58 protein-coding genes and 1 tRNA gene (2 of these 59 cut by a window edge) are annotated in these 57,671 nt (G+C 50.7%); 42 read left to right on the top strand and 17 right to left on the bottom strand.

Annotated features, from left to right (window positions below):
- The 12 genes from SH451x_RS03860 to SH451x_RS03805 form a co-directional block, all read left to right on the top strand.
- Positions 1-7 carry the 3' end of a hypothetical protein gene (locus SH451x_RS03860; protein WP_479361095.1) on the top strand. 644 nt of this gene lie to the left of the window's left edge, so 7 of the gene's 651 nt are visible here — the last part of the coding sequence; its start codon lies beyond the left edge, outside the window; its stop codon occupies positions 5-7.
- A 207-nt stretch (positions 8-214) separates the two neighbouring features.
- Entirely contained in the window at positions 215-1,324 is a 1,110-nt protein-coding gene (locus SH451x_RS03855) for a thioredoxin family protein (protein WP_479361093.1), read from the top strand.
- Between the two features lie 587 nt (positions 1,325-1,911).
- Positions 1,912-2,517, top strand: a complete 606-nt coding sequence (locus SH451x_RS03850; protein ID WP_479361092.1) for a hypothetical protein — start codon at positions 1,912-1,914, stop codon at positions 2,515-2,517.
- A gap of 737 nt (positions 2,518-3,254) precedes the next feature.
- Positions 3,255-3,707, top strand: a complete 453-nt coding sequence (locus tag SH451x_RS03845; protein ID WP_479361091.1) for a hypothetical protein — start codon at positions 3,255-3,257, stop codon at positions 3,705-3,707.
- 110 nt (positions 3,708-3,817) lie between these two features.
- On the top strand, positions 3,818-4,210 hold the full coding sequence (locus SH451x_RS03840) for a hypothetical protein (RefSeq protein WP_479361090.1): 393 nt from the start codon (positions 3,818-3,820) through the stop codon (positions 4,208-4,210).
- Between the two features lie 381 nt (positions 4,211-4,591).
- A complete protein-coding gene (locus SH451x_RS03835; protein ID WP_479361089.1) occupies positions 4,592-5,026 on the top strand; it encodes a hypothetical protein in 435 nt (144 codons plus the stop codon).
- Between the two features lie 242 nt (positions 5,027-5,268).
- Positions 5,269-5,682 carry a hypothetical protein gene (locus SH451x_RS03830; RefSeq protein WP_479361088.1) on the top strand — a complete coding sequence of 138 codons (414 nt, stop codon included), beginning with the start codon at positions 5,269-5,271 and terminating at the stop codon, positions 5,680-5,682.
- A 165-nt stretch (positions 5,683-5,847) separates the two neighbouring features.
- Entirely contained in the window at positions 5,848-6,420 is a 573-nt protein-coding gene (locus tag SH451x_RS03825) for a hypothetical protein (RefSeq protein ID WP_479361087.1), read from the top strand.
- 142 nt (positions 6,421-6,562) lie between these two features.
- Complete coding sequence (locus SH451x_RS03820; RefSeq protein WP_479361086.1) at positions 6,563-6,766, top strand: DUF4177 domain-containing protein; 204 nt, start codon at positions 6,563-6,565, stop codon at positions 6,764-6,766.
- A 157-nt stretch (positions 6,767-6,923) separates the two neighbouring features.
- The gene (locus SH451x_RS03815; RefSeq protein ID WP_479361085.1) at positions 6,924-7,247 is read left to right on the top strand and encodes a hypothetical protein; all 324 of its coding nucleotides are present in this window, start codon (positions 6,924-6,926) and stop codon (positions 7,245-7,247) included.
- A gap of 213 nt (positions 7,248-7,460) precedes the next feature.
- Complete coding sequence (locus SH451x_RS03810) at positions 7,461-7,796, top strand: hypothetical protein (RefSeq protein ID WP_479361083.1); 336 nt, start codon at positions 7,461-7,463, stop codon at positions 7,794-7,796.
- Between the two features lie 100 nt (positions 7,797-7,896).
- Positions 7,897-8,709 (top strand): hypothetical protein, encoded by an 813-nt coding sequence (locus SH451x_RS03805; protein ID WP_479361081.1) that lies wholly within the window; start codon positions 7,897-7,899, stop codon positions 8,707-8,709.
- A gap of 390 nt (positions 8,710-9,099) precedes the next feature.
- Here the strand turns inward: SH451x_RS03805 and SH451x_RS03800 are convergent, their stop codons facing one another.
- A complete protein-coding gene (locus SH451x_RS03800; protein WP_479362944.1) occupies positions 9,100-9,306 on the bottom strand; it encodes a hypothetical protein in 207 nt (68 codons plus the stop codon).
- Here SH451x_RS03800 and SH451x_RS03795 point away from each other — a divergent pair.
- The 5 genes from SH451x_RS03795 (at position 9,223) to SH451x_RS03775 (ending at position 13,303) form a co-directional block, all read left to right on the top strand.
- On the top strand, positions 9,223-9,840 hold the full coding sequence (locus tag SH451x_RS03795; protein ID WP_479362876.1) for a YqjF family protein: 618 nt from the start codon (positions 9,223-9,225) through the stop codon (positions 9,838-9,840). The genes SH451x_RS03800 and SH451x_RS03795 overlap by 84 nt on opposite strands.
- A gap of 283 nt (positions 9,841-10,123) precedes the next feature.
- Entirely contained in the window at positions 10,124-10,522 is a 399-nt protein-coding gene (locus SH451x_RS03790; protein ID WP_479361079.1) for a hypothetical protein, read from the top strand.
- 322 nt (positions 10,523-10,844) lie between these two features.
- The gene (locus SH451x_RS03785; protein ID WP_479361078.1) at positions 10,845-11,600 is read left to right on the top strand and encodes a hypothetical protein; all 756 of its coding nucleotides are present in this window, start codon (positions 10,845-10,847) and stop codon (positions 11,598-11,600) included.
- 839 nt (positions 11,601-12,439) lie between these two features.
- On the top strand, positions 12,440-12,646 hold the full coding sequence (locus SH451x_RS03780; protein ID WP_479361077.1) for a hypothetical protein: 207 nt from the start codon (positions 12,440-12,442) through the stop codon (positions 12,644-12,646).
- Positions 12,647-12,841: 195 nt separating this feature from the next.
- Positions 12,842-13,303, top strand: coding sequence for a hypothetical protein (locus tag SH451x_RS03775; protein WP_479361075.1), 462 nt, complete (start codon positions 12,842-12,844; stop codon positions 13,301-13,303).
- Between the two features lie 89 nt (positions 13,304-13,392).
- Here the strand turns inward: SH451x_RS03775 and SH451x_RS03770 are convergent, their stop codons facing one another.
- Positions 13,393-14,466 (bottom strand): RNA ligase, encoded by a 1,074-nt coding sequence (locus SH451x_RS03770; RefSeq protein ID WP_479361073.1) that lies wholly within the window; start codon positions 14,464-14,466, stop codon positions 13,393-13,395.
- Between the two features lie 20 nt (positions 14,467-14,486).
- Here SH451x_RS03770 and SH451x_RS03765 point away from each other — a divergent pair, with 20 nt between their 5' ends.
- Positions 14,487-15,071: an SMI1/KNR4 family protein gene (locus SH451x_RS03765; protein ID WP_479361072.1), complete on the top strand. Its 585-nt coding sequence runs from the start codon at positions 14,487-14,489 to the stop codon at positions 15,069-15,071.
- Between the two features lie 71 nt (positions 15,072-15,142).
- On the opposite strand, the gene SH451x_RS03760 is transcribed toward SH451x_RS03765, so the two are convergent.
- Positions 15,143-16,600, bottom strand: coding sequence for an IS4 family transposase (locus SH451x_RS03760; protein ID WP_479361071.1), 1,458 nt, complete (start codon positions 16,598-16,600; stop codon positions 15,143-15,145).
- Positions 16,601-16,783: 183 nt separating this feature from the next.
- Here SH451x_RS03760 and SH451x_RS03755 point away from each other — a divergent pair, with 183 nt between their 5' ends.
- From SH451x_RS03755 to SH451x_RS03745, 3 genes are all read left to right on the top strand, one after another.
- Positions 16,784-17,158 carry a hypothetical protein gene (locus SH451x_RS03755; protein WP_479361070.1) on the top strand — a complete coding sequence of 125 codons (375 nt, stop codon included), beginning with the start codon at positions 16,784-16,786 and terminating at the stop codon, positions 17,156-17,158.
- A 749-nt stretch (positions 17,159-17,907) separates the two neighbouring features.
- Positions 17,908-18,330: a DMP19 family protein gene (locus tag SH451x_RS03750; protein ID WP_479361069.1), complete on the top strand. Its 423-nt coding sequence runs from the start codon at positions 17,908-17,910 to the stop codon at positions 18,328-18,330.
- A gap of 150 nt (positions 18,331-18,480) precedes the next feature.
- Positions 18,481-18,888, top strand: coding sequence for a hypothetical protein (locus tag SH451x_RS03745; protein ID WP_479361068.1), 408 nt, complete (start codon positions 18,481-18,483; stop codon positions 18,886-18,888).
- 273 nt (positions 18,889-19,161) lie between these two features.
- Here SH451x_RS03745 and SH451x_RS03740 read toward each other — a convergent pair whose 3' ends face one another.
- On the bottom strand, positions 19,162-19,440 hold the full coding sequence (locus SH451x_RS03740) for a hypothetical protein (protein ID WP_479361067.1): 279 nt from the start codon (positions 19,438-19,440) through the stop codon (positions 19,162-19,164).
- Positions 19,441-19,869: 429 nt separating this feature from the next.
- The gene (locus SH451x_RS03735) at positions 19,870-20,988 is read right to left on the bottom strand and encodes an IS110 family RNA-guided transposase (protein WP_479361066.1); all 1,119 of its coding nucleotides are present in this window, start codon (positions 20,986-20,988) and stop codon (positions 19,870-19,872) included.
- A 260-nt stretch (positions 20,989-21,248) separates the two neighbouring features.
- Here SH451x_RS03735 and SH451x_RS03730 point away from each other — a divergent pair, with 260 nt between their 5' ends.
- From SH451x_RS03730 to SH451x_RS03655, 16 genes are all read left to right on the top strand, one after another.
- Entirely contained in the window at positions 21,249-21,704 is a 456-nt protein-coding gene (locus tag SH451x_RS03730; protein WP_479361065.1) for a hypothetical protein, read from the top strand.
- A gap of 125 nt (positions 21,705-21,829) precedes the next feature.
- Entirely contained in the window at positions 21,830-22,327 is a 498-nt protein-coding gene (locus SH451x_RS03725) for a hypothetical protein (protein WP_479361063.1), read from the top strand.
- Positions 22,328-22,553: 226 nt separating this feature from the next.
- On the top strand, positions 22,554-23,633 hold the full coding sequence (locus tag SH451x_RS03720) for a pentapeptide repeat-containing protein (RefSeq protein WP_479361062.1): 1,080 nt from the start codon (positions 22,554-22,556) through the stop codon (positions 23,631-23,633).
- Between the two features lie 294 nt (positions 23,634-23,927).
- Positions 23,928-25,037, top strand: a complete 1,110-nt coding sequence (locus SH451x_RS03715; protein ID WP_479361060.1) for an alginate lyase family protein — start codon at positions 23,928-23,930, stop codon at positions 25,035-25,037.
- 61 nt (positions 25,038-25,098) lie between these two features.
- Complete coding sequence (locus SH451x_RS03710; protein ID WP_479361058.1) at positions 25,099-25,644, top strand: hypothetical protein; 546 nt, start codon at positions 25,099-25,101, stop codon at positions 25,642-25,644.
- Between the two features lie 104 nt (positions 25,645-25,748).
- Complete coding sequence (locus SH451x_RS03705) at positions 25,749-26,042, top strand: hypothetical protein (RefSeq protein WP_479361057.1); 294 nt, start codon at positions 25,749-25,751, stop codon at positions 26,040-26,042.
- 217 nt (positions 26,043-26,259) lie between these two features.
- Positions 26,260-26,793 (top strand): hypothetical protein, encoded by a 534-nt coding sequence (locus SH451x_RS03700; protein ID WP_479361056.1) that lies wholly within the window; start codon positions 26,260-26,262, stop codon positions 26,791-26,793.
- A gap of 136 nt (positions 26,794-26,929) precedes the next feature.
- On the top strand, positions 26,930-27,550 hold the full coding sequence (locus tag SH451x_RS03695; RefSeq protein WP_479361055.1) for a hypothetical protein: 621 nt from the start codon (positions 26,930-26,932) through the stop codon (positions 27,548-27,550).
- A gap of 68 nt (positions 27,551-27,618) precedes the next feature.
- Positions 27,619-27,996, top strand: a complete 378-nt coding sequence (locus SH451x_RS03690; RefSeq protein WP_479361054.1) for a hypothetical protein — start codon at positions 27,619-27,621, stop codon at positions 27,994-27,996.
- Positions 27,997-28,170: 174 nt separating this feature from the next.
- On the top strand, positions 28,171-28,332 hold the full coding sequence (locus SH451x_RS03685) for a hypothetical protein (protein ID WP_479361053.1): 162 nt from the start codon (positions 28,171-28,173) through the stop codon (positions 28,330-28,332).
- Between the two features lie 165 nt (positions 28,333-28,497).
- Positions 28,498-28,920 carry a serine/threonine protein kinase gene (locus tag SH451x_RS03680; RefSeq protein WP_479362875.1) on the top strand — a complete coding sequence of 141 codons (423 nt, stop codon included), beginning with the start codon at positions 28,498-28,500 and terminating at the stop codon, positions 28,918-28,920.
- Positions 28,917-30,641 carry a phage/plasmid primase, P4 family gene (locus tag SH451x_RS03675; protein ID WP_479361052.1) on the top strand — a complete coding sequence of 575 codons (1,725 nt, stop codon included), beginning with the start codon at positions 28,917-28,919 and terminating at the stop codon, positions 30,639-30,641. Before SH451x_RS03680 ends, SH451x_RS03675 begins: the two co-directional genes overlap by 4 nt.
- Positions 30,638-30,799 (top strand): hypothetical protein, encoded by a 162-nt coding sequence (locus SH451x_RS03670; protein ID WP_479361050.1) that lies wholly within the window; start codon positions 30,638-30,640, stop codon positions 30,797-30,799. Before SH451x_RS03675 ends, SH451x_RS03670 begins: the two co-directional genes overlap by 4 nt.
- Before the next feature lie 195 nt (positions 30,800-30,994).
- The gene (locus SH451x_RS03665) at positions 30,995-31,129 is read left to right on the top strand and encodes a hypothetical protein (protein WP_479361049.1); all 135 of its coding nucleotides are present in this window, start codon (positions 30,995-30,997) and stop codon (positions 31,127-31,129) included.
- Between the two features lie 99 nt (positions 31,130-31,228).
- Positions 31,229-31,462 carry a hypothetical protein gene (locus tag SH451x_RS03660; protein WP_479361048.1) on the top strand — a complete coding sequence of 78 codons (234 nt, stop codon included), beginning with the start codon at positions 31,229-31,231 and terminating at the stop codon, positions 31,460-31,462.
- Positions 31,443-31,694, top strand: coding sequence for a DUF2924 domain-containing protein (locus tag SH451x_RS03655; protein WP_479361046.1), 252 nt, complete (start codon positions 31,443-31,445; stop codon positions 31,692-31,694). The genes SH451x_RS03660 and SH451x_RS03655 overlap by 20 nt, the downstream gene beginning before the upstream one ends.
- A gap of 313 nt (positions 31,695-32,007) precedes the next feature.
- Here SH451x_RS03655 and SH451x_RS03650 read toward each other — a convergent pair.
- Positions 32,008-32,080 (bottom strand) — tRNA-Arg (locus tag SH451x_RS03650).
- Positions 32,081-32,346: 266 nt separating this feature from the next.
- Here SH451x_RS03650 and SH451x_RS03645 point away from each other — a divergent pair.
- Both SH451x_RS03645 and SH451x_RS03640 read left to right on the top strand, forming a co-directional pair.
- Positions 32,347-33,249, top strand: coding sequence for a hydroxypyruvate isomerase family protein (locus tag SH451x_RS03645; protein WP_479361045.1), 903 nt, complete (start codon positions 32,347-32,349; stop codon positions 33,247-33,249).
- 58 nt (positions 33,250-33,307) lie between these two features.
- Positions 33,308-34,672 (top strand): glycosyltransferase family 4 protein, encoded by a 1,365-nt coding sequence (locus tag SH451x_RS03640; protein ID WP_479361044.1) that lies wholly within the window; start codon positions 33,308-33,310, stop codon positions 34,670-34,672.
- Here the strand turns inward: SH451x_RS03640 and SH451x_RS03635 are convergent.
- The 3 genes from SH451x_RS03635 to lepB form a co-directional block, all read right to left on the bottom strand.
- Positions 34,669-37,326: a dockerin type I domain-containing protein gene (locus SH451x_RS03635; protein ID WP_479361042.1), complete on the bottom strand. Its 2,658-nt coding sequence runs from the start codon at positions 37,324-37,326 to the stop codon at positions 34,669-34,671. The genes SH451x_RS03640 and SH451x_RS03635 overlap by 4 nt on opposite strands.
- Complete coding sequence (gene lptB / locus SH451x_RS03630; protein ID WP_479361041.1) at positions 37,319-38,143, bottom strand: LPS export ABC transporter ATP-binding protein; 825 nt, start codon at positions 38,141-38,143, stop codon at positions 37,319-37,321. The genes SH451x_RS03635 and lptB overlap by 8 nt, the downstream gene beginning before the upstream one ends.
- Positions 38,144-38,312: 169 nt before the next feature.
- Positions 38,313-40,271: a signal peptidase I gene (lepB, locus tag SH451x_RS03625; RefSeq protein ID WP_479361040.1), complete on the bottom strand. Its 1,959-nt coding sequence runs from the start codon at positions 40,269-40,271 to the stop codon at positions 38,313-38,315.
- 521 nt (positions 40,272-40,792) lie between these two features.
- Here lepB and SH451x_RS03620 point away from each other — a divergent pair.
- A complete protein-coding gene (locus SH451x_RS03620; RefSeq protein WP_479361038.1) occupies positions 40,793-42,922 on the top strand; it encodes a sensor domain-containing diguanylate cyclase/phosphohydrolase in 2,130 nt (709 codons plus the stop codon).
- Positions 42,923-42,945: 23 nt separating this feature from the next.
- On the opposite strand, the gene SH451x_RS03615 is transcribed toward SH451x_RS03620, so the two are convergent.
- The 8 genes from SH451x_RS03615 to SH451x_RS03580 all read right to left on the bottom strand — a co-directional run bounded on the left by SH451x_RS03615 (position 42,946) and on the right by SH451x_RS03580 (position 55,495).
- Positions 42,946-45,195 (bottom strand): hypothetical protein, encoded by a 2,250-nt coding sequence (locus SH451x_RS03615; RefSeq protein WP_479361037.1) that lies wholly within the window; start codon positions 45,193-45,195, stop codon positions 42,946-42,948.
- An 85-nt stretch (positions 45,196-45,280) separates the two neighbouring features.
- On the bottom strand, positions 45,281-46,216 hold the full coding sequence (locus SH451x_RS03610) for an efflux RND transporter periplasmic adaptor subunit (protein ID WP_479361035.1): 936 nt from the start codon (positions 46,214-46,216) through the stop codon (positions 45,281-45,283).
- A complete protein-coding gene (locus SH451x_RS03605) occupies positions 46,207-48,471 on the bottom strand; it encodes an efflux RND transporter periplasmic adaptor subunit (protein ID WP_479361034.1) in 2,265 nt (754 codons plus the stop codon). Before SH451x_RS03605 ends, SH451x_RS03610 begins: the two co-directional genes overlap by 10 nt.
- Before the next feature lie 228 nt (positions 48,472-48,699).
- Positions 48,700-50,271, bottom strand: coding sequence for an EF-hand domain-containing protein (locus SH451x_RS03600; protein WP_479361033.1), 1,572 nt, complete (start codon positions 50,269-50,271; stop codon positions 48,700-48,702).
- 309 nt (positions 50,272-50,580) lie between these two features.
- On the bottom strand, positions 50,581-52,041 hold the full coding sequence (locus SH451x_RS03595; RefSeq protein WP_479361032.1) for an MlaD family protein: 1,461 nt from the start codon (positions 52,039-52,041) through the stop codon (positions 50,581-50,583).
- A complete protein-coding gene (locus SH451x_RS03590) occupies positions 52,038-52,643 on the bottom strand; it encodes a paraquat-inducible protein A (protein WP_479361030.1) in 606 nt (201 codons plus the stop codon). Before SH451x_RS03590 ends, SH451x_RS03595 begins: the two co-directional genes overlap by 4 nt.
- Entirely contained in the window at positions 52,640-54,145 is a 1,506-nt protein-coding gene (locus SH451x_RS03585) for a PhoPQ-activated pathogenicity-related family protein (RefSeq protein ID WP_479361028.1), read from the bottom strand. The genes SH451x_RS03590 and SH451x_RS03585 overlap by 4 nt, the downstream gene beginning before the upstream one ends.
- 210 nt (positions 54,146-54,355) lie before the next feature.
- Positions 54,356-55,495 carry an ATP-binding cassette domain-containing protein gene (locus tag SH451x_RS03580; protein ID WP_479361027.1) on the bottom strand — a complete coding sequence of 380 codons (1,140 nt, stop codon included), beginning with the start codon at positions 55,493-55,495 and terminating at the stop codon, positions 54,356-54,358.
- 245 nt (positions 55,496-55,740) lie between these two features.
- Between SH451x_RS03580 and SH451x_RS03575 the strand changes: the two genes are divergently transcribed.
- On the top strand, positions 55,741-56,937 hold the full coding sequence (locus tag SH451x_RS03575) for a hypothetical protein (RefSeq protein ID WP_479361026.1): 1,197 nt from the start codon (positions 55,741-55,743) through the stop codon (positions 56,935-56,937).
- Between the two features lie 5 nt (positions 56,938-56,942).
- On the top strand, positions 56,943-57,671 hold the 5' portion of the coding sequence (gene devC, locus SH451x_RS03570; RefSeq protein ID WP_479361025.1) for an ABC transporter permease DevC. Its footprint extends 456 nt past the window's final position; the window shows 729 of its 1,185 coding nt (coding positions 1-729); the start codon lies at positions 56,943-56,945; its stop codon lies off the right edge, out of view.

The raw sequence follows: 57,671 nt of genomic DNA, 5'->3' as shown, positions 1-57,671 counted from the left end.
TTGTTAACGGCAAATTGATGGACGAAACAAAAATCCAACGTACGACCTCCAACACTAAAACTCCTGGACCTATAACGATGGCACTGAACCGCATAGACGGCTAAATTTGGAATCCGAATTCTTCATGACAGCTTGGTAACGTCCACTCCAACCCTCTGAGTTGCCGTTGAGAATACGGTTCGGACTCAGTCATCCACTTACCACGGACAAGAGAATGTTTCGAACTGCGTTTTTAACAATTTTTGCAGCATTGTACCTATCATGTGGTTGTTCACGGGCGTTTGCAGATGAGCACGAGATTGCCAATGCGGAACCCAGGCTCGTGATGGCGTATGCGATCTCGGGCTTGCCTGTTTGGCGAATAAGTGATGACAGTAAGCCCGAGTTCGACGCCTCCATCTTGATTTCATTTTTAAGAAATCAGGTTGATGACTCTATGATGATGACGGCAACTGCTGAGCCGAAAGGGACTCTGATTGTAATCGCTTCCAAAAGGCATCACGAACTTATTGGCCGCGCTCTAGCTCCACTTCACGCTTTTAGCGGAAACGTCTCCGATCGACTTCGGAAGTTGCTCGTTGATGCAAAGCCTGCCAATCAAAAAGTCCTTATTTTCGTAACTCATCCGCACTCTGTAGCGGCGAAGCAATACTTCGACTTGAAATTTTCGAAGGATCACAATCCGCTGCTGGAATTGTTTGAAAATTACGAGGTCCAATTTATTGCGCCTGACCAGCGTGAATTGTTGGAAAATTTGGGTTTAGAGGCAAAGGACAGCCATGCCACGTTAGCTGTTTTAGACACCGAGGGTAAACTGGAAGGGACAGTTGCATTCGCTGAGTCTGAATCCAGTGGAGATCAATTTTCTACTGGCCTAACTGACTTTCTCGAACTTTATCGCCCTAAACTGGCTGATGCTCGGAATGAACTGTCCGCTGGATATCAGCAAGCAAATCGTGAACAGAAGCAAGTATTGATTCTGGTAAGTGGTCCGAACTGTAGTCCCTGCATTCAGCTTGAACGTTTTCTTGAAAAGCAAAGTGCGTTGATAGCGAAGGACTATGTTTCCGTAAAACTTGACAAGAGAATGCCAGGCATGACAGAGGTCAGTCAATCAATCAGGGCGAACGGTAAGGGCTCAATTCCATGGATGGCGATTGTGTCGGCAGATGGCAATTTACTGGTAACCAGTGATGGCCCTGAAGGCAATATAGGCTACCCACGGACAGAACCAAGCAAAGATCACTTTGAAAAAATGCTACGAGACACATCGAAAACTTTGACTGACGAAGAAATTGTTTCAATCATGCGGGGATTAGAATAGCTGTGACTGACCTTCTTCCGTGAAGTCGGAAAGACCGATTCGTTCCTCGTTCTTTACTTTTACTATATGGCAGCAGTTTTCGACTCAATCCAATATCTCCGCGCGTTACCAGTCTCATGATTGGCGGCTCGGTGTGGACAACTGAGGATCATCCTGCGTCGAAGAGCAAGTTCATTGGGATCATAGCAAGAATCCCTCCAGAATTTACTAACAACGCAAAGTCACGGCAGTTTCTAATAACGCATGCGCAGATCGGGACGGTATTCTATGACGACAGTAACTGATGCCTCCTTCCGCGCTGAATGAGAACAACGCTCGAATTCCGAAGAGATTTATCTAGAAGTACCGGATGCGCGATCGCATGCAGTCCGCCAAATGAGTAGCGAGGCAGGTCAATTAACACATATTCCATTAGCATCGTTCTAGCTGTCGCTTACCTGTCGGTTGGGTGTAATCGCGCCACGCACAATCTGGAACCTGTTGCCGCACAAACGGAGGAGCCCGGCGTAAGCCATAAGCCAAACCCCGTCACCCTAACAAGCTTCGGGAAGCGGCAACTCGATCAGATGATGCAGGATAGGCCAGACATGCAGAACGTAATTTCCGAATCGCACGCGGTCTTCCAGTGGCTTGTTGACGGTTTCAATGGGAATCAAATTGGGCAAAGGATCTATTGGAACGCAAGTTCTCCGCAAAGCGGCAGGCCGGCAGAGCATGGTCCTGCGTACGCAACCTATCCGCCCTACATTGCGATTTCCGGCGGAACAGAAACAACGCCCACCGACAAGTGGGCATCCGTAGTATACGAGATTTACAACCTCGAGAACGGCGATGAATTTGAGGCGATCTCAAGATTGGCAATCGAGGGCAAGGTCGATGCTGATGGTTATGCCGAGAAATGCGTCGAATTGGAGTTCGTAGCGCTCAAAAAGACGCAGGAGTTCTTCCGACACAATCCGCTTCCCAAGAGCAAGCATGGAAAAGACGTGTGGTATAACTGGGTCACTTCAGATATTGCAACGTTCGAGAATCAAAAGCAATCGTTTGAAGCCCCAGGGACAAATAGCTTCAATAGCAACTTTGCATACTTTAAGCAGCACTACCTAACAACGATCGCCCCGTACGCCGACGCAATGCGGCGAACAAATAAAGGCGTAGATGTTGCGGTGCCAAGCGAGGAAAGTTTGGAGTGAGGCGCGGTGGCTAAGAGAGTAGGGCGGCAAATCGCGAGTGTTAGTCAACATATAAGCCCACGTACCGGAAGCCGGCAATCAACACGCCATCACGGGCCAGAGTCGCGAGATTTTAGTCGAATGACTCGCACTCCGATCCCTGGAATTACAAAGAGTCTTTCGTCAATGCTGCTGAGTAAGAATTGCACGATAACAATCTCTCTGCATTGCCGGTATATACGGCCATCTGGAGGACTTTACGCTTCTTTAAATGAATCCATACCAACACCGATTTCGAATGTTACACCTGAGGGAGGTGAAAGCCCCGTGAATTCCCATTCACGCCGTATTGGTACGGCATTGATCGGAGTTGCGGTTGCTTTTATATTCAACCTTTTTGGCCTCATGGCGTCGGCACGCCTTTTTCGGAATCTCTCTAACTTTCGCTTACGATCACTTGGCATTTTCGTACCTGTCGTCGCCACAGTGCTAACAATCTTGATACACTTTGGATTGCAGAAACTGAATACGACTTTTTTTGTGCTATACGCGATTGGATGTGCCTTGATTGTAGAATTCAATCGGTGGTTCATCTTACAACTTGCTGCTTCGGTGTGACGACTGCTCAACTTCGCGATTAGGTCGACACGCGGACTTTTCCGAAGAACAAAATATTGGACCAAAGCCCCGGACAGTCCGTTTCAAAATGGAAGCATTGTTGGCGGGGGTTCGGTCAACATGGTCGTTCGCCCTTATTTATGAATTCACACCTTCCCTCTGAGCGTGATTTTGATCCATACGGTGGAGATCTCGACGCACAATATGCATGGAGGCATTTCGGTGGACTCAATCTTGAGGAAGCAACACAGCGGTTCCGTGAACGCCCTGAAATCTACCATGAAGATTTCATGCACATGGGAGGGCGCGCATTCGAATTCTACTATCCCGTAATTGACCACTTTCTGCGCGATACACTTTTGCTGTGCGATGATGAGATTGATGATCGTCTATCATGGATCCTCCCACAATGCATACGATATCAATTCGAGGGAAAGAACTTAGTTTATGTCCGTAACCGTAAACGAGAAGTACTTGAACTTTGCGATTTCATTCTTTCAAATATTGGTTTGTTTGCGGGTGATTGGGACCCTCCAGGTGAGATCGAATCTCAATGGACTCAACTCAAGAACCACGTGCTTAAAACACACTAAATATTTTCGGGCATACCAAGAAATGTACGCGAGTTTCGTATGGCGAGTATCTTGATGGTAAATCACTTGGCCGCAACCGCGTTATTTTGGTCGTTCGTCAGGAAAGCAGCTTGACCCAAGAAATTAGCTACGACCGTTTTGCGATAATCACAAGGAATTCGTTTGCCGACTTCCTTGAACGATACGCTGACAACAAAACTGGATCGATCGAATGGGATCACTTTGTCGTACAACACTACGGCGATAGCTTTCTCGAAGAAATTCGACGCTGTGTCGTCCGCCTCGTAATCAATACGTTGCCCATTCACGGCGACACTGAAGCTGCACGCGATCTTATTAGATCATGGGGGACATTACTTCGATCATCCACGAACTCCGATTTTGAACGAAAACCAGACGTTGCCACAATTGACATGTCGCCCTCAGAAGCTGTGTTGCTCGATTCAATTCTGGATCGATACTCGGAATCAAATATTTTGACCGTCGAAAACGCGGCAGAATAGCAATGCCTTTGGAACATCCAATATTTACAAGAGAATCATGGAGACCAACCGAATTGGCCATGCGTTAACGATGCAACATCGAAACTGACTCCCGAACAAACCTAACGAACATCTACGTGGTATTTGAAGTCAAGTAGCACGTACGGGTAGACACGGTAAAAGCTATCGTGAACTTACGGCGAGTTAGGCGAGATTCGTTACAATGTATGATACATGGTTTGGGGTTGGCATAATGTGAGCGAGCGTGTTTCACGCAGCCCGCCATCATACGGGCCCGATTCGCCATATTTTAATGAAATGACTCCCACGCCAAACCCAAGACTTACATAGATTCTTTCTGTCCGGTGAGCCAACGCTAACGTAGAGAAACTTCAAGCCGCAATGAAACCCTCGCCCATCGGATCAAAGCTTCTGTCATCATATGCCGTCGTATTTGCTGGTTTTGCACCTGGAACTTTATTGGTTACTGCGATGGCAAATGGTGTCGTTTCACTTCCTTACGCTCTCTGCAATATCGGATTGAGCGCTGCAATTATCTATCTCGGTGTGCGTGTATTCTTGGGGGACTATTCTGCAACGAAAGTGTTCGCGATACTTGTGGCTATAAATTATTTGGGTCTCACCGCGATAAATTTGTGGAGCATGAACGACTTTCCCGCGGATAGTCGCGCAGCACAAATGGCAATTCCCCGAATGATTCGCGGTGTGCTATTTGCGTCCGTCTACATCTGGTACTATCTGATCCGTAGACAAACTGCCATGGGTTTTGTTTCCGGATTGGGACCGTTTGCGCAGACATCGATGAAAGACAACTGACTGCCAAGACCTTTGAAACATTCGACGAATTCGCGAACGCAGTGTCGACCAAGTTGCAAAACGGAAAGAGCAAAGCAATGCACACGAGTTGCGGGTCGCGAGTTTTTCAATGGCAAGGTCAATTGGCGGCAGCCGCGTGATTTCAGTCGTTGTCTGCGTAGAAAAGTTAGATTTTAATCTTGAACGTTTTTGCAGTATTCGCCGTTAATCTGTTTGTTGGTGCGTTTCTAGTATTGCTCATCATGTTGACCAATTACATTTGGCAAGAAAAGCGGCTTTTTACGCATGGGAAATGGTTGAAATGCGAAGCGGAGGAGAAACAGACTACGTTTGACTTGATAACGAATGATGGCGACCCATACTGCAAAGTGAAATGCGAGTACCGTTTCAGAATAGGACAACAAACGTACAATGGATGTCGACCTTATTTTGGTTCAAAAAATATTGGTCTTACGACGCAAGAATGCGAAGAACTTAAGACAAGCGACGCCGATGGGGAGAAGATCGTTTACTATTTGGAATCGATGCCAGATATCAATGTTGGTTACATGCTTTATCCAAAAAAGCTAGACAGTAGAATGCTCTATATGATAATCGGAGTGATTGTCTGTAGTGCCTTCATTGTCATGAGTGGCGTCTCCCTTTTTTGGAACTGAGTCGAGTGAACTGCCGACATTTGGAGTTAATCGCGGTTCGTAGCGGGTTTCGGAGGGTCAGGAAAAGTAACAATCCGTTGCACCGAAATACTTCGCCGTAGTTTTTTTTAAAATGGAACGTTCACTCGTCGTGCTCGGTGAACGAGGTGTTCGTTGAAAGAAGAGATGCAAAAACTAATTGCCTTCGTGCTGCCCCTGGTTGTGAGTAGTTGTGCGTATGCGTCGGAAACCTTCTCGCCGAAATTGGGTGCAGAATGGGTCGCCGTCGACGCAAGCAATTTCAAGTCGAAAAGTACCGACTGGAATTTGCGAGTTTGGCGCAACAAGAAGAACGGTAGCCTTCTGGCTATTGCAAAGGACCCGATTGACCGAGCGCTCGACAGCGTAGCCGATCTCGACCGAACTATGGATTTTGCAACGTCTGCTTACCCTGAATGGATTTCAGAACGCGACTTCCCAACATGGCGGAGCAAGGACTTCGAATATGCCCCAAGTTTTATCAAATTGTCGGTAAGTAAATTCGCAATTGGCAAAAAAACGTTGCCCGCTATTGAGTATTCAATGGTCAATGAAAACGACCGCATTCCGATGATGGCAAATGGATGGGTGGTTAAGCTTGCCAGTGGTACGCACTACGTCCAATTGACATCCACTCGGCCAATCACTGACTCAATCCCTCGCGATCTAATTCGACAACTTGCCGAACATGAAACGCTCACCAAAAACAACAAACCATAGGATGCCCCCCAGCCGCGAACGGTGCTTGTTTTCGATGGTCACCCAATCCCTCGCGGCGGGGTGTTCCTCGCCGTTCGTCCTTGTAAGAAATCCTGACAGCGGAAGCCAATTCACCGCGTAGCATAGAATGAGGTTTACAGCAATGAACTGGGAGTACCGCACGGAACGATTCGACACCAATCTTGGATTCTTTTCGGGGACTACTTTTGACACCAATGAGATGAACGAGATGCTCAATACACTGGGTCGTGAAGGCTGGGAACTCGTTAGTGTTTTCGACATTTCGAGGGACAAAGGCGGTTCGAAATACGTCATTGCCATATTCAAGCGAGTACTGCCTACCTAAGCACTCACTTCGGTCTCAACGCTCCGACGTATACGAAAAGCGGACGAATATAAATTGCACCCGAGTTTCCGATCTCGCGTATCCTTGAGTCAAAGCCACTTGCCGGCAACCGGGTGAAACTGGTCGTTCGTCGGAAGAAAATCAGTTACATGAACCAATGACTTACGCATGGTGGTCTCTGTCGATCTTATTAATCGCTGCCTCACTTTTAGTGACGATTGGCCAGTGGTGGTCGATTTACTCCATTCCTAAGAAACTAAACGCTCAGGGACAGCCAACAAACTACTCCACGATACCGTTGATTGGAGGGGTAATCGGTACCGTTGGCTGTCTCATTTCCCCCTTATCGTCGATTCGATCTTGCTGGTGGATTCCCCTGATTACTGACCCTGGCTGCGGACTACTGTTTGGTATGCTCGCGATCTTTTGGATTGGTAATGGAGCAAAATATCTATTTAAGAGCAATCGAGACGATCATTGATGATTCAAATCTAATCTGTAGAATGCAAAACCGGAACGGACACCAATTCGCAATCGCAATCCGACAAACTTAGCGATCCCCCCCCAAGTCGCCGGTCGGCCGAGAATTTGAATCCTAGATTTTTGGTGGCGTTCGGGAGATCGCTGCCTCTATGGCAATCGGTCGGTAACAAATTACACGCGCCCCGTGAATGGACACAGGCAGAGTCAACAGATGCCAACTGTAGAACAAGTCGATCCTGGATTCACGACCGCCGACGCCGATTATCCTTCGATGATCTACGATGGCGGTAGTTTAGAACTTCGATTTGTTGATTGGCGCCAACGAGCAATACTTGTAGTGTTTCGAAATGTCAGTCGATTTGAATGGTCGGACGTACCAGATGATTACTTTGACGGCGAACCGTTTGATGGCACATGTATAGTCCGGAAATCCGGTTGGGTGCCGCGCATCGCCGCCAACGAATGCAAACACTATCGCCTGAACTTCAATACTTGTGGAGGGCGACTAGACGTAGCTTGCGTTTGCCTAGACGTGGCTGGAGACTAGCGATAACCGAGCGATGGACCGGATTCGCCGATCCGGCCGTTTTACAATGGATGATCGTTCGCGGCGACCGCGGTCATCGCAATCGTAGCACTTCTAGTTGATGTCTTTTTCTTTTGCCGAAATTCCGCTAGAGAATCGCTGCTACCAATCGCGGTTCGCCAAATTCCGCAATTGGCCTGTTGGCGACTGTTTCTTTGGTGTTCCCAGTAACACACTCTACGGCAGGAAGCCGCTCGCGAAACTTCCCCGTGGCTCAACAGGTTTTCACTTTTACCTCGGGTCAGATCAGCAGACGCTTCTTGACTCTTACTTGGCTTCCAACCACCCCCGAACCACAAAGTCTCTTCACATTGGTGACTCATGCTACAGACTCGGTTTGGGGCGTGAATACGCTCAACTAACGGAATCGTTGATTCAATGTCCGTTTCCGAAACTGCGGACGCTTGAACTGGGAGTTTGGCAATTGTTTAGCAATTCTCATTGCGCTTACTGTGACGTAGGCAGTATTGATAGTTTAGCGACGACGATGCCAGAACTGCAAGAATTGTTCGTTTACGGCAAATGCCAACTCCAGTCACCACTTTCTATTCCAAAACTTGAAATCTTGCGAGTCATCGTCAACGATCCAATTACTGGAATGAACGCAGGTCCTCTCGACGTCGAAACTGTCGCAAATATTCTTTCGTCTTCACTGCCAAACCTCCGCGAGCTTTACATCGACCTGGAAATTGACGACGAAAACCTACAATACGCGATACCTGAATCATTGCTGGTTGACAACGTGTTCCCGCGCCTTGCGAAATTGGAATTGGTCGGCAACTTTCGCTCTGGTGAAAAACAGCGACTCTTAGATTCGTCATTGCTGCATAATCGAAATATCACAATTCACCTCAATGACATGCTGGAATTGTAGTTTTAGCAAACGGAATCAGAGTAGGGCTCCGGCTTGATCCGGGGTTCCTGCTGCATCACCTAGTGTGTCGTTCCGCAATAGGCTGTTGGCGTAGATGCAAGCTGATGCCAAAGCTGCTCTAGATGTAACGACCCACTTTGAACAATTCTATCGACTGCCGGTTGTCGGATTCGAGACAAGCTAAACACCTCACCTAATTTGGCTGAGCCTTACCATTGACGTTAGCTATCCATCAGCCGTTGCCTTTGCCTCGTATTCTTCCTTCGCTAGTGATTTATTTGGTATATTGACTCCTGCGAAGGTACCGAAACTAAGAACAGAGGACTTGCACCCCACAAGATCACGTCCATAGTTGGACGTACTGCGCCCGAGCATCCGGTCGGCTGCGATTTACATTAAAGACCTCTCTTGCAGATGCTCGGTGACGGTTGGCGTTATACACTTATGAAGTTCCTGTCCGCGAATTGGAAGCATTTGCTGTTGGCCAACTACGTCGTTGATCGCTCCGTGCTCATGCCTTTTGTTCCCCAGAATACGACTATCGACAGCTTCGATGGCCACGTGTTCGTCAGCCTCGTAGCGTTTCTTTTTGATCATACACGTGTGCTTGGTATCCCAATCCCTTTCCACCGGCGTTTTGAGGAAGTCAATCTTCGCTTTTACGTAACGCCAAACAAAGATCCAACCATTAGGGCCGTCACCTTCATCAAGGAAATCGTCCCGAAACCGGCAATACCCTTGATTGCCAATACGCTGTTCAGCGAAAACTATGTAGCTCTTCCAATGGGCCACGGAGCCTACGGGACGAGCCACCGGTATACTTGGGGAAAATCGGAGGCGAATCGGTTTACTGGCAACGTAGAATCAGAACTCGCCTACCCGGAACCAGGATCCATCGGTGAATTCATCACAGAACACTACTGGGGTTACGCAAAAGGGCGAAGCTCAACGCTTGAATACCGGGTAACCCATCCCCAGTGGAAATGCTGCGAAGTCACCGACTTTGAAATTGCAGTCGATTTTGCGGATTTGTATGGTGAGCAATTTGGCTTTCTAACAACGCAAACACCGTACAACGTACAGTACTCGGGAGGATCGGACGTTACCGTATCATTTCCAAGGCGCGTATAGCAAATAAAGGCTAAGCTGTTGCGTTTCCAAACGACGAAGGGTTGATGTGAGGTGCGGTTGGAGAAGAGAGTAAGGCTGCACACGCGAGTGTTAGCCAACGTTTAATCCCACGTACATGAAGCCCTGCAAGCATGCACTGCCATCACGGGCCGGAGTCACCAGAGTTTAATCAGATGGCTCACATTCCAAACCTTTGACTATCATAGATTTCTACGCGATTGCAAGAGCGGGGTTTCTGAAGTACCGTACGGCACGGTTTTCACGCGTGAAGATTGATGGAACTATGCATAAAGATAGTTTTGGGTTACCAAAGTTTTTCCTAGTTACTGCTCTTGTGGGGCTGTCGATTCTGCTTAGTTCTTCATCTGAACGTGTTGCAATCATCTTTGGCAGCTTATGGATCAGCTTCTTTACGACGGCCATAGCCAAAATCTACTTACGTCAATCAATCCCGACCACCATTCTATCCAGTACTTTAGTTCTCGCATTCGCCGGTTCAGCAATCCTCGTAATTTCTTCGTTGCAACAGATATCCGTCGTCGTACCGGATGCTGGTCCACTTTCTCGTTCTCCGATTGCAATGTTCTGTTTGTGCTTCATCTGCTTACTTCCGCTGTCCGCTACAATTGCGATGATCAGCATATGGCTTGCGATGCGACTAAGGATCATTGATCGCTACTGATCGAAAACTCCATCTCAAAACGAGTACAAACACGTGGCCCTTGACGTCAACAAATGGGTATCAGTAGCCGTAGTAAGTGCAAGAACGGTCTTCAAACCTCAAGGATTTGCATGTAACAAGGCAGCACGTCCTCTTGAACGTGCCGAGATCGAGAGCGAGAATTGCGTCATCGTTCATGCCACGGGTTTGGTCGTTCAAGAATGTTTGCGAGTATGTTTCAAGCAGCTCGCCATCAAGGGCCCGAGTCGCCAGATTTTAAATCAATTGACTCCCACCCCAAACCCAGGATTTACATAGATTCGTTCTGCCTATGAAGCTGTTGATGAATCGATGGACTCTTTTGCTGCTAGCGATTGTCATGTTAGGCTGCAACCAGTGGCCACCCAAATCAATGCAAGCACCATCGAACGTCCCCTCCAATCGCGAGGAAATCGACACATGGACTTCGTCTTTGTTGGACGTCGATGTCTCGAAAGCGAGCCGCATAGTTGCCGAGCGACTGAAGACCGACGATCCAAAACTTATGCCTCTCGTAAAACGGTTGGCGGAATTTATTCCGTGTCAGGTTGCCTTCGCATCCGGGCGTGGGCATGTGAGATGCGTTCGGCAATATGTGGATGCGCAAACGAATACGGCACAGTTCGATGCAATCTACATCGCTCAGCCCCTCGCTAAGGAAGCCATCCAGGAACGCATTGGCTTCTTTGATGAATCATTGCGATCAACGATGGCCGAATTCTTAGAACGATTTGCAGGGTCGGGCGAAGAGATTGCGGATGCTGCGGGACATTTTGCATACAACCATTGGCCAACTGCTGAGGAATTTGGTTATGCTGATTTAAGCTCGCTTGGAGAGTGGAAAGAGGCTACGTTGTTATACCACTCGATGAACGGCGACGCGGTATTTGTCAAACCAAATGGCGCAACGGCTTGGCGAGTACAGGAGACTGACGAAACCATTCCACTCGCCACAACGTTCGCCGAATTTGTCGAACTGTATGCGGCTTTCCTTGGAACGCACGAAGTCTTTGATTCTTGGTCGTACCGTGACTTCACAGAAGGCACAACCAAGCGGTGACCCGCCTGCGTTGAAGTGGAAACAAAGCGCCAACAACTGGCAGTGACGGATACTTGCCCGTAGGGTCGTCGTTGCCGCCACTGCGAGATTGACTGGCGCTAACGCTGGTCGGAAGTCCAAAGCCTTCTTGACCTCGGGGTCGCGTAGTAGCTCGAGCAGCACCTTTCGAATTGCCTGTCCATCTTGAATATCATCCCTCGCCTCCTGCGGGGGCAGTTTGCTATTGTTTCTATTCGCCGCATCCATGCGAGCAAGAAGCTCCAGGGCGGCTAATCTCAAGCGAGCATCCGCCGTCCTGACAGACGCGATTTTGAACGCGTCGTAGACCATGCGTTCCCGCATTTCCCGAGGTACGGGCCAATCTTCCACGACGGCCTTCAGGCAGTCCTTGACGTCCTGCATTCTTTCAATCGCAGCCCATGCTCCTTGGAGCTCAGCTTTCTCCAAAAACTCGGGCGTCAGCTCTGGCCAGAATATGGCTTCTGCTGCCTCGGCCTCTGCTGCACGTCGTCTATTCTTACCCGCTCGCTTAAACATTGATTGTACTCTCTTTGCTTTGTTCACACTTATTACCGGACCATCCGGTCGCCTTCGAAAACGTGCACAGTGGTGGACGGATTCCGCTCAGATCATTTCTGGTTCAAACACGTCTACGTTGCGAAGGATTGTGGAGGCACTCAAGTCCACGGGGGTAGACAGGATAACGATGGTGGGCCATTCCGAGTTGATTGATTCAAAGACGAAAGAATGACGGATTGCTCGAAATGAAACGACGAACAAATATTACATCGAAGTGTTCGGTCCACTGCGCTGACTCACGCAGGTATTCGCTCCAAAAAATGCATTGGCGCTTCTACGACGAACCGAACAGTGCATGCTTCACAACTCAGCATGTGCTCAATGGACCGCCGATCCTTCGGGTTTACCACGACTACGATGGCGACTGGCAGTTCCTCGGAGATTCATCATGGGACGTAAGACGAAGCGGAGATCGGTTGTTGGTCAGTCATAACAAATCGGATTCCAAGAGTGTTTTGGCGGGTTGATCATTCTGCATATCCCGGCAAAGGCAGTGCCCTGCATATCCTGGAAAACACAGTGCCCTGTATATCGTGGCAGCATATCACTTTTCAAGGGAGCTGCATATTCTGGGAAATTTCCTCATCAGGAAGCAGAAAAGCAACAACTAATTGACTTTATGAGCCGTTACCTACGCGATATACAGACTCCTGCAAAAAAATATGCAGGAGACTGTATACTTCTTGTTACCCACGCAAATCCACATGGCTGACAAAGACTTTTTTAATTGGGGACGTAACCGGGGCTTTGCTGAAGATGCGCTCGCGGAAATCGACCGCATCTCCTCAATTTCATTAGACAACAAGACCGTCCGCACTGACTGCATTTATTCGCCAGAGAGCATCGTTGATCTGTGGGAAACCAACGGGATGGGAATCGATCCTGCGAGCCATGAATTTGCAATCGTAGGAGGTTGTGCGAACGGCGATCCTATAGCGCTGGGCTTACGCGCGCACGAGATTGGGTCGGTATGGTACATTGATCATGAACGAATGCACGATGAAGATCTGAGAAACATCGGCGTCAAAGTGGCGGACTCGATTACTGCCTTCTATAGAACCTTGTGTGAAGACTCAAAATTCCCTCACGACTTCTACAGTGCGTCGAAAGGGAGCCGTGGGTAACAAGAAAATGCACCCGAGTTGCCGAGCGGGCGTTTCCTGAAGTCAATGTCTCTCGGCGGCAACCGGGTGATTTTGGTCGTTCCCCAGACCTAAACATCGACATCGCAACGAAACGCTTTGCCGCTAGGTCGTATCATTCGCCAAATCTGCTCGGCGTAATCCTTGCCGTCCAACATCGCAAACATCACGCTTGGGTGCCGGCACTTCTTGAATCGCTCCGCGATTTCCTTTCGGCTTCCGCCGAACGTCATTTGACCTCTCGCTGTCGCTTCGATGGTTGCGAACGCGGCACGCAAATCGTTCTCCGTTTCACGAACCCACTGAAAGAACTCATCCGGTACACGCTCAATAACCTTTGATAAATCGCTACCGCTTCGCAGTACCTCCCAAATCGCTTTCGGGCTTACGCCCGTCAGCAACTTGTGGAGACGCTTGTATTCGTCGAACTTAATTTTGACTCGCTGGCCTGATTCAAACCGAACCACAAACCCCTCACGGCTTCCGTCTTGTGTCGCGATCAATTCTTCGAATTGGCTGAATCCGTCATATCGCTTGACCACTGGGAAAACAGAATCGTATGCGTGCAATGGCCATTCCTTGCCGGTTGCCGTTTCGATGATCGCCAACAAAACCAATTCTTCGCGGTCGCCATAATCAACGACAATGCGATTCTCTGGGTAGATAATCTCAAAGAGGTACGTGTAATCAGGATCAAACCTTGCATGGGAATACCTTGCCGCAAGCATCGCTGACGCTCGCTTCGCTTGCTCGCTAGTGAAACTGCCACGGCTTGCAATCTGCGGCTTTCCATCCACGAAGTAGAGGATTCCCAAAGAACCGTCCATCTTTTCGTATGCTTCAAATGGTTCGACTGGCACAATGCCATTCAACTGCTCAACGCTGAAAAACTTCGGGAATGGTCGCGAAACGATGTTCCATTGATGATCGACAATCAATCCACGGCATTGCATTGTCTCTGCGTTCCATCGCCAATCGAATTGTGCCCGTTGGCTGTAATTCAATATCCTCAATGGCGCTGACGGATGCGGTTGTTCATTGATGTATCCGGCTTCAATCTCTGCCTGAATCGCTCCCACGTCCAACGAAGGCTGGGGAACAAAGTCATGCATCGGAGTTGCCGACGACGGTTTATTTTGAATCATAGTTTTTTTTCGGCAACCCGATGATGCCTATCGTTACGTCTCTCAATCCAATTCAACCTACCGTTGCTCACATGGAACCGTTTCACGACTTTGATCTGTCAGACTTCTGGGAGCCGAGCGAATACGCCGATGAGGAATACGTCGGTAAACCATTCACGGATGAGGACGTCGACTATGTCGAACGTGAGCTGGGCTTCAAATTGCCGGCATCTTACCTCGCGTTGATGCGGACTCAGAACGGCGGGCTCTCCCGAAACTCCCGCTACCGCATGACTGAACCGACTTCGTGGGCCGAAGATCATATAGCGATTGAAGGTATACATGGAATCGGACGCGAAAAGGACTGCTCACTATGTGGCGTCACGGGCAGCAAGTTCTGGCTGGAAGAATGGGGCTATCCTGCAATTGGTATTTACTTCGGCGATTGCCCATCGGCGGGGCATGATATGATCTGTTTGGACTACCGCGAATGCGGGCCGGACGGCGAACCGAGTGTTGTTCACGTTGACCAAGAATCAGACTACGCAATCACATTTGTTGCGAAGGATTTTGAGACTTTCATCCGTGGACTTGAACCCGAAGATGCGTTCAACGACGAGACGTAACAAAAAAATGCACCCGAGTCGCGAAGTCGGGCGTTTTGGCAATTGAGAATCTCTCGTCGCGACCCTCGTTGTTACACACAAGTTTCAGTAGCTCCGGGGCCGAAGGTTTGCCAGCAAGTGGCGATTAGGTACATCGCTTGAAGGCCAAGCCATACTGTCTGTGGACCAGGCGGACCGGCGTTCTTGCGATTTACATATCCGCCAAGCTGCGCGACCAACTGCGTCATCTCAAGTAACGTCGGTGGCTTCTTCGGGAGTGGCTTCCGTTTGACCACTTGCCAAACGCTCTTCCATTCCGCTTCGGTATACAAATGCGAACATGGCTTCTCGGCATGCGTGCGGCTCATCCGACACACATAAAGACTGCGCCATGCCACGATCAAGTACAACGCTAACGCTGGTAAGAACCGATCCATGTGCTCAAAACGTCGTGACTCAATCTTGCAGCCACTCTTGAGCACTTTGAAAAACAATTCGATCATCCAACGTTGTAGGTAGTACTCAATGACTAGTTCGACTTCCTCTCGCGTCGAGATTGGCAAGCTGGTCAGCAACAGCCACTCAATCGGTTCATCGCTCGTGGTTGGTTTCGTTTCTCGAACCAAGACCGCTCGGACTGAAACACCTTCGCGTTTGCCTACACGTGGATCGTTCAGTGTGATCTCACCGCTGTGCACACTTACCAAAACACTTCGATCACGCCGGTCGGCCCGACTTGGATGGTGCTTGAGGGTTGCACTGCCCCAAGATTCCCGGGCGCGGATGTCAAGCTCACGAGTAAACAATGGTTTGCTTTGACGCAATGCTTCACGCACAGGAATCGATGGATTCGCTTTGTTTTCCTTGTTCAAAATGCGGTCGCCATCGCTGCGGATCACCCACTCAAAGTCACTTTGTGATCGGCACAAATCGATGACTTCGGTAATGTCGCTCTCGCGATCAGCCAGCATGACGAGTTGTGTTTTGGGTAAGTGCGATTTGACTTCGGCGCAATGTTTGGCTGTGGTGAGCCAGCGGTAAGTCTCTTTCTCTTCGAAGGGTTTATTCTTGATCTGGATTCGTTTTTCGCTTGAGCCACGCTTGGCCGGTTGGTCTGCTCTGGGTTCGCGCGACCAAGCTTCGGCCGATACGGTTCCTAGCGGTGTGCCGTCGGTTGTGAAGGCATGCAGCAAGTGCAACAACGCTCCGCAACGATTTCCGTTTTGCAGTGGGCCGGCCCCTTCGACTTCCGAGTGGGGGCGCGTCAGGTCCAGTTCGGTCGTGTCTTGGATGAGCAAAGCGACTTTTTGGAGTTTGACTCGGCGGTAGGTGCTTTCGATGTGCGGTGCGATGACACTTTCAAAAGTGACTTTGTCATTATCGAAGAAGCGATAGGCGGCGACCATTTCGGCGCGGTCGTTGCAAGCCGCAGGAATGCTTGCAGTAGAAGCTTGCGAAAGGCTATCGAGCAGTTTTTGAAAGCGTTGTTCGAGTCGTTTATCGAATAGTTCGACGTCTTGAATTTCGTCCATGACCCACTGACTTCTCATGATCATTGACCTCCCTGTCAATTAGCGTCACATTCCCATCCCTGTTTGAAAACATCCCAAAATAATCAGCTTGACCTCGCCAAGCCGAATAGAACAAAATATAGCCTTTAAACTTGTGTGTAACAACAAAGCGCGTGCCGGGTGATGGCCGTCGTTATGTGCAAGATGAAGGATCGTAAAGCTATGAAGACCATGAGATGGCAATTCGGACTCGGCGCGATGCTGTTCGCCACTTTATGCATCGCGGGATATTTCGCAGGTTACCGATACGGTGGCGAAACAAAAGACAAGCAGATTGCGGCGTTGACTGTTTCTGTCGTCAATTACGATGTCCGTGAGTTTCTGGAAGACAAAAGCGATCGGCCAATCGACAGCCAAATGTCTCAAATCTGCGAACTTTTGGTCAAAACTATTGAACCAGATTCTTGGCAAAGCGAAGAACGTGATATCATACCGTATCCAGCGAACTCCAGCATTGTCGTGCGACAAACCGGATCGTGTCACGCAGAAATAGCAAAGCTGTTCGAGCAACTGCGCACGCTGAAGAAACGCACATAACAAAAAAATGCACCCGAGTTGCCGATCGGGCGTTTCCTGAAGTCAGAGTCTCTTGGCGGCAACCGGGTGATTTTAGCCGTTCGTCCTGTCGAGAATCCATGAATCCGTAAGAAGTAACAAGTCGATTTCCTAATCCAACGCCTCGCGAAAACGCGAAGTCCATACTTTACTGGATTATCCGAATAGTTTGCTGCATGTTGCTTGGCTACTGCGGCCCCCTGTTGTTGATTCTTCCTATATTTGGGGTATTGGGCGGGTGGGAAGTTTTCCTCCAGGACCTGAATTACTTCTGTAGATTACATTCTCAGATTTCTCTCAATGGTATCGTCGCGTTAGCTCCGCATGCGGCTAGTTTAATGTTCTTTGTTGCCACGATACGACCAAAGGTTGGCGTCGTTCACTATCGAATTCCTTGGCCGTTGCTTTGGTTCTCCACTATTGTAGGTTTTTCTGCTGGTGTTCTGATTGCGCCTTTCCTAGTCAGAGATGCATTCTCCCGTTCCATTGCAATTTCGACAATTGCATTACTCATTCCATCTTTGGTCCTTGGAAGTCATTGGCTGCTTCATTTCAATCGATCCAAAGAGACAGCGAATCCTTTCCATATCCCACTCAATCTCGACTGATAATAGCTAAAATGGACGAACAAAAAATTGCAACCAAGCCCTCGATCGGCCGCTTTGACTTGCGTTGAGTCAACTACTCGGGCTGGCTGAATTTAGCCGTTCGTCCTTCATAGAGGTGTCCCGATGAGTTCCAATTTGAACGATGCGATTGAAGGGATAATGGATCGCGGGTTTCGCCTTGGCGCAAATGGACTCGATTCGGCCGACCGAACAGTTTACGTGATATCGAATGCCGACTTTGAAATTTGCTTAGGGAGTGTTTCAGGCTATCTGTACAATTCTGCCGGTGATGATATCGAACTACTCCCCGTTGCATTCGAGGAAATTGGTTGTTTATTGCTTGCCACTCGCGCTCGAAAATTGGTTAATGCGATGCTTGCGTACGGATGCGTCCCATCTGATCCCCAGTCACGTGGGAATTTGATACAATCTGACAATGCTACGATAAACCGACTGATTTATGAATTGACTTGTGCGGTTCAAGATCGCGAGGAAGACTTTGGCCAGATGCTTGATGATTACTTCGCCTCCCGCCGAGCAGCATAAGGACGAACCAAGCCATGCACCGAAGTGGCCGGTCGGACGCGATTGACTTTAGAGACTTTATTTGCGGCCACTCGGTGATGGACGCCGTTCTGCAATCTTTCCTAGAATTCGAATTACGAACTACTGAACTCAGAATGCGGAAGTAGTTATATGCCTCGCGGCGTTTTCATGCTTGCAACGCTACAATTGTTAGCCGGCATTTGCAGCATCTATTTTCTCGTTGAGCTCCTGCTATCCCGACATCAAGACAATCTAATTATAGGGGTAATCGGATTAGTTTATACGGGATGTCTAGGTACCTCCGGACTTGGCCTTACACTGCGAAAAAGGTGGAGTTGGCGAATATCCGTAATCGCTCAGTTCCTCGCCATTGCCTTTGTATTTGCTGTAGCAGCACTTGCGATCATTGGTACCTTTACTGTTTCCAGAGATTTTGCATACGCAGAAGTTACAGGAGGCCTGCTCGTTCTCCTTGCTGCTGTTTTGATATCGATTCCAAGTATACTTTGTTTGTTATACACCTTGAAGTCAAGTGTGCAATCTTACTATAGCCAGTAGGCCGCTCTAGCATTCAAAGAGCCGAATTGCAGAACATCTACATGGCCTTTGAAGTCAAGTAGTACGTACGGGTAGACACGGTAAAAGTTTGCCATTTTTTTGTAGCTTGGTTTCGTGAGTTCCCTTTCGCCTTCGCCCTTCACTCACAGTTGCGTTGGTGAAGGGCGAAGGCGGAAGGGAACGGACCAACTCGAATCAATTCCGAATTTTCTATCACTCAGATCGAAACGTTTGTTCTTGTTCCCTTTTGTCGAGCTCGGAGCTTGCACTCTCTCACCCGACTCCTTTGGCTACGGTACTGGCTTGGCTTTTCCTGGGGGGAGTCCGCTCGCGGGCCGAGCTGATGCTAGCGGTTGTCTTGCGCGTTTCCTTGTCGCTGAACTGCCCCGCTCGCCGCAGCGAGTCGGACCACGTGCTTCCCAGCAAGGCGGTTGCGTTCAAACATCTACCGGTGCTCTGCCAAACAACGCCGTGAAGCATTGCTCGGTGTCGGTCTGCGGCTGCTCCGAGGAGCTTACCACATTTCAATTGACCGACCGCATAGAAACTCATTCTGACCTGCTCGCTGCTATTCAATAGGGTTGGCTTTCCGGCCACGCGCGCTCTTTACGAGTCACGCAGACGCGGTTCCAGTTCGGGTTCAGCTAGTCGCTCAGGTGCAACGTTTGCCTCAGTTCGGTGGAGTACTCCTGGTCTTCTGGATGGTTCTACTGGTTGGTTCTCTTCTGTAAGTAAAACGCTTCGCCAAGCCTCCAATCAATGCGCGTAAGCTCGAAACATGCGTCCGAGGAAAGCCTTTCAGGTCAGGCGGCTCCTCAGGGAGCCTCTGCCTACAACGACGGGTTCTTTCGCAGCTCTCTTAAAACGGCTCTGTTTCCTAGTGGCTTAGTTCGCCGGCCTGGCTGGCTTGGCGAAGCGAGTTCTCTTGTGTGTTAGGTTCCTATAATTAAGGTGGTGTGTAAAACAAAGCTGCTTCGTTGGTTAATAGCTGAGTAAGCGGTTGAGGTCGAAGACTTGACGACGTCTAAGCATAAAGTAGACGGCCCGACCAAGCTTGACGGCCAAGATCGAGTTGGCTCGAGCCACTCCGTGCTTGCGTTCGATTCGCTGGCAGAAGGCTTTCACTTCTGGCGACTGGCGTTTGATCAGTGGTACGATTTCGCTGAACGCCCATTTGAGATACGCGTTGCCAATCTTGCGACCGGGCGAACCGTAGTTCTTGCCTGCTGAAGTATGCTGACCGCGAACCAGCCGAGCATAGGAGAGGAACTTCCCGACTTCACCAAAGCGTCGGATGTTGTGGATCTCGTAGAGGATCGTCATCGCGATAATGCGTCCAACGCCGGGGATCGTTTGTAGCAAGAAGAAGTTGTTAGGGTCGTGAACTTTGGCAGACCGCTCGAGGAAGACTTCCAGGCGTTTGATGTGTTGATCGTAGTCGTGAAGCAGTCCTAGGTCGGTTTCGACGGAGAAGTGCAGTGAGGGATCGGTGAAGGCATCGGCGACTCCGGCGCGGTTACTTGCATACTGGAGCTTTTTGGTCAGTGGCAAGTTGGCTTGATGATGCAGGTGGGTTAAGTGCGTGAGCGTTTCGCCTCGGCGGCGTACCAGATGCATGCGTCGCCGCAGCAGATCGCGAGTGCTGCGCCAGGCGGCGGGATAAGCGTAGGCGACGGCAAAGTTTCCACCGCGAAGCAGGTAGGCGAGTTTTTCGGAATCGATCGCATCGTTTTTGACTTTGCCGGCATGGATAGCGCGTAGATAGAGGGCGTGGCCCAGTACAAAATGGATGCGTTGAGCTTCGCACAGGTCGCAGAGCCAGTACCAGTTGAAGGTCGATTCGCATCCGATGACGAGGTTGGAGCGAAAGGGCAGTAGTTTTTCGAGGAAGGTTGCCGTATCGCGGGTATGGAAGTTAGCGTGGAGTCGTTTTTCTCCTTGGGAATCGACGACGCAGGCGTACATACTGTTGGCGTGTAGGTCGATTCCGCAGTAGAATTGATGCTGATTTTGATAGAATTTCATCGTGCGTGTCTTCTTGGGTTGAGGGTGAAACAGTTTTAGCCAGCGATAGATTTCGCTTTGGAGTGTAAGCTCCATTGACGAATGTTTTACAGCTCCGACTGTAATGGAAAAACTGCCTCACCCAAGGAGGCCATGATGAGTATCAATGCGTTGCACCGAAGATGCGTAAATTGCCGTTTTTTGAATTTAGGTTTATCGCCGCATCTCGGTGAACGCGGTCGTTATGTCGTATGAGTCGTACGAGGAACAACGCGGAAATGGGAAGGGCGAGGCTAGGTGATTTTGCTTGCTTCTTGTTGTCGTTAACCGCGATGGTGATCTCTTTTTTTGCTATAATGTTTGGATGGTCAATCATTGATTTGCTCGGAGGACGTTTGGAAACCTCCCGTTTCATTCATGATCACTCTGCACTGGTCAAATCGTGGAATGAGAACCCTCTGGTTTATTCTTTTGCAATTCAGCCTGATGCGGATCACTCTGGAACGCTCGCAATTAGAATTGACGTCGAAGACAGGAAAACATATGAGTTGATTGAAAGAGATTTGGACGGTATCTGGGAGTTAACATTTCCACCAACTTTCGAGATCAACATACGCTCGGGAGAAGAGTTGGACAATAACTATGGATTCGCCGCTTGGGGCGTAGGCCTCGCTATGGTGGCAGTATTTCGTATCGGCATAGCTGTTGCTTTGTCGGTCATCTCTTTCTTTGCGACGATTTGGTGGCTAGTCGTTCGACCGACGCGATCCCGAAGACAGAACATCGATCGATCTAGTAATGTCTCGACATAACCAAGCGGTGAACCGAAGCCGCCGAGGGCGTGGGTTTTGCTATCATATTTGTTTGCGGCGGCTCGGTTACCGCCGTCGTTCGCCAACGTTCGCCGACTGATGGACAAAAGAAACCTCACTGGACAATGAAACGCTTCTCGTTACGAACGCTTTTGATCGCGACGACTGTGATTGCATTGCTCATGGCTCTTCCAATTCGGCGTGCAATCGATCAGAAACGCGGACGCGATTGGGTAGCTTCCCAGAACGGCCATGTGACTATGAGCGTCTCGAGTTACTACAATCAGGTCACTCGTCAATGGGCTGACAGCGATTCCCTTCCCGCTCCTCAATGGATTGTCGACGCTCTGGGTATCGACTTTTTTGACACAGTCAAAACTGTGACGCTCGACAATATGGAGGTGAAGGACTTGTCTCCCATAACGGACTTACGCGACCTTTGGGGACTCAATATTATCATCGAAATCGACGATCAACTTGACTTTTCACCTTTGGCTGAACTCCCCAAGCTACGCCATCTACATCTCGACTACACCAATATCAGCGCCGAACGACTTGCTAAATTAAGGGAACTTTTGCCGAATGTCCATGTTGACGCAACGAATCATCCACCACCAGACTAAAGCGGCGAACCATCGGATGCACCCGAGCCGGCGAGTCGGGCGTTTTGACAATGAAAGATTTCTCGCGCCGACCGGGTGATCCGCAACGTTCCCGCTGTGAAAACCGACTAGTCGCGATTGACATACCGATCCCGCTGCCGTGCTCATAAAAACGCAAAGGTCACTCCCTGTCATCAATTTTCGGCTTTCAATACAAATACATCACCACTCTCCCCTGAGGTTCGCCTTGCTTAAAGCACTCCTTGCCATACTGCTCTGGTTGTGTAGCTGTACCAAAGTTGGTTTCGCAGACACATACTCTCCAGCCATAAATCGGGGGCCGTTTGTTGGCGATCTCAAGTTTGGTAGAAACATGGTTGCGAAGGGGCACCGTCTTTGGGGATGTGAGATTGTAGGACAAGACCTACGTAACTCGACGTTCGACGATTGTGACCTTGCAGGTGTAACGTTCCGGCAGTGTGATTTGAGGGGAGCTACCTTTCGCAAAGCGGTTTTATTCGGAACTTTAGTCGATGGTTGCGAATGGGGAAACAACGATTTCACCGATGCGGTTATCAACGGAATCATTCGCCAGAATGAGGCTGAAAGCACGGGTATGACCGCAGACAGCCTTTTGACGACCTGGTCCTTTAAGAACAAGAACCTGTCGAAATGTTACGTTCCTACGGACAACGGGAAAGGATATGATTTTAGCCATTTCAATTTGTCGGACGCATGTCTGGTTGACGTTAAAAAGGCGTCAATAATTAGTTGCAATTTGCACAAGACCACCTTTAGCGGATGTGATTTGACAAAATTCGATTTCAAAGACGCTAACCTGAACAGCTGTAAGATTCAAGCTTGCCAAGTGAACTATCAGCGACTGAAAGAGAAGTGCGGCTTTATGTACGGATGTTCGTTCGAGAATGTGGAGTTCCAAGGCGAGATAGACTTGAGTGAATCGGCGTTCGGAGGGCGTAAACTGACTGGCTTTACCACTGATGTAGCCAGACTAACGAATGCCAATGTCTCCTGGCTGACTACGAATCTGCTCAACGCGAAGAACGTAGCCGATACACAAAGCTTCAGGGTTGGAAACTTGGTCAACATGACTATTAATCGTTGCGATTTTTCGGGCGTCGACTTTTCGCGACAAGTCCTTGTCAATACTCAATTTTATGAATGCAAATTCGACGGTTGCAACTTTGAAGATGCGGTGATTACCAACACGGCTTTCGAAGATTGCACTGGCCTGACGCGAGGCCAGTTCTCTTCCACATGGAATTCCAAAGTAGGCAGGCTCGAAGGGGTCGTACTTCCTAAATAAAGCTTATCATACTCTTACAATCGCAGAACTTAGCGCCACTTCAATTGAATTACGAATATACTCCAAACCGTATATTCGGGTTCCGAAAACACCGGGAACAAAAAATTGCAGCCAAGTGCTCGGTCGACCGTAGTGACTTGCGTTGAGTCTCCCTCTCGCACTCGCTGAATTTAGGCGTTCGTCGCTGACTGCTTAACACAAAACTTTTCCTAGGAGCTTGCCCCTTTGAGAGCCCTCCCATTGAGGACGTTTGTACTGTTGCTTTTGGGAACATGGACAACCATGGCTTCCGCGATGGACTTCATCCACCCGGGCGGAATCAATTCAGCCCCGGAACTTGACTTCGTCAAAGGTCGGATCAAAGCAGGAGCCCAACCGTGGAAAGGCGAGTTCGAACGGCTCAGGGACTCGGGTTATGCAAACCGTGGTGCACATGGCCTGCGCAACATCGACTCGAATAGCAAGGACGCAGAGCTCTCACGCGACGACGCGATTGCGGCCTACGCTCAGTCGCTCCTGTGGTGTTTCACTGATGAGGATGTATACGCGCAGCGCTCTATCGCAATCCTCAACTCCTGGTCCACGCTTGCAGGGTTTACCGCAGGTTCCGATCAGGACCGATTGCAGGCCGGTTGGATCGGATCGGTCTTCGCTTCAGCGGCGGAGATTATGCGGGGGCATCCTGATTGGGCAGCGCGCGACGTCGAGAAATTCCAAGGCATGTTCAGGAGGGCTTTCTATCCACAGTTAACGATCGCAAGTAACTGGAATGGGAATGTTGAGTTGTCACAAATCAATGCATTGATGGCGATTGCAGTCTTTAATGAGGATCAGCACGAGTTCTCGACGGCGCTCGATCGGTTGCAGATCCGTAGCCGCGCATACTTTTACTTGAAGTCTGACGGTCCAAAACTATCAACGATTGCGGGCGACGGAGGCGATCCACAGGCATTTTGGTCGAATCCCAAACGGTTGATTGACGGGCTTACTCAAGAGACCTGCCGCGACAACGGGCACCATTCCCAGTTTGGCCTTGGTTCGGCGCTCCATGGCGCCGAGATCGCTTGGCATCAGGGCGTCGACGTGTACGCCGAGAATCAGGAGCGATACGTAGCAGCAATGGAGTTGCTGGCGACCCAGTTCCTTTCGGATTCAATGCAGGGTGTCTGTGAGAATGACGCGCCGACGGCAAACCGCTTTGATGCTTGGGAGGTTGGATACAATCATTATCATCACCGCAAGGGACTGTTGCTTCCGAACACCGAGAAGTTGATTGAGGAGCAGATCCGGGCGAAGGCTCCGAGGGCCGTTTGCAACTTGGTCTTCGACATGTTGACGCATAGTGGGCTTCCAAAAGTGCTGAACAAGGCGGTGAACCCGAGCGGCGGATCGGGCGGTTTATGAAATCAACGATCCTTGGCCGCCGCCGGGTTACCTTGGACGTTCTGCCCAAAGGAGTGCGCTTGTGAAGAACTTTGTTTGGCAACATGCAGCCATTGCGGTACTATGCACATTGATTGTTTACGTGCCGCCTGTATACGCTCAGTCCAATGCGGCGGAAGCTAAATCGGAAATGCCACTTCAGCCCATTCTGCCGCCGGTTGTGCAAAATCCGGCGGACGCTTCAACAAAAATACCTCTTCAGCCCAGACAGCCCGGTGGGCACTTGAGCAATAACTTGGGGACGTACTTAACCATCGAAGGCGTGCTGTATGACGGCAATGGAAAGGTGGAGTCCAATTCACTAGTCGTGGACACGGTCAATGGCAAGCGGCTGGAAGAACCTGTTCTAATCCTAATAAAGAATGTTCGACTGCCCGGCAAGGAACGATGTGTTCTCAAGGGCTATGAACTTGGTGCGATGATTGGCAGCCCTCCCGCGCTTCGTGAGGCTGCCGAAGAACAAGGAGAGAAGTACAACGAGCAAAGTGCCGCCGCATGGCGGTGGCGGCCATTCTTCGTCGTTTTGCTTGCCGCTAAACCGAAGGGACTGGCGGTCGAAACAAAGTAGGGCATAACCAAGCGGTGAACGGGAACCGCCGTTGACGCGGGTTTTGAAATCATAGTTTCTTGGCGGCGGCCCCGTTACCGCCATCATTCTGTTGCAACGACAAAATGCATCTACTTACGATACTCGCAACGACTTCACCGGAGCATGCCGATCATGGAAAATATGGTGGTGCATATGTGTCCTGCTGGATTGATCGAGACAATTTTGCACTCGCCGAACAGGTTGCGCGATCGATAATTGCCGAGAGTGGATGGAACGTTATTCGTGTCGAGGAAACTAGTGTAGTCGACGATTCGACATATGAGGACGACCGAGACTGCCGCCAATACTACGAGCAAGCTCTAATCGACAAAGAGGTGCTGGTGTTTCATACTTTCCCAATCGATTCTCCAAATTGATTTGCGGTTAGAATGTTTCCCAACATGAGATGTTCGTGCCCCTAAGGTCCGAGAAAACTAGTTGCGAGGCCAAGAAGCCACAGAACAAAGCGATGCACGTAAGTCGCCGATCGGCCGCGATTTTTAATCATAGTTTTTTGGCGGCGACTACGTGATCACGGCCGTTATCCTATTCAACGCGCCTGGACCCACTTAACCTCCGAGAACCTTAAAGAGTATGGCAGACAACCAAGACAACGAGACCTATAGCGAGCAATACATCTACACGTTCATGGACGCTGCTGGTCGTGGGTTGCCGGTGGACGCCAGCAGTGTCGTGCTGACCGAAATGCAGATGCGCCACAATGCATTTGAAGTTGAGATGACTGAAGCCGCACAAGATTTGCTCGGCGAAATGCCGCCGATCGGTGATCCTGCACTCGTGGTAGTGATAGAGGATCTTGTTAAACGCATTCAATCGGGTGAGGTGATCAAGTGTAAGACTACGTTTCCCGCTGCCGCCCTTGGAGTTCTGTGGGCATGGCATATCGTGATACGTTTTCAATGGCAATGGCGAGCGGTCAAAAAGGATTGGTGGGAGACGTTAGCGATTGCTGATCCCGACAACAAATATGTGATTTTACCCGTTCAATTCATGCGCGGAGTCGCCAGCAGTAATGAAGTTGAGAGATCGCCACATGAGATCATTGACGCGATAGAACAAGGACGTCTTCCAAATTCTGAGGCGGGAGGCCTATTGCGAATCGCTTGAAAGATTCGGTGTCAGCCGTTTTAAATCGATCGTATAGCAAAAAATGCACCCGAGTTGCCGCTCGGGCGTTTCCTGAAGTTGAAGTCTCTTGGCGGCAACCGGGTGATTTTGGTCGTTATGTCGCAAACCCTGCTAGATGACAAATCCATACGCTTCACCTCAGCTTTCCTCCGATGAGCAAGTAGATCCGCACGCCTACGCTCGGGTTGCTTTTGGAATGTTTGCATTCGCTGGTACTGCATTTGTCTTGTGGATCATCATAATTGCAGCATTTTTTCGCAGTTCTGATGCTGCATGGCCCGGTTGGGTTTCTCTGATCCCTGCGTGTTTGTGCGGTATTCCCACTTTCAGGATTTCAACTCGTGAAGGAACACCGCTTTTATTCGCTCTTTGCATCGTGTCTACCTGCTTGCTCATCGCGATGCTTGCGATCGGCTATTCTTTCGTTCCTGAAGGAGTTCGTCTAAATCTGGTTCCTGATCGCGAGTTGGGCTTCGCTCCAGTACATTGGTTGCTTATCGTATTTGCGACCATCTCCGTACTTTCTGGGGTATTTGCTCATTTGCGGTCACGGCGAAACCTTCGTATCGATGCTCGAATCATATTAATCGTATCGCTTTTGCTCTCGGTCGCTTATGTAGCGTGGTGGACCATCGCTGCTTACTCGGCAGCCACAGGGCGACATAACCAAGCAATGCACGCTGAGCCGCCGAGCGCGTCAACTTTGCACAACAACATCACTACAGCGGCCAGGTGATGGCCGACGTTAGCGGAACATCACCGACCTGAGGAATTCAAGTCCACGACATCGCATTGGCGGCTGAAATGCACGATAAGAAACTACGGTTAGATGGCGTGTATCGGACCTCCTCTCCGATCATCTTGGACTCCGACTATGGAGAGACAATCTCTCTTTCCCTTCGATTTAGACGAAACTGCACTGCAGGCTACGCGAGTCGCCTGAATGAAGAGTTTGACGTTGAAGAAAAATCCGAAAAAACCAGTTTCAAAGATTTTGGCGAATCAATGGTTCGATTCTCGTTCGACGTGGGAGTCTGGGAGACAGAATGGGAAGGCGATCCCTGCGATGAAAAACTGCGATTGACTTTTCGCATTGAAAGATACGGCGGAGGGCCAGCGGCGCCCCTAAAGTGTGTGGTCGAGGGCGAGACAACTCTCTTATACACACCAGACCGCGAATAGCACCAAGGAAAGTTAAGTCTGCTAACCAAGCGATGCACGCAAGTCGCCGGTAGGCCGCGATTTGGAATCATAGTGTTTACGCGGCGACTGCGTGATCGCCATCGTTCTGTCACCAAACAGCCGCGCATTTCAAATTTTTAGCTGCTTAACAGCACTTGTAGTGGATCGTACCAAATGGAATTTGAAGAGCTCTTTCGCGGTCTTGTTCCTGACATGACGCCTGCGGATGTGGCTTCGATCCTTGGGCCACCAAAAATGATCGAAGACACTAACGTTCCCAAGGGCAGTAGCTGGGGAACGCAGAAGGCACTGAAACACAAGATTCACGGAGGTTAGCCATTACTGCAATGGACGTATCTTGACGACAATCATGACTATGTGGTTTGGTTTGCGAGACCAGTGAATGCGTGGCTGCTGACACTTCGCCTCGTACTACCTTCCGGCATAGCATCTGATCGAACCCGCGAGTGAAAGTATGTCAGGTACTGTGCCCGAGCTACCATTTGGATATATGCCATTAGCCTCACACGCTCCGGCACACTTGCTGGCACGCCACAATACATGTCACCCGAGCAAGCTCGCGCCGAAACGGTCGATCACCGCAGCGACTTGTTCAGTCTCGGCAGTGTGATGTATGCCATGTGCACCGGCCACGCTCCCTTCCGAGCCGAATCTAGCTACGGCGTCCTACGCTTGATTACTGACAAGGAAGCGAGACCAATTCGAGAGATCAATCCGGATGTTCCTGAATGGCTGTGCGAGATCATCAGCAAGCTGATGGCGAAACAAGCGAATGATCGGTTTTCAACCGCTGAAGAAGTCGCTGAGTTACTTGAAAAGTGCTTGGCTCATGTTCAGCAAGACGTCACCTTTGCGAGTTGTCACCGAGTGGATGTTGGCTTCAATATCAAGGAAAGGACATGAATGGAAAAGATTACCGCGCTGATATTACTTCGTTCCGAGGGCGTCCAGTTTACAGTAACTGGCTGCTTCCTCCCGGGCACGTCATGAAGTTGAAGGAATTCAAATTGAAATTCGGTTCCAGGAAAAACGACGCGTTGGAAAGAGGGTGGGTAATCGATATCGACATGGACCATCCGCGAGTAGTGGAGCTTGCCCCGAAGTATCTACCGCCAACTTCAGCCGTCTTCGGTCGACCGTCTAACCCTCGTTCGCACTGGCTTTACCGCGTGAAGAGCCCATGTGCCACCAAGAAGTTCCGAAGTAAGTCTGCAGGAATGATTGTCGAGTTACGTTCGACTGGGGGGCAGACTGTGTTTCCGCCAAGCGTGCACGAATCAGGCGAAGATGTTACTTGGTGTAACGAAAGTATCGTGCCCGCTGAAGTTCACCCTGATGCGTTGCTCAAGAGCGTAAAGCAACTGGCCGATGCAGTCTTGATTGAACTTGGCGAGAAAGTACTCCCGAGCGAAAGAACAAATCTCCAATCAGCGTTGTCATTGCCTCGTTCTGAATCAACACGTATGCCAGCTAGCGGCGAGAAGTCCGAACAGTGTCTCACGGCGATGCGTCGGATCATGCATGGTGACAATCAAGATGGCTCTCTTCGGTTGTTTGTTTGCGCATGCCCCTCTTGGCTCGACCATTCACCAGCTTCGCCTCATCCGACGGAGATTGTCGCTTGTCGCTCATCTCTGTTGCACTTGCCAACCATGCTTCATCTGCCACCGACGCCGCAGTTCTTTACGACCAGTGCGTTAGAGTTTGATCATGATCCTAATGCACCTAATCCCATGGCTTGGCACGGATTCTTGCATCGTTTGTTTGATGGGGATCTCGAGTCCCTAGATCTGCTTCAAGAATGGTTTGGCTACTGCCTGACCGGTGATACTTCGCAACAAAAGATGCTCTTAATCGTTGGCCCTAGGCGAAGCGGCAAGGGGACCATAGCTCGTGTTCTCGCCAAACTGATCGGCGCCGGCAACGTTTGTGGACCAACCACATCAAGTCTATCCGGCCCTTTTGGACTTCAATCGCTAATCGGCAAGAGTCTAGCCATTGTCAGCGATGCTCGATTCAGCGGCGACAATATCGCGACGGTCGTTGAGCGTCTCCTGTGTATCAGCGGAGAAGACACTCTGACTGTAGATCGCAAGAACATTGCAAGTGTTACGCTCAAGCTTCCCACAAGATTTATGTTTCTGACCAATGAATTTCCTAAACTGAATGATTCAAGTGGTGCTCTAGCTGGCCGCTTTGTCGTTCTCCGCTTCACGGAGAGCTTCTATGGATGCGAGGACAAGGGATTAACGGCGAAGTTGCTGTTCGAACTACCCGGCATCTTAAACTGGGCAATCGAAGGTTGGCAGCGGTTGCATGAACGAGGATATTTCGTTGTGCCATCCAGCGTTCGAGCCATTGTCGAAGAGATCGAAGACCTCTCCTCGCCAGTAGCCGCCTTTGTCCGCGATGAATGCATTGTAGGTGCGGGACATCGCATCTGGGTAGGCGATCTCTACGCAGCGTGGAAGGCATGGTGCGATCGCGAGGGCCGTACACTCGTTACCACGAAGCAATCCTCCGGCCGCGATCTGGCTGCGGCGGTGTGCAGCATCAGTCGGCGTCGTGGTGCCTCCGATCAGACGTTCTACGACGGGATCGATCTCAAACGGAGTCGGCAATGACTGTAGCTACTGTAACAGACCGTAACGTTACCGTCACAAGCAACTTTGCTTCAGTGACGGAAGCCAAGCCTTGCGCCACAAGGACTTACGTGCTTACCGTCACGTACCGACACGATGATCCGAACATCTACGCAGGTGCGCACACACACGCATGGTAATAGCCCAAGTTGCAATGGCTACCGTCGTGACGGTGTGTGTCGGTAACCAGCTCGCATCAGTGAGTATCGAAATCACAGGAAGCAACATCAGCCAGTTGAACAGAGCTGAAGCTTTGAGAATCAACGCGAACGTTACGCCGCGCAGGATAACGTCTAACGAAACCGAACTCACTGATTGCCCAAGAGTACCTATTAATGCCATGGACTCGACGCAGCACCAACGGTGCCCCAAATCAACGCGACCAAGGTGCTGAAGTGATGGCAACAATAGTCGAGCGGGTCCTCCCCAGCCAACTCTTAGACCAAGGCCGGTCGGATCAGGGGCAATAGGACACAGAGTTTGTTACGGCAAGCGGTCCGGAAATTGAGTAGGCGATCGAGAATTGGGATTAGCAAGAAAGGAAGCAATACATGGGAGAAAATGCAGGAATGAATCAACTTACGGCGGAACAACGACTAGCGGAAATCGCCGCGTGCCTGGCGCAAGGCATTGTTGAGTTACACAAGCGAGGGCGACTTAGCATAAACGACAAAGAGTTTCCGACTGACTCGCCAGCTTCGCTTGACTTCGGTTCGAAGTCAGGGCTCTCTGTGAACTCGGGTTCTATATCGGGTCTTTCAAACACTTATGAAGGAGCAACCAATGTCTTTGAATGTGACTAAAGAGGTCGCCTTGCTCAAGCAGATGACGGTGGGCCAGTTGCGTGAACGTTACTTGAAAGTGACTGGCGAAGCGACGCAAGCCGCCAATCGTAAATGGCTCGTGCGTCGCATCATCTGGCGCATGCAGTCGATCGACGAAGGGGGCTTGTCCGAGCGAGCAATCGCACGGGCATCCGCCCCATCGCCAAGACGCTCGACTGGAGCAAACAACGTCAAATGTGGCGGGAGCTGAAGAAGACGCTGGCTGTTAACCCTGCAGTCGACTAGTTTGGGCGCTAGTTCGGTGGGTCGGAAGCATTCGGCGTTGTAACAAGCAACCACTTATCAACCAGAGAGCGCGATAGTTCGCGGTTGAAAATTCCGTTCAAACGGAAGCAACATACGAAAAACTTGCTCGTGGTAAGAAAAGTGAGAGCGCGGCGAGCCAAGACCTAAAATTCAAAAATGCCCAAAACATTGGGTATTTCAGCGATCGATGCGTCGCGCAAGAAAAGCTCTCAATCCGCGAACTGGCGTGTCAGCCAAAGTTCGCAGGATGAGACTAGCACGCCCGAGAGGACTCGAACCTCTAACCCTCGGTTCCGAAGACCGATGCTCTATCCATTGAGCTACGGACGCGTATTGCCGGAAAATGCCGCTAGGGCGTCTCCGATAAGCGACACTGTTTGACGCTCTGCCCGAATTCTACTAACTATGAAATACCTTTAGAAGGCCTCTCTGCAACATTCTGGCTTTAACCAGTCTGTTGTTCATCAGATAGGGCCCGCCGCATCGACTTAACAAAGCTTCCTGACGACGCTACCGCTCGGATAATTGGCTGAATTCGGCTATGATAGTGCAGACTATCGGAAATTAAGTTCAAATTCCTCTCGGGATTCCCACCCATGAACGAACCGCAAAAAGCTCCCCTCCTAAATCGTAGAAGTTTTGGACAAGTTGCCGGCTTGGCGTCTGCTACCGCCGCCGCTACCCTCGCGTCCACCCCCAGTTTCGCTCAGGATTCAACAAAGAAGGACTCCAACGTGACCGCCTCCACCGGAAAACTCGCTCAAGGCTTTTGCAGCTGGTGCTTCAACGACACTTCGCTTGATGAACAGTGCGAATGGGCCAAAAAGCTCGGTATGCCCGGCATCGACTTACTGGGTCCTGACCAGTTTGAAACAGTCAAAAAGCACGGCCTCGTCTGCACGATGGTTACCTCGCACCCTCTAACAGATGGCCTGTGTGATCCAAAATACCACGACATGGCTCTCGAAAAACTCAACGCAATGATCGAGGCCACTAGCAAAGAAGGCTGGAGAAACGTGATCTGCTTCTCCGGAAACGCTCGTGGAATCGATCGCGAAACGGGCATGAAAAACTGCGTTGATGCGTTAAAGAAGATCACGCCGGTCGCTGAGAAACACAAAGTCATCTTGAACATGGAACTGCTGAACTCACGCGTCGATCATGCAGACTACATGTGCGATCGCAGTGACTGGGGCATCGAACTTGTGAAACGCGTCGGCAGCGATAACTTCAAACTGCTATACGACATTTACCACATGCAGATTATGGAAGGCGATATCATTCGGTCGATCCAAAAAAACCATCAGTATTTTGGTCACTATCACACTGCGGGCAATCCAGGCCGACACGAATTCGATGACACACAAGAGTTACATTACCCCCCAATCGCGAAAGCCGTCTCCGAGATCCCTTTCGATGGCTACTTTGTCCACGAGTTTATTCCTACTCGCGATCCATTCGCTTCGCTGTCCGAAGCTGTCAAAATTTGTACCGTATAATCGACCGCACACTAACTAGTTCTGTTTCAGAAGTGCGTATTCGATACGTTCTCAAGCTATGAAAATCGCTTACTTAACTGCGGGAGCCGCTGGCATGTACTGCGGCTCTTGCATGTTGGACAACGCACTGGCGCGAGCTCTGATCGAACTTGGGCACGATTGCTTGTTAGTTCCGCTGTATACTCCGATTCGAACCGATGAAGAAGACGTCAGCATTGACCAAGTCTTCTTTGGCGGCATCAATGTCTATCTTCAGCAGAAACTGCCAATTCTGCGATGGCTTCCACGTTGGCTCGATGCTTCGCTCAATAACGCCAAATTGGTAAAGAGGCTTACCGCAAACACGGGCAAAACATCGCCCAAACTTCTCGGCCAACTGACCATCTCCATGTTGGCTGGCTCCAGCGGCAACCAAAAGAAGGAAGCGCTGCGATTGTGCGACTGGCTCGCCAGTGAAATCAAGCCAGAATGTGTGATCCTTTCGAATTTCATGATCGCAGGTGTTGTGCCAGAAATTCGACGACGTATGAAATCAAAAGTTTGGGTTGTATTGCAAGGCGACGATATCTTCTTGGACAGTCTTCCCGAGCCCTATCAATCGAAATCTATCGAGTTGATGCGGTCATTGGTCCCACAGATCGATGGCTTTGTAATCCACTCACACGAATATGCTGCGCGCATGGGTGAAAAGTTTGGCATACCACCGGAGAAACGATTTGTCCTGCCCCTGGGCATCGACACGCGGTTATTTACAGCGGCTACCGCGACTATTGCTTCCACAAACGCTATAACCAGTCCACCAGCGCTGCGCGACAAAACTCATGACGGTTTTACAATCGGCTATCTAGCTCGGTTAAGCCCCGAGAAAGGTCTTCAAAGACTCGTAAACGCATTTACCAAACTCGCTATTGAACCTGGGTTTGAGCATCTTCGCTTGAACATCGCTGGTTATCTCGGACCACAGCATGCAGAGTTTTGGGAGAAACAGCAACGAACGATTGCAGACGCAGGCCTCGCAGATCGATGTCGCTATTTTGGTGCCGTCGATCGCGCAGAAAAGGCCAACTTCCTCAAGAACATTGGCCTCTTATGCGTGCCAACAGTTTATCAAGAGCCCAAAGGTCTATTCGTTCTTGAGTCGGTGGCCGCTGGCACCCCTTACTTGCTACCCAACCATGGAGCATTTACCGAAATGCACAGTCGGTTAAACTTCGGCTGGCTTTTCGAAGCGATGGATGACGCCGATCTTTTTGAAAAGCTTCGCACCTGCTCTCAGGCACTTCGACCCTCTGAACCACAAGTCTTACAACTGGTCGAACAGCATGTCAAACTACTGGAAGAAATCGATATCCGCTTGATGGCGCAACGCAAAGCTCTCATTCTGACAGAAGACAAGCGAAACGTTACGCTGCCAGACAGCTAGCTGGTTTTTCGACTCTGTGCGTTGAGATAGTTGATAATGAATAACACATCAAGTGGCGAGAGAACGCCATCTCCATTGGTGTCGATATAATTGACGTTTTCTACAGGAATACGTGACACGAGTCCAATTTCATAACGATTCAGAGCGTTAATCACGGCCAGCACATCCAGCACCGTAACTCCATCTTTTCCGTCAACGTCTAACCTATTGGAGGAATTGGTATACGGTGAAGTATCATCGTCGATCGTCTGGAATACAAAACTCGTCGACACGAACCCTTCCGCAAATGCGGTCAGCGTCAACCTCCCCGTCCCTTCGACGATGCTGTCATCAAGCAAAGCAACTTCAAGTGTCGCACTGTCTTGACCAGGAGGAATAACAATGGACGCGGGTATATCGAGCTGCCTTGAGGGAACCGTGGAAAGCTCTACGACAGTCCCGCCGGCGGGTGCTGGTCCAGGCAAATCGATTTTTATATTGGCACTGGAGCTGCCTTCAACTCCTTCCATCAAAGTTGTTAGTTCAGAAACGATCGCAATGGGCTCATGATCCGCGACAGAAAGAGCGATCTGCGCGCCGACATATCCGACAGCGCTGGCAGTGATCGTGGTTTGAATTGTTCCGTCCAACAGCTGGTCATCGACAGCAGCAACGCCAACATTAATGCTCTGTGCGCCAGCGGGAATTGTAACCGTAGCTGGCACAGTAATCTCAGTTATATCGCTGCTGACGAGGGCTACGGTAACAGGTGAATTCACATCCGTATTCGATCGACGGACCGTCATTACAGCCGCGCCATTGCCCATATCTTCACGAAGTTCGCTACGATTGAGTGACAAAGCGACAGTTTCATAATCGGTAACAGTTAAACCAATTGTGGCACTAATTGTACCGCCAATGGTCGCTGTGATAGTTACCGGGCGAACACCATCTAACAGATCGTCATCGATCGCATTGATTGGAATCGTAACACTTGACTGCCCAGCTGGTATAAACACCTGTGATTGAAAAGTTGCTTCCGTAGGATCGCTGCTGGTCAATGTCACTGCCGTCGGCGAACCGCTATTTAAATTTTGAGCGGTAATGGTCAGCGTGGCAGCAGCGGCTCCAGCGTTTTCAGCAAACGTATTCCTCGACAAGGCCAATGCGATCGATGGAGCAGCAGTGACGTTGACCACAAACGTTTGTGTCGCCGTACCGCCATCGTCGTCTCGTAATGTCAGTGTCCCCGTGTACCGGCCCGCTGTCGTAAATGTCTTAGTCACACCAACGCGGCCTAGCGTCGGAACCCCAGCTGCTCCTGCGCGTGTGATGGTTACATCACCTCTAGTAACGGCTTCTCCATCGCCCCAGTCAATCGAATAGGTAAAGTTCTCGGTGGAGCCAAACCCTGGATCGCTAAAAGTAGCGAACGTAGGAACACTCAAAGTCTGCCCCACGACGAGATTAGCATCGGCGGGATCAGATAACGTAGGCACTACGTTTGTAATGACGGCGTTACCTGCATCGACGACGAGCACACCTGGCGTGCTACCTTGAATCTGAATCTCCAGCGGATAAGTTCCATTGTCGGCGTAGATATGGGACCCGCTCACTTGAATACGGCTATTCGTAGTGCTCCAACCAAGATCTTTCAATCCAGCAACATCCAACTCGGTCAGCAATTTGCGCTGCCCGGCCGAAATCGTCGGATCCATCAAGGTTTCCTGGCCGTTATTGAACAACCCATTTTTCCAGTGCGCGCGGTCAGCTTCTAGCGGGACGTTAGCTCCTCCATTTGCAGCCTTGGAAGCGGGGCCGGTGAAGTTGTTACCAGACAGGTATCGGTTCCAGCTGCTCGCCACACCGAAACCTAACAAGTGCGTTAACTCGTGCAAAGCGACGGAATAAAAATCTTGCTCATCTGATTCAAGTCCGGCGGTTGTCGTTCCGAAGTGCCAATTGGTGTTTGTATCGAATGTGATCGAGCCACCCCAAGGACCAAAATCCGTTGGTGTTGATGCTAAAGCACCGGTTTGTCCGCGTGCAGCGATAGTATCGATCCATGTTTGACTGCCAGCAACACGATAGCCACCTGGCCCGCCCGATCCAAGCGAGGTACCAGGAAGATCTCGTCCTCCTGCGTAAACATAGATCTCGTTGGCTGCAATATTTTTTACCGGAGCATCTACAAAACTTCCGTTAGCCGGATGAAATACTTGTGCAGTCCAAGTGTTTGTGCCCGAGGGCGAAATCGCAGATAAAGAATCGGTAAGCTTACTTGCAAGGGTTTCTGCGGCTTCTTCTAACAGAGTCCGCCGTGACGGCTGACTAAAGAACCCGTTTGAATCGAACGAGTAGTCAAACTTGAAACGCACAGTCGACGCCGGTCCTGATGTACCAATGGCCAAGTTGGATTGTGTGCCGTCGCCCCAAGTTGCTGTCGCAACCAACGCGCCAGACAAACCCGAAGCATCCACGCTACGACTCAAGTTGAACTCGCTGCCTTCGGCTGTCATCGCCCAACGGCATTCAAGCGTCTCAAGAAGCATCCGACGGGCACGATTACGTTTGCGATCTCGTGCTAAGCGATTTGAAACTTGTGCAGCAAACGCCCGTATTGCTCGACCAAGGATTGAAGAACGGAGTACCTTGCCGGTCGAGTTTCTAGACATCGATTCGTTTTCTTGAAAGGAGGGTACGTCGTGGTGCTGGAGTCGTTGCCGAAATAGGACGTCTAACATGGCTCTCTTCGACTTCGTTAGGGCCGCCGTCGATATTGCCTAGGTACTGGCGGCGAACTTCGGGGTGGTTACGAACCTCGTCGGGCGTTCCTTCGCACAGCACTTGTCCTTTGCTGATGACATAGCATCGATCGACAAAGGACAGTATTTCGCGCGCCGCGTGGTCAGTAATCAAAATCGAGATTCCCGACTGCCGCAACCGCTCGACGATTTTCTGAATTCCCTGCACAGTAACCGGGTCAATGCCTGCAAATGGTTCGTCCAGCATAACTATTTGTGGATCCGAAACCAAGCACCTCGCGATCTCCAATCGGCGTCGCTCTCCGCCTGACAATTTCGAAGCCCGTGATTTTCGGATATGAACGATATCGAATTGCTCAAGCAGCTCTTCGGTACGCTCCCGACGTTCCCGACGCGGGACATCCAAGAGTTCTAGCATACTCGAAATATTTTGTTCGACCGTTAACTTTCGGAAGACGCTTGATTCTTGTGCCAAATAGCCCATGCGCCCGTCGCGTGCGCGTCGAAACATCGGCCAATCGGTTACATCCAGTCCGCCTAACGTGACTTTCCCGCGGTCCGGCAAGACAATTCCGCACGTCATGCGAAAGCTGGTCGATTTCCCGGCTCCATTTGGGCCCAGCAAACCAACGATTTCGCCCTCTTCGACGCGAAAGCTCACTCCATTCACGACTCGGCGACGACCGTAGGTTTTTTCAAGTCCGCTGACGTCTAGTATTGTTGCCATCCGCTCGGGATCCATCCTCGAATTGCTCGAATCTTGCGTTTATTCCAACGGTGATGTTACTCCAGATTCAGGCACAGCGACAACGCCAATCGCTTCCCACCGAGCGGAGAAGCTAGTGTCAGGTTGAGGAGGTTTATTAGCTAGCGATGGTAACGGAACCTATGGCGTTCTACCGTATAATTCCCATCCGACCAAAATTTGGCCAGTATGGAATCGGAGAATTCCAATAGTGAGGCCAAAAAACCAGGACAGCTCGGCCAATCATCAAGTCACGATGCACAAAGTGATTCGGCGTCCAGCTCCGTGCATCGGCCGAGTGGCTACTGTTGTCTCCCATCGGAAAGTATTGATCGTCCGCCATCTGAAATTCAATACTCTTGCGTCCCGCAAACAGCGGCGAATCTTCCCACAGCGTCGGCTCGCTAAAAAAGATATCTCGCACAACATTGTCGTAGCCATAAGTTCTAGCCCAATTTGACTTGTCGACTTCACCTAAGTTAGATTCAAAGTAGTGCGATTCCGCCTCCGGTGTTAGTGAACCTAAGAACAAGCGATCTTGACTTTCGTAGTCACTTCCGGGAACGATACTGGTGTAATAGATATCCCGCCACACTCGGGCGCGATTGACTGTAACATTCATTCCGGAAGTTGCAGCGATCCCTGCCGGTGCCGCATCTCCCACGTCTTCAACCGAGTAACGTGGTCGATGATCGGCAAGATTCAGCGGCCTCGCAGCCAAGACTCGGTTACTCGGCGAAAGCTCAACCAACTCACCATCAACCCAAAGTGTCAATGTATCATCAACATTAGCAAATCGAATCGTCGCGTCTCCAGAACCACGAACATTACAGGAGCCGACGATTTTGCTCGTCACGCCACCTTTGCCATCGTCGAAAACGCTAAGCTCACTACCGTTTTCGATCGCCGAAATAACGATGCCACCGTTGGCAGTATCCAACGTAAGCTGATAATGCACGCCAGCTTCGACAAGATCTACGGCAAGCTCACCCGTCTGCTCACCTAACGTCAGTTCAAATTCAACAGCCAAGTCTCCTACCCAATGAATTCCATCCACTGACTCTGAATTCGTCCTCGATACTCGCGAGCCATCCATGCTCAACCCCGATGGCTTTCGGACCACATCAAAATCGTCGAAGGGCACGCGGCGTTGATTAAGGAAATAAGTACGCTCGGTTTCCGTCATCGCATTGTAATGAGAAAAGTCGCTTATAAGCCTCGCAGTCCGCGGCATAACCGGAGTCGGCAGTTCTCCCGTCTGCTCGATGGCATACCACTGCAAGGGATTTACTACGTAGTGGTAATACCGAAGCCAGTGAAGTCTATTTTTTTGGTCCGTTCCTACAGTCGGTTGCAAGCTGGCTTGCCAATTGTCCGATGTCATCTGAACTTTCCAAGCTGCGTCGTCACTGATCCCTTCCGTCTCTACACCTACCGTGTTGATAGGCCCTGCTGGCTGCCATGCACTGGGCAAACCTGCTTTGACAAGGGCTGGTGGAATGCGGTCGGTATCCGCCACTGGCTGCAACATGGCTTCCAGAATGTTGGGCGGCTTCCTGGCAATCGAAAAATCAGCCTCGTCTGGCTTCTTTACGTAGATGTCACCATGTTCGATATGGATGGTCTCGTTCGGAAGTCCGATTAGTCGTTTGATATAGTTTTGCCGAGCCTCGCGCGGATACTTAAAGACAATGACTTGCCAACGCTGCGGATCCGATTGCACGTAAGCAAGTTTGCTGACCAAGATGCGATCGCCAGAAAATGTTTTTTGATTCGCATCCTGCTCCGTATCAATCGGTTGCTGAAAACGACAAATTGGACAGGTCGTACCAATCACGACCGAATTGGTCAGAGCCCCCGTCATATTATCAAACTCAGAACTCGCGCCCCCTTGATACCTGAACCCACACTGGCTGCACACAACGTCTTTGTGTGCCCCCATTAAAGTCGGGGCCATCGAACCTGTGGGAATGACGAACGCTTCGGCCACGAACGCACGAAATAAGAACGCCAGTATGAGGGCGACCGCAAAGCTATCGATGGTTTCGCGAATCCAAGGACTCGGCTGTGCATTGTGGGTTTGATCGATCGCTACGGCAGCAGAACTCATGGTAAGGGTTTTGAAGATTCTATGAAAATAGGTAAGTGGCGACTACAAATCGGTCGGAAAGCGTGCCGCACAGTCTAACATTCCGCGGCGATGAAAGCACTACGTTCCGAGTTAACAGACCGTCATTAACCGGTCGCCCCAGGAAGTACTCTGGCCAGCAGAATTCGGAAAAGTGAAGCAAGCTGCGCTAGAGCCTGCGAGGTAGGCGGCCGCAAGCGCATCGTGTCAGGGAATGCTTGCAAACCCATGTTCCAGCCACTGGATACTATACGGCTAGCGTTTTCGCTGGTGCAAAACTATTTCTAACGGCACACATTTCCGAGTCGACTCACGACTTCATAACCGCAAAGTGCAAGTCTCCGGTTGTAACAACAATGCTCAAGATGCCGAATATTACTGCAAATGGTCGCCCAGTTTTTGATGATTTGCGACGGTTCCCACGCCGAGACGGATACGATTCTGTCGAAAAAATAACTGACGCTTAGAAGAGTCCCTAGCAACGTTTCACCTCGATAGGTTCGATGATATCGCAAACAAAAACCAACGAAAACGTTGTATCGGGTGCGGTATTGGATGCAAGCGCCAGCAAGATGTCAGTAGCGTCTGCGCTGCACACCACATTGCAAGCTAAACATGCGCCAACGGCCTACCATTGCCTTCGCGTCGGGCAAAATATTACAGCTTGGGGTCTGTTCCACAAGTTACCGCTATCGCAGTTGATCAACTTTGAAGTCTTGGGGCTTCTTCACGATATTGGCAAAGTCGGCATCCCGGATCGTATTTTACAGAAACCTTCGGCGCTCACGGACGAAGAGCGTGCCATTGTCGCTATGCATCCGAAGGTCGGTGTCGAAATCCTCAAGTCGGCTGGATTAGCGAACGTCATCGTGCAATCGATCGACCGAATCGGGGAATGGTTTGACGGCACGAACGCTCCCCAGACTCGCACGAAGCTCCCGTTCTCGGCCCGGGTGCTCGCCATCGCAGACGCTTTCGATGCAATGATCACCGAACAGCGTTACCGGCCAGCTATGCCCAAAGGAGTAGCACTCAGGGAACTGCGGTCGCTGGCTGGTCGGCAGTTCGACCCCAAACTGGTGCACAGTTTTACAATCGTGGCTGAGCGATATAACACAGAATTGCACGAGCTGGTAGAGCGGCGTTGGGCCAGCTACGGTTTTCGCGATGGCATCGTTCAACTCTTCAGTCACGAGAACACGTTGCAATACGGTAGTGCTGCTACCAATTCGCTCGCTTCGATATTCCATCGAAGACTAACCGATCACATGAACGATGGTGTTATCTTTATTGACACCGAAGGCAAGATAATTGAATGGAACCGAGCCGCAGAAGCTCTCACCTGCCGAAGTCGCTCTGTACTTTGTCACCAGAGATGGTCTCCTGAATTAATCGGCATGAGGAACGAAGCAGGCAGCGCCGTGGCTGAAGACGACTGTCCGCTACTGTCGGTCCTAATGAACCCTCAATTCGATGTTCGCCGCTTGAGTGTTCAACATCGCGATGGATCACGCCGAGCAATCCAAGTGCAATTTATGCCGGTCAACGATGACCGTGGCACGTTGCGTGGTGCCGCGATGATCTTCGATGATATTACAAGGCAAAAGAATCTAGAGCAGGCCGTTCAGCAACTGCACAGAAGAGCGTCACGTGATCCTCTAACAAAAGCTTGCAACCGAGCGGAGCTGAACCTCCAACTTCCAAAATACACCGAATTGGCACATTCCGGCAAGCTCGCTGTGAGTGTGATCATCTGCGACATCGACTTCTTCAAACGCATCAATGACACTTTCGGGCACGCTGCTGGCGACGATGCATTAGTGACTTTTGCCGGAATCTTGAAGGAGTGCGCTCGCTCGAGTGACCTGGTAGCACGCTACGGAGGCGAAGAATTCGTTATTTTGTGCAGCGACTGCAATATCGAGGACGCAGTTTTGAAAGCCGAAAACATACGGCGACGACTTGCAAAAACACCGCTGCAAGTTCTGCGTGGCAAGTGTTTGAGTGCGAGTTTTGGCGTAGCTCAGATAACCAATGGAATCACCGGCGAGCAAGCTCTTAACCTAGCTGACGCCGCGCTTCTTCAAGCCAAACAGAATGGCCGCGATCGGGTTGAATCCGCGAGCAGTGCTGCTGTAGAAAAAACGCCCGAACCAGTTGCCGAGGTCGAGCCGCAGAACACATGGCTCAGCTGGCTGGGCGCTCGTTCAGTGGCCAGGTCACAATCTTGCGACATCTTGGCTTCAGTTCCACAGGAGATTGCAATTCAGAAGATTACAGGCTTCTTGGACGATTGGCATGCGGAAACGGTCGAAAACGTCGACGATTCGCTAACAGTACGAATTGAGACACGCAAGGCGCCCGAGTATGTCCGATTGGCAGACCGAGAAGCCTCGTTCACAATGCAAATAAAGTTACAAGAAGTGGACTTCGTGCCAGAGAATGAGCGTGAGGCAGTGAAACTGCAGACGATGATCAGCACGACTTTGCGTACGATTAGCCGCCGTGATCGTCGCGTTTCCAATGTCGATGAACTTATGCAACGCGTTTTTGAAAGTTTGAATCGCTATGTCGTTGGCGAGATTGTTGATGATTCAATGCGAAAGTGCATTCGCATTCATTCGCGGCGGTGATCGCCACACCAACTTTGCGGCACCTATCGGCTCGTCAAAGCCATCCCGTAGTCGCAAAGCCTCGTTAAAATGCTTTTGCCGTTGCCTACGAATACAATCTCAACGGCTCCATCTTCGACAAAATCCAGGCCTTTGATATCGGTGAGCAGAAACAGCTCGACCTGGTATCCGTCAACCTCCTCGGCAATTGCGTACTGTGCATCCATCAGGCGATCTGACTCGTTTATCTGAGCACCGGAAATCAGCTGCGAAATGTTGCTAACCTGAGCTCGAAATACTCGATCAGGGTATTGCAAAAGCCGCACGTTTGCTCGACCACCAATCTCGATATCAGCCCGCTGCTTTTGATCAATTGTCGTTTCAATCGATGCGACTCGGTCTCGTTTAACCATGTACCCTAGCGCCGTTCCGGAGTCGATTTTCTGACCTCGGCTCGCACTATCTAGCACCGTATGTGAAACGCTATGCACTTCAGTAAATTCCGATGTTATGCTCGACGGCGTGTATGCTTTCTCGGATCTATCAAGGGAAGCAGGTAGAAATGTTTGCCCTTCGAGGACTGAGATATTGTAGTTCTTCGCTTGCTCCACTTCAAACTCATAGGTTCTCTGGCTCAATAGCTGAAGCGTTCTGAGTTGCGAGAGGCGATCGATTAGTTCGGGTTGATAGTATGCCGCATGCTGAAGGGACTTCTGCTTGGCTTCCAACTCTTGGATCTTCTGCTGGATGTTCAGCAGCCGTCGCTCGATCGACCGATTCGCCAGCTGGATATTGACGCCTTTTTCGACATTCACGTCGAACAATTGCGTGGTTGGAACATTCACGAATAGCGGCTGTCGGCCTTGCGTTACGACCCGTCCTTCAGTTGAAAAACGTGTCGGCATAGGAAGGGTCGCACCCAAAATCAGCAGTGCGAGAAAGATACTCCAGACAAACGCCCTCAAGCATCTTCGCCATATTCGCGGCCAGCGTTTGCTTGTTTGGACGTCAGCATCTTCTTCAGTGACTCTGGCAACAAGCCGCGCGGCAGGACTAGTAACTTTGGACATTAGTATCGTTGCCACGTAAACGAAAACGATAGTCCAACCAAGGTCAGCTAGTTCCCACGCCACCAGTGTAAGCAGAAGTCCCGTCAATATTCCCAATGCCAACAAAAAGCGGTACGCCACTACGGCCACTGCATAGAGGCTTAACAATCGCTTTATCCCAACAGGATACCACAGCGTTTTGAGCCGGGAGAGCCCAGAGGCTGTGCGTAGTACGTTCGTGAAAGCAGATTTCCAAAGTGCCTGACTCGCTTGTTGAGGATTCGGCACTTCCAACAATTCGCTCAGAATATAATACCCGTCATAACGCATTAGCGGGTTTGCGTTAAACAGAAGGGAAGCGATCGAAGTCACGGCGACAACTTGCAGTGCTAACGTATGGATCAAACCTGGAGGAGTTAATATCCATACCCAGACAGCAAAGGCGCACAAAATTAGTTCGGCATAGACGCCTGCTGCTGAAACAGCAACACGATGAACTCGTTTTGGCATTCGCCATGAATCGCTTACATCAACAAACGGAAACGCAATACACAGGACCCGAACCAAGCCGATTTCGGTGCAACGACCGCCAAGCCTGCTGCATGATACAGCGTGTGCGAGCTCATGAATTAAACGCGTTGCCGCGAATACAACGACACATTGCAACCAGAATTCCCAGTCTCGCAAGTTTGCTATTTGCCAAACAGACTCCCAGATCGCACTGTCAACATATGTTAACTGTAGGCACAACGCTATGTAGGACACGAGAATAAAGCCGACCCAAACCGAGATCGCTTCTTTCGTAAAGATCCAGTTTGTATATTGTGCAAGTCTCTCAACTAGCCGCGAGGGATTACCAAGTCGAATCTGGTTATAGAAGATAGCTCCGGTGGCCCGTTGTAGCCCAGCAGCAATCTCTTTAAGAGAACCGCTTTGTTTACCCCGGTAATTCTCGACGGTGTTCGGCCCCAGTCCTTCGGGTTGCACAACCAAATTCGCTTGCCGTGCGAAACTAATCACTTGCTCCATATCTTCGATAGTTAGATTCTTGTGCTTTTGTAGCCGCACCGCTTCCTTTAGATAAAATTCGCTATTGCTTCCATCAAGCATTCTTAAGACCAGCGCTTCATTCTTTGCGCATCGGAAATGCTCACCAGTCAGTGGGTTACTGATAATCCACCACTCGTTCCACTTACCTAGGATTCGTGTCCAACGCAGACAAGGCCTTAAACGCCAGCGCGTCATCGGTCTGTGCGACGAAGAATGTAGAGCTAGCCACGAAGTCTTATTGCTATCGATCGGAAAAACTGACATCAGAAGCAGTCTTTCGTTATGGCAAGACTTGCATGGAAACTTGCATGCCAGGCAACAGTTGCCAATGGCCATTCTTTCGAGCATTTTGCACTGTTGCGTGAATACGCACTTGCCCAGCACTTGTGACGTCCGGATCAAAGTGCGTGATCTTGCCAGCGAATCGGATATCGTTTGCATGTCCGAGCTCTAGCGGCATATCTACCCAAACTGATCGCCCCACTAGCCCGGAGGGATGATAGTTTTGAATTGAGACAAATGCATCAACTCGCAATTCCTCCAAACGCACAATGGACGCCACGCTCTGGCCAACCTGAACCCACTCTCCTTCACGCTTGGAAACGCTCGTAATCGTGCCGGAAAATGGCGTCAGTATCCGAAACTTTTTAAGTCGCTGTTCGGCTGACTCCATTCCTTTTAGCGCAAGTTCCGCTCGCACCAGCAATTGCTTCTGAGCAAGTTTCGCATGCTGAAGCTTCAACTCGGCTTGTTCAACGGCAAGTTGTTTGTTGCGTATCTCAGCACTGCTTGCGGAACCGCGGCGCTCTATTTCTTCGTAGGATTTTAGTGCAATCTTGGCTTCTTCAAGCACTGCCGCCGCGAACAAAATGTCAGTCTGGTCGTCGGCAAGTTCGCGCGCCAACCTTGCTTCGACAGCCGCCACGGATTTTTCCATCTGCGTTGATGAATCATCAATCTGAGCGAGCAACTGCTGCCCCTCGAGCTCATCTCCTGGCTTTAAACTCATCTTTGCCAACAGTCCGGTTTCTTGCGCAGGAAGTTCCGCAGCATCAATCGCAAACACAGGGCAACCGTTCAGACGAAGCTCCGGCGCAACCGCTTTTTCACTGTTGGAAACACTAGTTAGCTGTTGAGCCGAACCTTCAGTGGAAGAAACAATGATTAGCACACTTAAACATATCAATCTTCCTCTGCAATATGCAATCAAACCCATAGTCGAACCCTTGCCCAAAGGTCTAAAACAAAATCGCGTGTTATTGCCCAAACGACAGGCTGACGGCCAACATCTAGTTTTACAACGGCGGTTGCTCCCGGAGTCAACTGAGGCAAGTCCTCTGATTTTGCTTTCACTCGTAGCGGTACGACATTTGAAACATCGGATTGCGCATGAAGAACCAACGGCTGATCGGCAAAATCGATCGGGAGGCGGATGACTTGGTAAGGATGGCTGTCCAGTCGTACCAGTAACGAAGTAGCCGTGCCCGCGGAAGCTCGAGATAGATATGCCCCCACGTTCTTTTCTTCAAGCGCTACTTCAAATTCCCATTCTCCCTCGGGATCATAAACAGACATGAGCATTTGCCCTGCCTGCACCGGGCGATTGTTCAGCAAAGTGTCTACTTTCCAAGTCCCAACAACTCCGTCGATTTGAGATCGAACCTGCAGATCTTCCATTTGCTTGTTAAGCAAATCAATACGTTGACGCATCGATCGATGGACCGCATTGAGTGTTTGGAGTTCCCCTTCAAGTGTCGATCTTTGAATCGTCGTAAGCTCTTTAGAGCGAAGCAACTGAAGCTCAATATCTTGGCGGCGCTGTACGTTTTCTGTCTCTTCGGCAAGTAACGACTCGTATTCCGTCTCAAGCTGCACGCTAGCGATCCGAAGTAGCGTATCTCCGGCCCGAACTCGCTGACCATACTGAACGAGGACGCTGCGTACGGTTCCAGCGACGGGGGAATAAATCGCCTGATGCACCGAAGGCACCAAGCGTGCATCAGCCGAAATTTGAACTGGCACGGGGATACAGCACGCAGAAACCAATAAAAGTGTCAGCATCAAAGTCCGCACGGGTGCCGAGCAGAGGAAACTTTTGATTCTGCGAATTCGACTCCGACGCTGTTCAATGGCGCGTAGCGCTCGACGAATACGTCGGTCATCGATCCATTCTGTAGCAAGCCTTGTCGTCGGCGTGATCGCTTCGAGGTCCGCGGCACACTTGTCCGCTTCCGCTCGGTTCGCGCATTTGTGCCACAACGCGATCATGCCCACAAATCGCAGCAACTGTTGTTTAGAACTTTTTTCCAGCTTGATAGGAACCCAGCCGATACCCTCGGCGGCAAAGATCGAATGGCATTCTGCGAACTCCGTCGATTCGATTTCTTCGCAAAAAAGCCTTGGCTTATTCAATTGCTCGTTTTTGCAAGCATGCGTCAGCGATCGCATGAGCACCTCAGCCGCTTCGCTCTGTGAAACGATACGCAGCCCATTAGCGGCATTGCTAAAGTCGCCCCGACTGCCAGGTTCTGCTTTTGATACGAAAAAAACTTCGTCCGCTTTGAGCCATTTAGCAACGCCACGTGCAAGGAGAGTACTCTCCTCTATCGGTGTGATAGACCGAGGAACGCGATGAGGCGGTTTGCGTAGCAGTTCGCGATGCGAGTGTATTTCTTGAAAAACGTTGTTGGCTACCTCGAACAACTCTCGCTGTCGTTCAAGAATTCGTAGTCGTTCGTTCTTGAGAAACTCGCTGACATGCCCGCTAACTTGAACGACGAATCTTAGATAGCCGCGATGTGTTGCTGGCCCGCCCGCAGGATTCTGAACCGCCTGTAACCAATAGCGAATTTCCTCTCCCTCGTTACGCACTGGCGCGTAAACAAGGCAGTATGCAGTTGGATTCGGTGGGCGATCGGGGCCGACACTAACGCTGCTCGGCGGCACTAAAACAGGCTGACGCTCTTTAGCAACCACCTGTAATATTGCAGCGTGATCTTCAGACGCGTAGTAATTGGCCGCAAAATCAGTAGCTTCGACGAGCGGTTCGGCAGCGTCAATCCGCTCCTCAATGGAACTGATAGGCTCGCTACCAGGCCAGTCGGAACTCGCCGATTTTTGCGTCAGTTCAGTTCCAAAAGAACCGCTGAGCGATTGAGGTAAATTACGGGCGGCCGTCGCCAGCCATCTACCGTCGCTGTCCTGCTCCCATAGCGCGACCGCTACGGCTCCCATCGCTTCTCGCGTTCGGTCGAGCACTAGAGCAAAAAATGCCTCGCGATCCTGATACAGTTTTGCTGCGTGTGCAATCTCAGCGACTAGAGCCGAAATCTGTGACCGCGTCTGTTGCAAATGCTCTGGCTGCAAGTCCATCATGCTGGGCTGTGCAGGATCGAGCGAGCTTTGCCTTCGGCGCGCGGAATCTCCCAGCCTCGGGCCATGGTTCGACGGGTCTGACGCAGTCCTGGTCATTACCTATATGCGGTCACGCGTGCAATTTGCTAGGGAAGTTGGTGCAGGCGGAGTACCGAGGAAAGATGTCGCCCTCCATGCCTCCACATTTCGTAGCATGAAGGACTAACAAAATCCCAACGTCTAACGCAATCGAGAAATCGAATGCTTGCAAAGATGACGAAGATTCCTAATGAATCTTGCGTCTTGAAATTTAGTGCGAAAGTGGACGGCTAGTTTAGACAGCGTCTACTTTTTTACACGAAACGCATAGTATTCCGAGACCGAAATCTGACCGTCGCCATCGGCGTCGACTTGGGAAAACACTCCCTCGCTTGAGCTCCACTCGTCCACGGTAATCCGAGAGTTTTTATCGGCGTCCATACGTGACATTTTGCCGACGATAAACTTCACCCAGCGTTCTTCTGCTGCCGGCGGCAGACCGTCCATACTGAAATCGCCAGCAGTTGCAGCAACGCTCGGAGAGCTAGTGGAGGTGGTTGCGCTAGAGGTACTGGCGCCACGCCCGCCCCCTCGGACCGCTCCATTGCGAATTGCAGCCAAGCATTCTGCTGCGGTGATAAATGCGTCGTCGTTCAAGTCAAACATCTTGAATTCAGCTTCGAGATCTGCCGTCCACTTGCTAGCAAACTCAGACATCGCGACTTGACCGTCACCATTCTGGTCTTCGCGTTTGAACCAATCTGGCAAACCTTCGACCTTAGATCCACCAGATGTCGAGATACGATAGCTAGCACGATCTTGCCAAATCGCATCTGGTTTTTCTTCGATCGGTGCTTCCATTCCCATACCGCCTTCCCCCATACCCGCCCAACGCTCCGCTCTGGCTTGACGCGGATCCGCGGCTGCTAGCGAATTACCGCCGCTAGCAGCCTGATTTTCACGGATGCGAGCGAATCGCACTGCAAGCTCGTTGACTTGCAATTTCCCATCTTGGTTTCGATCGTACTGAATTGGGTTATCGTTCCACCGCCCGCGACGCAATTCGTCTTCGTCGAGTGCGCCGTCGTTATTGCGGTCATAGCGAGTAATCCGCTCGGCAGCATCGCGCTGATCAATCTCTTGTACGTTAACAGTAAAAATCTCGCCGCTTTTTCCAAAACCGGGCGGAAGAGAAAGTGGTTGCTCAAGCCCAAATCCTGGTACGAGCGGTTTGTCTTCAATGGGAACGCCTTCTTCCTCGTCGCCTCGTCCGCCCCAGCCCCCAGGACCGCCGCCGCCACCGCCACGCGCTTGCTCCATACCTTCGGTAACGACAGAAATTGGAATTGGTTTGCTCGTATCGATCTTGGGGTTGCTCTGCGCCATGCGATCGATCATGAATTTCGCGGGACCTTGCATTTCGTCCAAGTCGATCAAGCCATTTCCGTTGGTGTCCATCCGAGAAATAAACGAAGACGAATCGAAGCCACCGCGGCCGCCTCCTCCGCCGCCTCTTCCACCGAAACCACCACCGCCAGGTCCGCCGCCAAAGCCGCCGCCACCGAAACCACCACCGCCAGGTCCGCCGCCAAAGCCGCCGCCACCAAATCCTCCTCCGCCGAAGCCGCCTTCGGCACCGCCGAACCCGCCGCCACGTCCGCCGAAACCACCACGACCGCCGCTTTCTCCGCCGCGATCGCCACCTCGGTCTCGGCCTCCACGCCCTCGGGCACCGCCTTCTTCACCGCCCCAACCGCCTCCGGGCGGCTGGGCATTCGCGGTCAGCGACAAAGCTCCGCCAACTAACGCACCACACACAGCAGCAGTCTTAGCAAAGGCAAGAACTGGTCGGACGATGGTTGAAATGTGATTATGCATAGTTTTATTACTCCGCCATTGAGGCGTGAGGTCGGTTGCTACGAATCGTAACAGATGCCAATATTGTAGTCTGATCTGGCTCGAGCGACGAATTTACGTCCACCCGAGAATCGTCAGTCAGATTCTTGTTCCTACGTTCGCCGGCAAAACCAGCGTGATCAGGGCAATCGAACGTTCGCTCGAACCCTAAAACTTCACACGATCCTACGATTTGGGATCTGAGCGCATTCCTTCCGAACCCGCTGCGGTCGCAAAAGTTCCGCTAGTCGCCTCCGCGAACTTCAAGTCCCACGCCACGATTACCCTCGGCTACTTTGCAATAGTGATCGATTTAATCGCGGCCTGGTCGCTTTCAGGATCTGCTACCAAGACTCCCACCACCGATTTGCTCGACACCCGTACGATCGCTGCTCCATGAAGCGGCTTGGGCAAATTCATGATGTCTTGGACAAAAATACCGTCTTTAGTCAATCGGAGGCTCGACATTTCCAGCGGGATATACCGTTGATCGCCCTCACACAGCAAGAGAATTTCGTCCTCTCCGATCGCGGAGAATTCTGGCGTAGAAAGACGCTCGGATGGCCATCCCCCTCGGTCTCTTGGAAAATCAGCTACTTTCGCTCGGACTACAGCGGCTGTTTTAGGGGCCTCAACTTTCACTTCCCCGATAGGCCAAGATTTGCCTGCACAATCGAAAGTCACGGAGTCGGCAACTGCGTCCTCGGGTACACGAAATAGATCCGCTGGTCCAACCAAACTTCCATCATCCAGCGGAAGAACCCATCCCACAGTTTGATGCGAGCTCTTAAATCCGTAAAAGGAAGTCTTCCAGCTGAGCGCCGCAAGTTGTAACGGAGGAAGTATATCTAGCTCCAAACGTGACGCCGCCCCGGCCGGAATCGGGGTTTGCCATTCAAGCCATTCGTCTTCTGGTTTTTCAAACAATTCGAAGCGATGCCCAATTACCACCGCCTTGCCTGGCGGCTCAGGCGTTGCAAATTCGACCCCACCTACAGCGATGCTGGAGAGTGTCTGTGCCTGAAGTGCGATTCCGCGAAACCCCATATCCATCTTCACTCCGCTAACGTTCCAGAATCGAGTGTTGTCGCGGATCAGTGAACGGTAGTCAGCCTTGATCGACGCTGCAATCCGCACCCACCGCGAATCTGGCGAGAGCCCTATCGACTGCACTCGGCCAACTTCCATGCCGCGGTAAAGTATTGGTGCGGAAGGCTGCAGCCCACTTAAGCTTTTTGCTTCCAACACCACCTCAAGCGCATCACCTGGCAACTCAGTCGCCGGCGGACTGGCAAGCCCGACAAACTCTAGTTCAGGCTCCGCTCTCCGACGCGATGGATCAACGGCGATGTATTGTCCCGAGAGAATCGTGTCTAAGCCGCCGATTCCTCGAACGGTTGCTTCAGGTCGCACCACCCAAAATCGAGTTCCTTGCGATGCGACCAAACTCGCCTCTGGGTTCAACCTTGCCACCACATCAACTGAATCCAGGTTGGAAGTCAGTCGAATACTTGTGACAGTCCCCACGCTCACTCCCCGATGACGCAAGGAATCACCAACTTTAAGTCCCGCGCCGTCGGGAAGCACGATCTTTATCTCAAGCCCTTCTTGCTTCATCGAAAGATAGGTGACGGTACCTGAGATTAAAACTGCGATGAGCGCAATCCAAATTACAAGTCCGGGAACGCCGCGACTTGGCACACTCGGCTTCTTTAGTGCTTGCGGCAACGAATCTGTATTATCTTCCGTCATCGTAACGCATCCTTCGACCAAATCCCGTGTGGATTGAATGTTAGTGAGGCAAGCATGTTGCAAACCACGCAGAGTGCAAAAACAATTACTGCGGGACCAAACTCGAATTCGACTAGTTCGCCGACCTTGACCATCATGACCAGTAAGGCTAGCAAGAGCACATCCAACATTCCCCATCGCCCCACCGCTTCCACAAAACGATAAACCCAAGCACGATGATGGTGTTGAGATAGCTGGAGGACGGTCAGTTCGAAAATCCCTAGCAGTTTTACCAGTGGCAACACGATCGAAAAGACGAACACAACCGTCCCGACAAACCAGTTTCCATGTTGAAACAGTTCCCAAGTCCCACTCAGGAGCGAGCTTGTGAAATGCTGACCAAACTGCTCGATCTTCAATATCGGGAGCAAAATCGCTGGGAAATATAGAATCAAAGCTGCTAGCGCAAACGCCAAAGCTGGATCACGCGACCAATGTTTGTAGGCTCGATCCGGCAGGTGGGAAAAACATCTTGCGCAGTAATTCGCACCTCTACCCATTTTGTCAATGCGTTGTATTTGTCCACAGCAGTGGCACGCTTGAAGATCCGTTGTGGTTGTCATTTGCCTTCAAGAATCGTAATGTTCGTCGTAAAGTAGGCCGGCGCACGGTCGTTGGCAGTTACTACTTCACCATAAAACGCAACGTACCCATCCGACTTCCGACTGACCTGTGCCGTGTATCCTCGCCCCTCCGTCTCAAACATTGGTTGAGCTACCCAGACGGCCGAACGAAAATCCTTTGTTGTTGACCGAGCAAGCCACATTTGAACTTTGGAAACCGCGACATCAGTCCGCAGAGAGAGACTGCCGTTGGCCCCCACATTCTCTGTAAAGGACCATTCAAGATTTGGCAATGGTTCATCCGCAGTCCGACTGCGATGAAGGGCGGCTAGGCTGCCGATCAACCTCTCATAGTCACGAATCTGATGGCCTTGATTGGGCGTGTAGGTCAAGAATTTTGGCCCTTTCAAATCGGGCCAATACATGTTGCAGGCATCTAAAGTCCAGTAGCGATCATTCGTTCCAAAAATCAACAGCTTCGGTTGCTGCAAAAGCTCCCTGTAAGCATAAGGATCGACAATCGATTGTAATAGTTGCCCACGAGGCGAGGACAAATACTTCTGAAGATTCAATTCTGTGTAATCGTTGATTTCGTCACTGTAATCCCCCCAGGAAGCTAACTGGTGTTCCATTTGCTTTGACATGTTCAGCATATCGATCACGATAGGTGCAAACGCATCCACCCGAGAATCAACAGCGGCAGTCAACCAAGTCGTCCACCCCCGTTTGCTCGCGCCTGAAACAGTGAATCGCTTGACGTCAATTCCGAATCGGTTCGGAATCTCTTTCTCAACAACATCCATACAACGGACCGCAGTCTTGACCATGGGCAACAAGAGAGGCCATTCTTCCCCTTCTCCCATCAGATATCGGCGAAACGTCTCGGCAATAATTTCATCTTCATAACGGCCATCCAAAATCGGCTGAAATGGCACCTGTTCGATGATTGCAACGGGAGCTCGAGCGGCAAACGCTAACTTGCTCAACAGCGAATATTCTCTTGGCAACCCAACGTGCTGCGGAGGCTTTTGAGCCCAATCACCTTTCCAGGATCCGCCGGCAATAAACAGAATCGTCGAATCGCCTTCGACTTCCCATTTTTCATCGTTCAATTCGGAAGCCGGGCCCGCCGACGGTGTTGCTTGCGGCACCAGAATCCACAGAACATGCTTCCACGGTATTCCTTGCCAAGTTTGCGACGTCAAATTGTAGCGTAGCCAAACACAATTTTCGGCATCGCCACTTTCTGCCAACTCGTATCCGAACGAATTGTCAACTTTGGCAATGTATTCTTCGAGTGCCGACGAATACTCCGTTGCTTGCCCAGCAACCCCGCGAATGGGCGGCGCTTCTGCGACTGTCTGCGCTGACAACTTGGTCGACAAAGCCGAACTGCTGGAAGCAAGTAACATTGCCGCGAAGACTAAAGCCGACTTTATGTTGCGTAAGGAAATCGTCGACGGTTCGGCGTCAAACCGATTCGCTGTGGTAGTAAGGCCCATGTTAATACTCTTCGATGCCGCGAAAGACCGTGTTCAGGCAAAATGATATGACAACGGCCACATCAGTGCAGACTATTAAACGATCAACGCCACAATAAGTCCACCGGCCGACTTGCCAGAACTCTACCGATTTGGTGGTTTCGCGCTGGCATTCATTTAAGATACCAGCGTAAAGAAAGCTCTCGAAAACGCGGCATTCAGCGTACTGTGTTAGCGATCGAACACGCTGTAGCGAACTTCTTCTTCCAGCGTTACAGACTTCGCCATCGCAGCTTGGAAGTCAGCTTTATCGAGATAATAGAGGCTAGAAGGTTCAAGCGCTTGTACGGTCGCGTTCCTCAATTGGCCGGTCAACAAAGCTGTCTCACCAAAATGCTCACCTTCAGTTAATTCGGTGAGTTGGCCCTGACCTTGGCGTTGGATTCCGACGCGTCCCGAACGAATCAAGAAGAATCTGTCTCCGACGTCGCCTTCTCGAATTATGATTTCGCCAGCTTCCACTTTCTTCTGCTTCATCTGATCAGCAATCGACACCAAGTTGCGAGGAGTAATTCCCGCAAAGACAGAGCAGGTCGCCAACATACGCGAAATCATCGCCGCTTCACGAACTAGCACGTCGCTTCGAATTCGTCCGTCAACCAAATTGACGATACGATCCGCAACGTCCAAGATGCGGTTATCGTGCGTCACTAAGATGATCGTTGTACCTTCTTGTTTGGCCAATCGCTGGAAGAGTTCGACGACTTGACGCCCGCTTTCTTCATCCAGCGCCGCCGTCGGTTCGTCAGCTAGTACAAGGCGAGGGCGATGGACTAAGCCGCGGGCTATCGCAACTCTCTGTTTCTGGCCACCGGAAAGCTGTTTTGGCTTGTGGTTGAGACGATGCTCTAAACCGACAGAACACAACATATCCTGTGCTATTTTGGTGTTTTTACGCATTCCATTCTGGGGATGGGACAGCTCCAGAGCCATTCTCACGTTTTGCGTGGCGGTCAGCGAATCGAATAGGTTATGCGATTGAAAAATAAATCCAATTTCTTTCCGCACAACATTGAGGCGAGCGTCGCTCGATGCGGCCAAATCGTTGCCAAGTACAAAAAGCTTTCCATCCTGGACTCGCCGCAATGTCCCAATCAGCGTGAGAAGTGTCGTTTTTCCGCTACCGCTCGGGCCCGTCATGATGATGATTTCGCCGGGACCAACCACCAAATTTGAGTCGAACAGAACTTGCTTTCGCAGCTCTCCTTGACCAAAGTAATGTTGCAATCCCATTGCGTGCACAACCACTTGCGTCTGATCAGACGCTCCAGGGGTTAGGACCGATGGCATGGATTCTTCGACTTGCGGCATCAATTCACATTTGGTGGAAAATTAGACTTAGCGGTATAGTCACTACGACCCCTACTTCTGCCGCAGTCCGACGACTGGAACGATTGTAATTACTCGTTAGCGACGTTTTCTTGGGAACATGTTTAGCTTTAGAGTACGTTGTAGCAAAGCCTTTGGCAAAATTTTAAACCAATTTTGAATCATTCTCGATCTGCTGATGCATGTTCCGTTTATGCCGCACGAAATCCTATTTCAAAAGCAGAACCATGCATTTTGAGAAGTCGATGCACGCTTTAAAATCACTCATTACGGTCACGTACGTGTTCTTGGTGCTCGCATGGACTTCCGGCTGCAAGCAAACGGACAGCCAGAATGGTGGGCTAGATGCCACTCAGCCGGCGATTGCGGCCCGACAGATCGCGGCTCAGGGCCGGCTACTTCCAGCGTCAGGCATTATTTCTCTATCAGCCCTGCCGGGCGACCAAGTTGAATCGGTCCTTGTTCGCAGCGGACAACAGGTCTCACAAGGCGATGTATTGGTCGTCATGCGTTCCAATCGTTTGCGCCAGATCGAACTCGAAGCGGCCGAAACACGACTTGCTGAAGCGCGTGCACAGTTGAAAGCAAAACAAGTCGAAGTACAACTGGCGCTCCATTCCGCTGATCTGAAAGTTGAGCAGGCGAAGATTGCTGAACAACAAACAACCAAGCAGTTGGAACTGATAAAGGGCAGTAAGAATCAGCTCGACATGCTTCAGAGCCAAATAGCTCGATTTCGACGCCTGCGCGAGAACACGAATACGCGAGCAATGATCGGCCAAAGCGAGATCGATGTAAAAGAAATCGAGCTTCAGCGTGCTACGCAAAACTTTAACCAAGCGGTGCTCACGGGCGAACAAGCTGTTCAAACTGCCAGTTTAGGCATTCGTCTTGCCGAACAAGCCCGCTCAGCAGCAACCGAAAATGTTCAGCTTGTCGAAAATTCGACATCGATCGAATCGCTCGAAAAGCAAATCGAACTGCTGCAACTTCAGCTAGACCAAACTCGTATCATAGCTCCCAGCGACGCCACAGTTCTCGCTGTGCATGCAGCCGTTGGCGAAACCGCCGGTCCAACTCCAATCCTCGATATAGCAAACCTGTCGAGTATGGTATGCGTCGCCGAAGTTCACGAAGCGGATGTTGCTAGGCTTGCCGTCGGTTATGCCGCAGAAATGAATTCAGCCGCTCTTCCGACTCAGCTGCAGGGAACAGTTTCTCAAATTGACCCCCTAGTCGGCTCGCCGCAGATGAGGCTTCCGAATCCACTCGCCCGAACCGACTTTCGCGCCGTGCCGGTGCGCATCAAGATAGCCAATGATCAACAATCAATTGCCGCTGGGCTTGTTCAGTTGCAAGTAGACGTCACAATCACGCCGACACCGATCCAACGCCCTGAAACCGCAAATTCATTGAAACAGTGATTCGAATGCGACTTTCGCGAACGCCACTTTCAACGCTAAATTTATTGGCGGTTCCAGGACGAGCGGCCGTATGGATTGCTGGCGTAGCCTTCGCTCTTCTGCTGATCTTTGTCCAGCTTGGCTTTCGCGGCGCCGTCGCAAACACGGCGACTATTGTCTATGGAAAGCTTGAGTTCGATCTTGTGTTGAGATCACCCGAGTATCTGCACCTCTACGAGACTCGTACGTTCCCGCGTCAATGGATGGAACTGGCACAGACACATCCAGACGTCGAATCGGCTTCACCATTTTATATAATGCTGAACCGTTGGCAGAGTCCGCAGGACCTAAAGTACCGCGGCATAGCCATGATGGGAATGGAACGAGACAAACCAGTACTTGCGATACCCGAAATCGACCAACAGCTGAATTTGCTAGGCAATCCAGACTGGGTCTTGATAGACCGAGCGACGCGTAAAGACTTTGGCCCCAAGGACGGCAAAAGCTTTGGCAACGATGATATCGGAGTACGAAGCGAGCTTGGTGGTCGCGAAGTTATGATCGCAGGCAGCTTTGAGTTAGGCACTGGCTTGGCAACCAACGGCGCAGTCCTCCTTAGCGACATTGGATTTGCACGCCGTGCTCCAATTGATCTTCAGAAGGAAGTGCATCTCGCGCTGATCAAAATTAAGCCCGGCGTCGATCCGCAAGAAGCAGCCAACAGCCTGCGACAGTATTTAATTCAACGCGATCCA

It is taken from the genome of Njordella aestuarii (genome assembly GCF_056494165.1).
Note: the sequence above shows the minus strand (reverse complement) of the source record. Positions and strands in the feature narration are given on the sequence as shown.

What these genes read in the sequence shown, in the direction of transcription:
- SH451x_RS03580 (WP_479361027.1), bottom strand. Translation starts at nt 55,495, where the DNA reads ATGCCGCAAGTCGAAGAATCCATGCCATCGGTCCTAACCCCTGGAGCG.
- SH451x_RS03770 (WP_479361073.1), bottom strand. Translation starts at nt 14,466, where the DNA reads ATGATTCAAAATAAACCGTCGTCGGCAACTCCGATGCATGACTTTGTT.
- SH451x_RS03655 (WP_479361046.1), top strand. Translation starts at nt 31,443, where the DNA reads ATGTCTTTGAATGTGACTAAAGAGGTCGCCTTGCTCAAGCAGATGACG.
- SH451x_RS03845 (WP_479361091.1), top strand. Translation starts at nt 3,255, where the DNA reads ATGAATTCACACCTTCCCTCTGAGCGTGATTTTGATCCATACGGTGGA.
- SH451x_RS03755 (WP_479361070.1), top strand. Translation starts at nt 16,784, where the DNA reads ATGAAGACCATGAGATGGCAATTCGGACTCGGCGCGATGCTGTTCGCC.
- SH451x_RS03660 (WP_479361048.1), top strand. Translation starts at nt 31,229, where the DNA reads ATGAATCAACTTACGGCGGAACAACGACTAGCGGAAATCGCCGCGTGC.
- SH451x_RS03765 (WP_479361072.1), top strand. Translation starts at nt 14,487, where the DNA reads ATGATGCCTATCGTTACGTCTCTCAATCCAATTCAACCTACCGTTGCT.
- SH451x_RS03700 (WP_479361056.1), top strand. Translation starts at nt 26,260, where the DNA reads ATGGCAGACAACCAAGACAACGAGACCTATAGCGAGCAATACATCTAC.
- SH451x_RS03695 (WP_479361055.1), top strand. Translation starts at nt 26,930, where the DNA reads ATGACAAATCCATACGCTTCACCTCAGCTTTCCTCCGATGAGCAAGTA.
- SH451x_RS03735 (WP_479361066.1), bottom strand. Translation starts at nt 20,988, where the DNA reads ATGGAGCTTACACTCCAAAGCGAAATCTATCGCTGGCTAAAACTGTTT.
- SH451x_RS03725 (WP_479361063.1), top strand. Translation starts at nt 21,830, where the DNA reads ATGAAACGCTTCTCGTTACGAACGCTTTTGATCGCGACGACTGTGATT.
- SH451x_RS03730 (WP_479361065.1), top strand. Translation starts at nt 21,249, where the DNA reads ATGTTTGGATGGTCAATCATTGATTTGCTCGGAGGACGTTTGGAAACC.
- SH451x_RS03805 (WP_479361081.1), top strand. Translation starts at nt 7,897, where the DNA reads ATGTCTTTTTCTTTTGCCGAAATTCCGCTAGAGAATCGCTGCTACCAA.
- SH451x_RS03785 (WP_479361078.1), top strand. Translation starts at nt 10,845, where the DNA reads ATGAATCGATGGACTCTTTTGCTGCTAGCGATTGTCATGTTAGGCTGC.
- SH451x_RS03690 (WP_479361054.1), top strand. Translation starts at nt 27,619, where the DNA reads ATGCACGATAAGAAACTACGGTTAGATGGCGTGTATCGGACCTCCTCT.
- SH451x_RS03685 (WP_479361053.1), top strand. Translation starts at nt 28,171, where the DNA reads ATGGAATTTGAAGAGCTCTTTCGCGGTCTTGTTCCTGACATGACGCCT.
- SH451x_RS03820 (WP_479361086.1), top strand. Translation starts at nt 6,563, where the DNA reads ATGAACTGGGAGTACCGCACGGAACGATTCGACACCAATCTTGGATTC.
- SH451x_RS03780 (WP_479361077.1), top strand. Translation starts at nt 12,440, where the DNA reads ATGCATTGGCGCTTCTACGACGAACCGAACAGTGCATGCTTCACAACT.
- SH451x_RS03590 (WP_479361030.1), bottom strand. Translation starts at nt 52,643, where the DNA reads ATGACAACCACAACGGATCTTCAAGCGTGCCACTGCTGTGGACAAATA.
- SH451x_RS03760 (WP_479361071.1), bottom strand. Translation starts at nt 16,600, where the DNA reads ATGAGAAGTCAGTGGGTCATGGACGAAATTCAAGACGTCGAACTATTC.
- SH451x_RS03750 (WP_479361069.1), top strand. Translation starts at nt 17,908, where the DNA reads ATGAGTTCCAATTTGAACGATGCGATTGAAGGGATAATGGATCGCGGG.
- SH451x_RS03715 (WP_479361060.1), top strand. Translation starts at nt 23,928, where the DNA reads ATGGACTTCATCCACCCGGGCGGAATCAATTCAGCCCCGGAACTTGAC.
- SH451x_RS03850 (WP_479361092.1), top strand. Translation starts at nt 1,912, where the DNA reads ATGCAGAACGTAATTTCCGAATCGCACGCGGTCTTCCAGTGGCTTGTT.
- lepB (WP_479361040.1), bottom strand. Translation starts at nt 40,271, where the DNA reads ATGAGTTCTGCTGCCGTAGCGATCGATCAAACCCACAATGCACAGCCG.
- SH451x_RS03640 (WP_479361044.1), top strand. Translation starts at nt 33,308, where the DNA reads ATGAAAATCGCTTACTTAACTGCGGGAGCCGCTGGCATGTACTGCGGC.
- SH451x_RS03810 (WP_479361083.1), top strand. Translation starts at nt 7,461, where the DNA reads ATGCCAACTGTAGAACAAGTCGATCCTGGATTCACGACCGCCGACGCC.
- SH451x_RS03585 (WP_479361028.1), bottom strand. Translation starts at nt 54,145, where the DNA reads ATGGGCCTTACTACCACAGCGAATCGGTTTGACGCCGAACCGTCGACG.
- SH451x_RS03815 (WP_479361085.1), top strand. Translation starts at nt 6,924, where the DNA reads ATGACTTACGCATGGTGGTCTCTGTCGATCTTATTAATCGCTGCCTCA.
- SH451x_RS03645 (WP_479361045.1), top strand. Translation starts at nt 32,347, where the DNA reads ATGAACGAACCGCAAAAAGCTCCCCTCCTAAATCGTAGAAGTTTTGGA.
- SH451x_RS03610 (WP_479361035.1), bottom strand. Translation starts at nt 46,216, where the DNA reads ATGGGTTTGATTGCATATTGCAGAGGAAGATTGATATGTTTAAGTGTG.
- lptB (WP_479361041.1), bottom strand. Translation starts at nt 38,143, where the DNA reads ATGGCAACAATACTAGACGTCAGCGGACTTGAAAAAACCTACGGTCGT.
- SH451x_RS03620 (WP_479361038.1), top strand. Translation starts at nt 40,793, where the DNA reads ATGATATCGCAAACAAAAACCAACGAAAACGTTGTATCGGGTGCGGTA.
- SH451x_RS03795 (WP_479362876.1), top strand. Translation starts at nt 9,223, where the DNA reads ATGCCTTTTGTTCCCCAGAATACGACTATCGACAGCTTCGATGGCCAC.
- SH451x_RS03670 (WP_479361050.1), top strand. Translation starts at nt 30,638, where the DNA reads ATGACTGTAGCTACTGTAACAGACCGTAACGTTACCGTCACAAGCAAC.
- SH451x_RS03605 (WP_479361034.1), bottom strand. Translation starts at nt 48,471, where the DNA reads ATGACCAGGACTGCGTCAGACCCGTCGAACCATGGCCCGAGGCTGGGA.
- SH451x_RS03615 (WP_479361037.1), bottom strand. Translation starts at nt 45,195, where the DNA reads ATGACGCGCTGGCGTTTAAGGCCTTGTCTGCGTTGGACACGAATCCTA.
- SH451x_RS03790 (WP_479361079.1), top strand. Translation starts at nt 10,124, where the DNA reads ATGCATAAAGATAGTTTTGGGTTACCAAAGTTTTTCCTAGTTACTGCT.
- SH451x_RS03775 (WP_479361075.1), top strand. Translation starts at nt 12,842, where the DNA reads ATGCAGGAGACTGTATACTTCTTGTTACCCACGCAAATCCACATGGCT.
- SH451x_RS03835 (WP_479361089.1), top strand. Translation starts at nt 4,592, where the DNA reads ATGAAACCCTCGCCCATCGGATCAAAGCTTCTGTCATCATATGCCGTC.
- SH451x_RS03595 (WP_479361032.1), bottom strand. Translation starts at nt 52,041, where the DNA reads ATGACGGAAGATAATACAGATTCGTTGCCGCAAGCACTAAAGAAGCCG.
- SH451x_RS03705 (WP_479361057.1), top strand. Translation starts at nt 25,749, where the DNA reads ATGCATCTACTTACGATACTCGCAACGACTTCACCGGAGCATGCCGAT.
- SH451x_RS03745 (WP_479361068.1), top strand. Translation starts at nt 18,481, where the DNA reads ATGCCTCGCGGCGTTTTCATGCTTGCAACGCTACAATTGTTAGCCGGC.
- SH451x_RS03825 (WP_479361087.1), top strand. Translation starts at nt 5,848, where the DNA reads ATGCAAAAACTAATTGCCTTCGTGCTGCCCCTGGTTGTGAGTAGTTGT.
- SH451x_RS03675 (WP_479361052.1), top strand. Translation starts at nt 28,917, where the DNA reads ATGAATGGAAAAGATTACCGCGCTGATATTACTTCGTTCCGAGGGCGT.
- SH451x_RS03665 (WP_479361049.1), top strand. Translation starts at nt 30,995, where the DNA reads ATGCCATGGACTCGACGCAGCACCAACGGTGCCCCAAATCAACGCGAC.
- SH451x_RS03740 (WP_479361067.1), bottom strand. Translation starts at nt 19,440, where the DNA reads ATGAGTTTCTATGCGGTCGGTCAATTGAAATGTGGTAAGCTCCTCGGA.
- SH451x_RS03855 (WP_479361093.1), top strand. Translation starts at nt 215, where the DNA reads ATGTTTCGAACTGCGTTTTTAACAATTTTTGCAGCATTGTACCTATCA.
- SH451x_RS03800 (WP_479362944.1), bottom strand. Translation starts at nt 9,306, where the DNA reads ATGATCAAAAAGAAACGCTACGAGGCTGACGAACACGTGGCCATCGAA.
- SH451x_RS03600 (WP_479361033.1), bottom strand. Translation starts at nt 50,271, where the DNA reads ATGCATAATCACATTTCAACCATCGTCCGACCAGTTCTTGCCTTTGCT.
- SH451x_RS03635 (WP_479361042.1), bottom strand. Translation starts at nt 37,326, where the DNA reads ATGTCTAGAAACTCGACCGGCAAGGTACTCCGTTCTTCAATCCTTGGT.
- SH451x_RS03575 (WP_479361026.1), top strand. Translation starts at nt 55,741, where the DNA reads ATGCATTTTGAGAAGTCGATGCACGCTTTAAAATCACTCATTACGGTC.
- SH451x_RS03830 (WP_479361088.1), top strand. Translation starts at nt 5,269, where the DNA reads ATGTTGACCAATTACATTTGGCAAGAAAAGCGGCTTTTTACGCATGGG.